Consider the following 56,087-nt stretch of genomic DNA (forward strand, 5'->3'; position numbering starts at 1 on the left):
ATGCTGAAACTACAAGATCTGACCCTGCATTACGGGCATTCTCAAATCCTCAACGGTATCTCGATGGAGGCCGCGATGGGCGAGGTGACCTGCGTTATGGGAACCAATGGTGTTGGCAAGACCAGCCTGATCAAGGCCATTTCGGGCACTCACCCGCGGTCTGGGGGGAGTGTTGAGCTGGCAGGCGAGGTGCTGGGCATCCTACCAGCGCACAAACTGGCCCATAAGGGAATCGCATATGTGCCGCAGGGACGGGAAATTTTTCCCTTGCTGACCGTGCGCGAAAACCTGGAAACTGGGTTTGTCTGTCTGCCACCTGCCGATCACCATGTACCGGATGAGATTTTCGAATTGTTCCCGGTGCTAAAAGAGATGCAAAACCGGCGTGGCGGGGATTTGTCTGGGGGGCAACAACAGCAACTGGCCATAGCGCGAGCACTGATTACCAAGCCACGGCTTTTGCTTTTGGATGAGCCGACAGAGGGCATCCAGCCCAACATCATCCAGCAAATCGGTGATGTGATACGATTGTTGCGAGCCAAGGGCGATATGGCGATTGTCCTTGTTGAGCAGTATTTTGAATTCGCCTACGACCTAGCCGACCAATTTATAGTTTTGCGTCGGGGCGAGGTCATGATGTCAGGGACCAAGGGAACGCTGGCCAAGGAGGACGTGCTAAAGGGTGTGTCCGTGTGAGTTGAGAGGCGGAACAAGAAGGTTCTCATCGCCCAGTTTTTGAATTTAACAAGCCTGGAGTGGAGAGGCTGATCAGCCCCGTTCGGGGTTGCTTAGATTGCGATACGAATTTGCTGTCTGACGTCAGCGCTTATGGGTCCAAATAGGGTTATTTGCTAAGAGAGGGTTTGTTGCTCATCGTAGCCACCGAGGAGTGGACGATGAGAAAGACAACGAAGAGCCCTGGCGAGAAGATCGTCAAAGATATCAAACGCGGCACGCGCAAGCATTATTCCAGCGAAGAGAAGATCAGGATCGTACTGGATGGGCTACGCGGCGAAGACAGCATTGCCGAGCTGTGCCGTCGTGAAGGGATATCGCAGGGCGTCTACTACAAATGGTCAAAAGACTTCATGGAAGCTGGCAAGAAGAGGCTTGCTGGCGACACAGCACGAGCAGCCAACACCGATGAGGTCAAGGCACTCCGCCGCGAGGCAAAGGATCTCAAGGAGGTCGTCGCAGAGCAGACGCTTGAACTGCGTCTTCTCAAAAAAGCATGCTCGGGGATGGGGACGACCACGAATGAGATATGCCGCATCAGAGAAGCTGGAGATCATTCGGCTGGTGGAAGAAAGCCACCTGTCAGCGCGTCGGACACTGGCCAAGCTGGGCATTCCCCGCACCACATTTTACCGCTGGTACGACCGGTATCTGCAGCGTGGTGAGGCTGGTTTGCAGGATCGATCTCCCAAGCCCAATCACGTTTGGAACCGCGTTCCCGTCGAAGTGAAGCGCAAGGTTGTCGACCTCGCCTTGAAAGAGACAGAGCTATCGCCCCGCGAGCTGGCCGTGACGTTCACCGATCAAGACCGTTATTTTGTCTCGGAATCTACGGTGTATCGCACCCTCAAAGCCCATGATCTCATCACCAGCCCGGCGTTCATCGTCTTGAAGGCGGCCCCCTCTCGGCAGATTGCTTTGCAATCGCCTGCCGGGCAATGGATGAGTTCCAGCATAAGACAACTGGTATCAACCAGCTTTGGCAGACAGACTTCACCTACATCAAGGTTCTGGGCTGGGGCTGGTTCTATCTCAGCACGGTCCTGGACGATTACAGTCGCTACATCGTCTCTTGGAAGCTCTGCACGAACATGCGGACAGAAGATGTAACGGACACACTGGAATTGGCGCTACAGGCGTCTGGCTGTGATCAAATCCACGTCGTTCATAAGCCGCGTCTTCTTAGCGACAACGGCTCCAGTTATGTCTCAGGCGACTTGGCCGAATGGCTAAAGGACAAAGGTATGAAGCACGCGCGCGGTGCGCCATATCATCCGCAAACGCAGGGCAAAATCGAACGATGGCATCAAACCCTTAAGAACCGCATCCTGCTGGAAAACTACTTCTTACCGGGTGACCTCGAAGCTCAGATCGAAGCCTTCGTCGACCACTACAATCACCAGCGCTTCCACGAGAGCATCAACAACGTCACACCCGCCGACGTCTACTTCGGGCGCGACAAAGCCATTCTAAAACAACGTGAAAGGATCAAACGGAAAACACGCGAAGCGCGACGCTTGCATCACCGCCAGCACGCCGCATAATCAAACCAAACAGATGAGCCAAACTCTCTCTTAGTTTAGGCAGCCACTGGTTCCAAAAACTCTGACGACGGACAATCCTGGAGGCCCAGCATGGTGAGGTTTGGTCGCAGCACGATAAGACCATCGACGCAAAACTCGCCGAGTTCAAAGAGCGCAACGGCGGCAAGCCTCCCAACATCCTCTATGTGCTGGTGGACGATCTGTCTTTTGGCGAGATGGGCATTCCTGAAATGAACTATGTGCGCGGTTCCCAAACCCCGCGCATCAACGCATTTGCCGACGAGGGACTTTCCCTCATGCGGATGTACACCGAACCGTCCTGCACCCCGTCCCGCGCGGCGGTTATCCATACTCATCGCGGTGACCGATAGGCTCAACCCTTGGGACGAAAGCGACGACAGATCCCATACGCCAAGGCTCTGATCAAAGGAGGTGGCCCCTTCGAAAATGTGGATCATGGAGCGAACGTTGCTGGTAAACCCATCAACTAATGTCCTGATCAAACGCTGCAGCAGCATCAAACATGCCGTGCAAGGACGTCACACGCCCTGTGTCCCACCCACTGATATCCCGATTAAATGGGTTTTACCGACCAAGCGTTGCGGCGAACGTGCCAATCATGCGGGTCACCGCGCTTGTGTCCCACAAGCCTATGTCATCGGGAAACACACTGTCGACGCCGAAGATGTCATCTGCGCCCACACGAAATAGACCGCTAAGATCTGTAATTGGAGCAGGAACCATGGAGTTTCTCTTTATATTTGCATATGAATACTACCAGAGGTTATTTTCAGAATCTCTAGTTTATGCCAAAATTACGTGGGCTGTGACTCAGACCCAGGATTTGCAAATGGCCTGCCGCCACACAGCGCTCGACTGGAAAAGCCCCTTGGCGATCGGAGCGGCACTAAAACGTGACCGCTGTCACCACCACTCACCCTGTGTTCATGGATGTTTCGTTGAGTTTGGCCGAGTAGGTGGCGCGGTTACTTTGGATTTTGTAACCGGTGAGGTCTCCCCTGCCCCGTAGCATCGTTTCTAACGGTGTTGTCACGTTAACTGTCGTTCGGTTGCTGATGCCCGCAATTGGACGTAGGTGACATCGATGAAGTCACCGTCGATCAGCTGCAAGCGTCACCGGTTTCCTCATCAGATCATCTCTCATGCAGTGTGACTCTATGTTCGCTTCAATTTGAGCCTGCGTGAAGTTGAAGAAATGCTAGTGCAGCGTGAGATCGCAATTAATTTGTTGATCCTATTTGCGCGCATAGAGTTCACCGATGAACCCCGCATCTTGCGAGACAACCTGAACAAACAGCCAACGTGACTGGCCACCCGCTCCCAGCGGGGGATTGTCGAGGGAGACCGGCGGACCGCCGGTACACGAAATGAGCGCGCCGAGGAGCGCACCGGTTGTCAAAGCCCTTTCTCGAACTGTTTTCGTGGGCAACGTTTGATTTCCTTGCTTGGGATGTAGTCTTTGAAAAGTACAATTCGATTTTCCTTAGACCCACGACTCGTTCTTGTTTTCTAGCCTGAACACGACGGTTGCGCCCCCCCCTATTGCGGACTGCAAGACCCTTGGGCCCGGTATTCCCCATGTATCCCGCCGTCCAACCTCAAGATCGCCTGACGAGGCCAGCAGATCAGGTGCGTGTTGCCCCGAGAGACGTCTGCGGTCGTGCAAACGCCTGAAAATAGTCCGATCGGGCTGCCTGCAGCCATCCGCACCTGGCGCGACCAAGGGCAGTAGGGCGCCCTTATTGGTATGTGCTGCACCGTAGAAGAATGTTTGTTAACGAACTCGAACGACAGGTGCCAATCCAATTTAAACCCACTGTTGGTTTGGAGGTGGAAGACCAACAAGGCTTTGGCTGTATGGGATGGTCTAATTTTTGCTTTGCACCCGAACTCCCCTAGGCGACCTGCACGCGGGGCTCAAATAGAAACGCTGCGAGAGCCTGTTCGACCACATCAGTCGATGATCTGTCTTTTGGTGCAAGCACCACGTTGACGCAAAGTCCGCGCGAACCACCGGCGACCACGTCGACCTCGGCATCGGGCAGTTTCAATTCGTCATGAAGCAATCTGCACACCACCAATTTGGCGGCATCACAGCGCAGACTCGGTTTGAAAATCTTGCCAACAGAAGTCAGAGGGATCACATCAATAACTTGAAGCATCTTCGGCCAAGCCGGACGTTCATCAATTGTTTTTTGCGCATGGGCCATGAGGTCATCCATGCTGGCCTCAACGCCCTGGTGGAGCTGCACAAAACACATTGGCAGTTCACCAGCATAAGCATCGGGCATGCCAACTGCTGCTGCGAGCGCCACAGCCGGATGCGTGCTCATCGCGTTTTCGATCATGGTGGGATCGATGTTGTGACCGCTCCGGATAATCAGGTCTTTTGAGCGCCCCGCAACGTAGAGACAACCTTGTGCATCCTTGTATCCCAAGTCACCTGAATTCAGCATGCCATCAGTGAAGACACCCTTGTTTTGGGTCGCATCACTATAGCCGGGTGACAGATGATCACCACGAATTGCGATGAGGCCAATCTCCCCGGTTTCGCAAGCTTCTCCGAGGCGGCCTTGCGACGTCAGCTTCAAAACCTCGACTTGCGTGTATGGCAAGGCCCAGCCCACGGACCCTGTCGTGCCCTCGCCACAGCAGGGATCAATGCTGATCAGCCCTGAGGCCTCTGTCATGCCGAGTATCTCAAAAAGCGTACAGCCAGTGACGTCCTTGAACTTCTGCCCGACGGCAGGTGGCAACAGCGATGCTCCGGTTAGACCGGCGCGCACTGCGCTGATATCGTGATCGTCCAAAGGGGTTTGTAAAACCGCACCAATTGCCGTCGGGACGCCGGCCACCAATGTCACCTTGTGATCCGCGACCAGCCGCCAGAAGCTCTCGACGACCGTCGGATTACGCAGCCCTGCGGGCGTCATGACCAGCAGTTCAATTCCCGCCATGAACCCGCTGAGACCCGCGACGATTGTCCCAGCAACATGAAAGAGCGGAAAGGTGGCCGTCAAAACATCGTCAGACGTATAGCCACACATTGCAGCGCCACCAAAGGCCGCCACCAACTGACTGCGATGGGTGTGTGCAACGAGCTTGGGAACACCGGTTGTGCCTCCGGTATGAAAATACGCGGCGATATCATCACCGCTGCGCGCTTGCCCAAATGTCAGATGATCATCAGGTTGGGCCATCAAAGCAGCACCAAGATCAATTACACCTTCTTCTGGAGGCGTATCCGGAGGTGAAACGCGCACTAACACGAGCTCGGGAATTTGCTCGCGCAATGCAAGTGCCTTCTCCCAGATATCCAGTTGCGGATGCGCCCCCAGGGCAACGAGGATCTTTGCACCTGAGGCTTTGAGCAGTTCCGCGATGCTTTCCGGCTGCAACAGAAAATTGATCGGCACCGCATAGCCTGCGGTTTCCGCACCCCATAAAGTGACGTGGGTTTCGATCAAGGCGGGCAGCATGAAAGCGACGCCCGGTGATGCGCCGCCAATATCGGTGAACAGATTGGCCGCGCGCCGAATGTTTCTGAGCAATTCTTGATAGCTGATCCGCCGTGGGTGCTCGTCCGCCGCTCCTGTCATCAACATGGTCATGGCCGTGGCGTCGGGGGCTCGCTCAGCGCTGTTGATAAAGGCATCCAGAATGCTTTGTTCCGGCAAACGCTCTTCAATGGTCATTTCAGTTTCAAAGCGTTTAAGATCACGTTCGGTTCGAATCGGCTGAGCGCCTAGATTGGCCATAAAATGCTCCTCACATGTCAATTAAGTATCGGGAGAGCCTTTCCCAAAAGACCAATCTTGGCAAGCTTCAAGCACTCCGCAAGGGTCAAACAGCATCCCGGACCGGTCGATCGAACCGCTTCTAGGCATGCCCATTTCGTCCACGTTGTCGCCGGAGCGCGGGACTGACGCCAAGGTCGCCATTGGGCCGAAGTTTCGGATGGGTAGCTACCAGAAGATTGGATCGTCAAACGCTGTAACGCACCGAGACGGTCCTTGGAGCGGCGTCTTTGTCGCATTATTGAGAAATTGACCGAGCCAGCCTTCGGGATGCTGCAAGGGAAAAGGTGCTGGCACGTCTTTCTCGGTGATGGTCGAGAAGCCGACGCGCTCGTAGAAACGAGGATCTCCATAAGTCGCCGCGAAATCGACGCCCTCCTGCTGAAGCACCCTGAGGCCATGGGCAATCAATCTCTGCCCGATATTTTGGCGCTGCCGCTTTGTGGCCACCGCGACAGGTCCAAGGACGAACACCACGCGTTTGTCGCCTTTGAAAGTGAGGCGCGAAAAGATGATTGCGCCATCCAGCTCGCCATTATTCCAAGCCGTGAAAACACGGAGATGCTCCGAGGGAGTTTCCTCCATCAGACGGCGGGCCAAAGCCCCTATCAGCTCACCTTCGTCCGATCCCTCCGAGGCGGTGAAGCTCGCTGTAAAAAGGTTGGCAATCGCCGCAGCGTGTACCTCGTATTCTGCCGAAAATTCCAAGTTCCTGTCCTCGCGATGGGGGGCGTTCTGCGGCGTTTTACCAAAACCTTATGCCCAACATCTCATTTGCCGCGAACGTCGGCAATGCGGGCTGCGACTGCCCAAGCATTTACGAACAATTCTGTAAAAGGCCGTGATCGGGATCAATAAAAGCCAATTTCTTGCACGTCGACCTCCGCTTGGTGGTCACGACCATAGGCCACTATGCCGATTGACTTGATAGATCCCGCGCGTGGTTCAGACCTGAGCATACTGCCCGATGCTTTGAAGGCCGAAAATGGAATTCGCACTTCTGCCCATTGTTGCGTCACCTCGAAGCTAGCTTGGTAATACTGCCACGGCAAAACCGTTCCGCTGGTGCGAAGGTGGACATAGTACGTTTGATCGTTGCCTCGGGAGATGAACCGTACACCCTTTGTGTTTATTGATGGTTTTTCTGTAAGTTCGGTCCGAAATTGAATAAAGCCGCCACGATTTTCGGTGCTCACATTTCCAGTCAGCCGTGCATACCCGGACCCGTTTTCCTGTGCAAAACTGACCTGCCCAGTTGATACGCCGCCCATGACGGTGTCCGCGAAAAATTCCCAACGGCTTTCGGGACTATTGTCAAAAGTTTCCAGCATGACCTGCTCCCCTGCAGCAAGTGTTGAGAGCCAACCAAACGCGACGCAAATGCCCAGAGTTGCTGCCAGTTTTCTCATAGAAATCTCATCCATTTTTGACCGCGTTATTTGTCGTAAATGGGTCCGAACTGTTATTGACCCAAGTGTTTTTGTCGAGCGAGCTGGTCGATTATGCCCCGACCACCGTGCAACATAGATATTGAGCACTCCTGGCACACACTAGACGAAAAATGGTCCAAAGGCGCTCTTGGCTCGTAAACGTTGAACAAGGAGGTTCTTTTATGATCCGAATAGTATTTCTGCTGGCGCTTCTGTTGACTGCCTTTCAAGTGAAGGCCCTAGAGCTTGATGCGCCTTTCGACTCCATCGACGGGGGTAGCCTGACCCTGTCTCAATGGAGCGGTCAACCCATTCTTGTTGTCAACACTGCCTCTCGATGTGCCTTCACCAAACAATACAGCGGGTTACAGGCCCTATATGATACCTATCGTGACACAGGTTTAGTGGTTCTGGCTGTTCCGTCAGACGATTTCCGACAGGAGCTTTCCAGCAATGAAGAGGTAAAAGATTTCTGCGAAGTTCAGTACGGCATCGATATGCCGATGACTGGGATTACGAATGTAACAGGTCCAAAGGCGCATCCGTTCTTTTTATCGCTGAAGCAGGAGGAGGGTTTTGAACCGGCTTGGAACTTCAACAAAGTTTTGATCGGGCCGAATGGTGATCTGGTTGGCACCTACGGCTCTAAAACAAAGCCCGAGTCTTCGCGACTTCGTGGTGAAATAGAAGGTCTTCTGAATTGAAAGCCATAAAACAAAAGGACCCGCAGAATATCACCGTATTCTATGACGGGTCCTGCCCCTTGTGTGCGTCGGAGATAAGTTACTACAAACGGGCTGACACCGATCACGTGCTAAATCTTGTCGACGTTTCATCCAAGCGCTTTTCGGGGGATGACAGCGTCACTCGGTCGGACGCGATGGCCAGGTTCCATGTTCGTCTGGCCGACGGTCGGCAAATGTCCGGGGCACGGGCGTTCGTAGAATTATGGCGTGCCGTACCGGGCTGGCGCTGGTTGGCGAGATTGGCAAGCCTTCCGGGCGTCGTGCCCCTTCTGGAAGAGCTCTATCGCCTTTTCCTCCGCATGCGCCCTCTGATCGTGCGAGGTTTCGGCAAATATCAGCGGTTTTTCGGCACTTCACTGACGAGATAGCCCTACCTTCTCGTCTGCTCACATTAGAGGTCTGATCACTATGAAAAACTTCGGTTCCTTTCTGCTTTTCCTGATTGTGGTCATGGGCGGCGGAATCGCGATTGGCACGCTCACTGCTCCGGGCGAATGGTACGGAGATCTGCAAAAGCCGTTTTTCAATCCACCCAACTGGATTTTTGGACCAGTGTGGACGGTATTGTATCTGATGATTGCCTACGTTGGCTGGCGCGTTTGGCATCATGACGACCGGGTTTCGCTAATTCGCCTATGGACTGTCCAGATGGGCTTGAACTTTTTGTGGTCACCGGTGTTTTTCGCTGCTCAGAATCCAGCGTTGGCGCTTGTCATTATTCTTTGCCTTCTACTGACCATCGGGGGCTTCATTCGGACCGCGTGGCGACCCGACCGACTGTCTGCCCTGCTCTTCGTTCCGTATCTCGCGTGGGTTGGCTTTGCATCGGCCTTGAACGTCGCGATCGTCCAGCTCAATTAGACGGGATATTGGCCATGGAGAGACGTGCACTTGTTGTTGGGGCCTCAGGCGGCATCGGACAAGCATTAGCAAAAGAGTTGGTGTTCAGGGGGTACCGGGTCGCTTGTCTTTCTCGTTCACAGGATGGCCTGGACATAGCCTGCGAAACGAATGTGTCGGAAAAGCTTGGAAGACTGCAGGCCAAGTTCGATTTGATAGTGGTTGCAACGGGTGTTTTGTCGAGCAAACGCGGACCAGAAAAATCGCTGCTGGCGTTGTCTGCGGATGAGATGGCAAATCTGTTTGCGGTGAACACGATTGGGCCCGCTTTGGTTCTAAAGCATGCCAAACGCCTGCTGCCAAAAGACAGGAGAGCCGTTTTTGCGGTACTGTCTGCGCGCGTCGGGTCGATCGGGGACAACAGGCTTGGCGGCTGGTATTCCTATCGCGCCTCTAAAACGGCCCTCAACCAGATCATCAGAACAGCATCGATTGAACTAAAACGGACACACAAGCATCTGGTTTGCGCAGCATTGCACCCCGGCACCGTGGCGACCGAGTTCACGCAAAACTACTCGCGACACAAGACGGTTCCGCCGCAACAGGCTGCAAGCAACCTGCTGAATGTCATCGATACTCTTACGCCAGACAACAGCGGACAGTTTTTCGACTGGGCAGGAAAAGAGATTCAGTGGTGACTGCGCCTTTTGAACCGAACACCGACACGGATCGCCCAGGTATCGTTTTGATTCTGGGGGATCGACTTTCGCCCGACATGCATGCGCTGAAAAACGCGAACCCGGACACATAAATTATTCTGATGGCTGAGGTCCGCGAAGAGGCCACCTATGTGCCGCATCACAAAAAAAAGCGCGTTTTTATTCTCTGCCATGCGCCATTTTTCCGAGGAGCTTGCGGCAGTCGGTTGGCGAGTCCGCTACCTCCGCCTAACAGATCCCGAAAACATCAGGTCGCTGCGTGGCGAGGTTGAAGCTGGCGTATTTTGCTGTTTATGCTGCGTGAGCGATGAACGGCGACTCCGTCCCCAAATTGTGAGTTCGACCGTCGCCTGATTTTGCGACTGCAGCGAATGTCGGGAAGACGAGCCGCGCTGCAGCAACTCAGACCTCCCACGAATGGTCGCAATTGGCCGTGATGCGGTCTTCTGAAGCCGACGACCGCATTTGGGCGCAGGCCCTGATGCGCCATTGGGCATTGCCAAGTTGTTCGGGGTGTCGTTTTCGATTAGGCAGCGAGGATGAAAATACCATCCGATATGCCACGCCTGAAAGGCTTCCGTTTTCCGCGCGAGATTATCGCATACGCGGTTTGGGCGTATCATCGATTTGCGCTGAGTACGTCGGATGTCGAAGACCTGTTGGCAGAGCGTGGCGTCATTGTCAGCCGCGAAACGATCCGGCTCTGGGTGAACCGGTTTGGAGGCCACTTTGCGGATTGTGTCAGACGAGACCGCCCGGCAGCGGCCGACAAATGGCACCTTGATGAAGTTGTCGTGCCGATCGGAGGCGTGAAATACTGGCTCTGGCGGGCGGTTGACGCGAACGGCGACGTTTTGGACATTCTCGTCCAACCGCGGCGAAACGCCAAAGCGGCAAGGCGTTTCATGAAGCGGCTGATGGCCCGTTTCGGCGATCCGCGCGTTGTGATCACGGACAAGTTGCGCAGTTATATCAAGCCGATCTGTGACCTAACCCCAAACGCGGACCACAGGGCACACAAGGGCTTGAACAATCGCATCGAAGGGTTGCACCGGCCGACCCGTAAACGCAAGAAGCTTATGGGGCGGTTCAAGTCCCCGCGCCAGGCTCAAAGGTTCCTCGCCGCCCACGACCAAATCAATATCGTTTTCCGCCCCCGCCGCTACCGAATGCCAACCAACATCTACCGCCAGACCAGATCGGACGCTTTTGACCTGTGGCACGGATACGCCCTTGAGATGACCGCCTAACGACCCGGCTGCCGGCTAACCGCGCCCAGCATCAGACAACTTGGCAATGCCCCCGCACCAGCTGCGCGACCGAGGGCCGGGTGGGCTTCAGATAATACGTCTTGATCGCAGAACTGATGATCTTCTCGCGCTCGGTATCCAGCGCACGATGGCCGGTTCGCCGACCGGGCTTGCGGTCCACCAGTGACATGACCGTCCCGCTTTCCCGAAACAGTTTGAGAAGGCGATATGCGGACGCCTGACTCAGGTCCAGTTCAGCGCTCAGATCGGCAACATTTGCAGCGGTGGACTGGCCGGGATTGCGCTTCAGGAACTCTCGGATCACTTCCGCTCGACGGTGCGCTTCATCCCAAAGGTCGTCATCAATTTCGTCGGGGAGTGGCTCGGACATGGCAAACCTCACGGATAATTCTCCGCGCCATGATTCTCAAGTTAAGTGCCAATTCTCATAGTTTATTGGTAAGCGTTTCCTGGCCCGCACCTTCCCAATTCTCACCTGACCTGAGATTTCGCACCTGACGGAGATTAGGGCAGGAGTTTCGCGATGGCGACTACGGTGGAGTTTCTCAGGGACTACGGGGTGGACATACGGACCAATGGTCAGCGACGCTGGCCGGATGAGGTCAAGGCGCGGATCGTGGCTGAGAGCTTGAAGCCTGGGGCGACAGTGAACGGGGTTGCTGCCCGGTATGGGCTTCGGGCGAACCATTTATCGGAATGGCGCAGTCGGGCGCGCGATGGCAGGTTGGTTTTGCCCGCAGTTGAAGACGATGACTTTTGTTTTGCGTCGATTGTAGTGGCGGATGATGGCGGCGATGCTCCTGTGCCAGTAGCGTCTGCACATCTGGCCAAGTCTGACGTTGCACCATCTGGTCCTATCGAGATTTGCATCGGCCAGGTGACAATCCGGCTTGATGGCGCCACAGGGGCTGCGCGGGTTGGTGAGATTGTACGGGCGATCGGTGCGCGGCCATGATGTTCCCGTCCAATCGGGTGCGGGTTCTGGTCTCGACGCAGCCTGTGGACTTCAGGAAGGGTCATGATGGCCTGGCCGCGCTCGTGTCATCAGTGCTGCGCAAGGATCCGTTCACCGGCACAGTGTTTGTGTTCCGCTCACGCCGGGCGGATCGGCTAAAGCTTTTGTATTGGGACGGCACCGGTCTGGTAATGGCGTATAAGCGGCTGGAGGATTCGACCTTCACCTGGCCCGCGATCAAGGCTGGGATAATGGCGCTGAACCATGCCCAATTCGAGGCGCTGTTTGCAGGTCTGGACTGGCGGAAGGTAAAGGCGCTGGAGAGGCGCCCACCATCTGCGGCAGAGTGAATCAACCGCCTGGTTTTGCGTGTTTTTACTGGGGCTTTGTGGTAGCTCTGGCCTATGCAAACAGCCCCCATTCTTGATCTTTCTGCCATCCCGGTTTTGCAGCGCGCAGCGGTTCTGGCATTGATGGATGAGGTGACAGCGCTGAAGGATATCACCAAGCGGCAGGAACATCTGATCGCTGAACTGAACCACGCCCTGCATGGCAAACGGTCAGAGAAGCTGTCCGAGGATGAGCGACAACTGGCGTTCGAGGATCTGTCCATCGCGCTGGCCGAGGTCGAGGCGGAAAAAGAAAAACAGGCCGCCAAAGCGGGCGACGGGACGGCCAAACCGTCGCCCAAGCGCACCATCGGCAACCTTCCCGCTGCGCTGCCGCGCATCGAAGAGGTCATCGAACCTGACAGCCTGATCTGCCCATGCGGCTGCGGTGTCATGCACAGAATTGGCGAAGACCGCAGCGAGCGGCTGGACATCGTGCCTGCCCAGCTGCGCGTCATCGTCACCGTGCGCCCGAAGTATGCCTGCCGGACCTGCACCGACGGGGTCACCCAGGCATCAGCGCCATCGCATCTGATCATGGGCGGCCTGCCGACCGAGGCCACCATCGCTCATGTGCTGGTCAGCAAATATGCGGACCATCTTCCCTTATACCGCCAGAGCCAAATACTGGCGCGCGCAGGGCTTGATCTGCACCGCGCGGTGCTGGCCGATTGGGTCGGAAAAGCGGCGTTCCATTTGAAGCCGGTTGTCGACCGGCTGGCCGACCATCTGAAACGATCCGGCAAGCTGTTCATGGACGAGACAACGGCTCCGGTGCTGGACCCGGGGCGCGGAAAGACAAAGACCGGGTATCTTTGGGCGTTGGCTCGCGACGACCGAGCTTGGGGCGGTGAGGACCCGCCCGGCGTGGTTTACTTCTATGCCCCGGGTCGTGCGGGTGAGAATGCCGAAACCTTCCTCACCGGCTTCGATGGCATCCTGCAGATCGACGGGTATCAGGGCTATAATCGGTTGACCAAACCTTCGCGCAAGGGTGGTACGCCCATTCGGGTGGCCCATTGCTGGGCGCATGCGCGCCGCAAGCTCAAAGAAGTCTTCGACCGCGACGGATCAGAGATCGCCGCAGAAGGGCTGCACCGGATCGCCGAATTTTACGCCGTCGAGGCCGATATCCGCGGTATCTCGCCCGGCCAGAGATTATCAGCCCGTCAGGCCCGCACCGCGCCGCTGGTCGCAGCCTTCGGCGACTGGCTTCAGGCGCAACGCCGCAAAGTCTCCAGTAAATCCCGGCTCGGCGAAAAGCTGACCTACATCCATAACCATTGGAATGGGCTGCAAACCTTCCTGACCGATGGCCGCGTCGAGATCGACAACAACCGCGTCGAAAACCTCATCCGCCCCATCGCCCTCAATCGCAAAAACGCGCTCTTCGCCGGCCACGACGAAGGCGGCATCGCATGGGGCCGCATCGCCTCGCTGATAGAGACCTGCAAGATCAACGGCGTCGAACCCTTCGCCTATCTCAAGGCCACCCTCTCAGCAATCGCCAACGGCCACCCGCAAAGCCGCCTTGACGACCTTCTGCCGTGGAAATTTGCGCCGTCAAGCTAATCCGCTGGTGCCATCCAGCTAACGCTTACGTTTATTGAAACGCTAAACCATTGAAATAATTGAAGCTGAGCTATTGCCATTTCGTGCTACGTCACAATTCACGAGATGAATCCCTCGCGGGGCTTGTGCAGCAGAGCCATTCACACAGTTTGGTACGCTGGCTGGATAGTTGTGTCTGGAGGGCCGAGCATGCTTCGCCTTGTTGAAAATTTGCACCAAAGTCTTCGAATTTTCCTACCCTAACTAGGCAGATTGAAAACCTATTCTAAGTGTCGCCAAATGACACTTATTGGAACCATGTTTTTGATAGTGTGCCGAAAAGTGATGGGGAGCGTTTTATGAGGGACAAAGTACTAAAGGGTCTCATATCCAAAATCCTTCTCTTGAGCTTGTTCGCGCTGGCGAGCCAGGAAGTACAAGCCAACGACCATGAAGTGTCCCTAGGGGCGGAAACTACGCTGGCCTGGTATGGGCAGCTCCACTTTGCAAACCAAAGGTTTGATGATGGTGCTGTGACAACGTCCACACTAGTAGATGTTAGCAGCGCAAACAGCCGGTTTGGATTTTACCTACGAGGACAATCGCCCGTTTCGTTTCAATTCGAAACCGGCTTGGGTTTCCGTCCATCAACCAAGACCAGCCAAACCAACACTCCTGAATTCTGGAACTGGAGCAAAAAGGATCTTCGCCAAGTTCAGTTTATCTACAAGAGTGGTGTTGGCACAATTCGTTTTGGCCAAGGGAGCATGTCCAATGATGGTGAGGCCGAACTTGACTTGGCTGGAACTGCAATTGTTGCCAAGTCAAACCTAAAAGAACTGTACGGCTCATACATGCTTCGCGATAGCACCGGCAAGCTGACGGCGGTGGATATCGGAAGCGCCTTTGACAATTTCGACAACGGTCGGCGGTTTAGAGTTAGGTATGATTCCAACACGATTTCCGGGTTTTCGGTTGCTGCCGCGTACGGAATCGAAGTTTTGACATCTGGAGTGGATGACCGATTTTATGATTTCTCACTGAACTACGCAAATCGCTTTAACCGTTTGGAAATCGAAGCAACACTTGGAACGGCCTATACTGATTTGGCCGCGGGAGGCACTTTGCGAGAAACAGTAGGATCAGTTTCGATGTTCGATCACCAAACAGGTCTAAACGCGACATTTGCAATGGGCCAAGATCATTCTGGTGCAGGGCAATACCTATGGTCAAAGCTGGGTTGGAATGCGGATTTGATGGCTGCGGGCACCACAAAACTGGCTTTGGAGGGTTTTTGGGGGAGCGATTATGTATCAGCCAACTCGCAATCGCGGATGTGGGGGGTCTCACTAATCCAAAACTTTGACCAGCATCGAATTGAAGCCTACGCCGGATACAAGCGGTTTTCTTACGATGACACCGGGCCAACAGCCTACATGGATGCGGATGCATGGCAGATTGGAGCCCGATGGCGGTTTTGACTTGTTGTGGTTTCGCGAGGCTTTGTTGCACAAATAGTACGAGGGATTCACTGCCTGAGTCCAGCATGATAGCTGGGAGGTATGAGCAGTTGGGCCCCTACGAAGTACAAGACCAAGAACTGGTCTTCGTACAATACAGCGCTGAAGCAACGCGGATCGTTGTCAATCTGGTTTGATCCCGAGATGACTTGGACACCTCCGCCGAGCGGCAAACGCGGGCGGCAGCCTCAGTTGGTGACGCGCCGATGCTGCCGGAATTACTCGCCCAAATCCCGCGCGATCAGGTCATAGGATCGGTCACTGCTGACGGGGCCTATGACACCTGCAAATGTCACGACGCGATTGCCGCTCGTGGCGCACATGCCGTCATTCCGCCTCGAAAGAACGCCAAGCCTTGGAAGCCAACAAGTGCCGGGGCGATTGCCCGGAACGAAGCCGTCAATGCCGCACGGTACTTGGGCCGGGCCATCTGGCGACGATGGAGCGGATACCACCGACGAAGCCGTGTCGAGGCCAAACCTCTCGGGATCATGCTTCGCATCACCCTGCCGGTCAGTGGATGCACTGAGTGAAGCTGTTGGGGCAAAGCCTCATGGCGAAAAACTTCGACCGCCAGGGCGCTGAGATCCAGGTCCGGGTTGCCATCCTCAACCGCTACACCGCTCTTGGCATACCTGTCACAGATTCAATTGTTTGACTGTTTCGCATATCGGCCTGGCGGAATTCCAGTTTCGTTTTTGAACGCCCGGGTGAAATTCTGTGGATTGTCATATCCAAGATCTATGGCAACTTGTTGCACGGTCAATTGCTTTTCCCGCAAGAGTTCCTTTGCTCTGACAATTTTGACCCGACGAGAAACAGATCGAAAATTTACCCCCTCGGTCATTAGATAACGCTGAAGAGATCGCTCCCCTATATCGAGCGCCCTGGCCGTTCGCTCCAGAGAAATCCCCTGAGTATCGAAATGTTGCTGCAAGACAGCCGTGACTGTTTCTACATAGGTTTGAGGGATACATGGCAGATACTGTCGCTTTAAATCTGCGAGTGTGACCGGAGACTGCGCTCGCGGTTTTGCAGTTGTTTTCAAGTCCGCAATTCGAAAACAGATTTCTAAAGTCTGGGTATTCCAATGTACTGGGCAACCGAATGTGATTTCCGCATCATCGGGAACACTTACCTCGGGAAAGTCGCAGTTAATGCTCATCGGACGCCAGTTGTTCCCAAGGAAATTCCGGAAAATACTAAGCACTGAACCAAGCGCGGAAAAGGCAATATCGGGATAGGTAGAATGCTGTCGTAACCCGAATTTGTACCCATAGTACGCGTTTTGTCCTTCAAACCGAAAAGTTGTTCGGTCGGTAGAAGAGTGAAGCGGCATAGCCTTGTTTGCCCGCGTCAATGCCTCTCCTAGAGTGGCAGCAGAAAGAACGTATTTTCCCCAATTTCCGTAGTCGAGCACAGTCAAACTTGGTGACCACATCAGTCCAATGTTCTTCGCCCCGACCTCCCGTCCAATCTCGGCGATGAAGTTTGCAAGTGATACTTCGGGCAGATAGTCCGCATTTTCTTCGACAAATTCGTGAGACAATGAGGCGGCGGTATAGGCCTTGTCCAATGCCCGAGCACCGAGGTTTTCACGGACAAAATCAGGCATCGCTCCCAGCGCTAGAGTAGAGATCATCGGGGGTAGGGACAAATTCAGTCTCCAAATCGAAAGCTGTCGCCAAATGACACGAAAATTCAGCACGACTGTGAAATAAATTGCAAGATGGTTTCATGTTTTTGATCCAAGTTCCGTTGCAGGCTACTAGAGGAGAATTGCAATGCGTTTCTGGTTACCCTTTGTGTTTGGAGCGCTTGCAGCCCCTGCTGTGGCGCAAGAAACGCCCAAACTTGTGCTGCAACTGACCGTTGATCAGCTTCGTGGCGATTTGATTCATCGCTATAGCAAGGGCATGGGCAAAGATGGCTTCTTTCGCCTGATTTCCAGTGGCGTTCACTATGCTGACGCCCATCACCGCCACGCGAATACGGAAACCATCGTCGGCCACACGACACTGGCAACCGGGGCCGACCCTTCGGTGCACGGTATGGTGGCCAATCTTTGGTTTGATCGTGTGACCGGACAGCAGTTCTATAACGTACAAGATGCCGATTACCCGCTTGTTGGTGCCAGCGGCGTTGACAAGGACAGCGAGATCGACCCGACGCAACGTGCAGCCACGACCGATGGCCGGTCACCGCGCTCGATCATCACCTCGACCATCAGCGACGAAATCGCGCTGCATTACGGACCAGAAACCAAGATTTTTGGCGTGTCGGTCAAGGACCGCGGCGCGATCTCGATGGCCGGGCATGCAGGGCAGGCCTATTGGTTTTCGAAATCCGACTATGGGTTTGTTACCTCGACTTACTATCGAGAGGATTACCCAGAATGGGTTGAGGAGTGGAATGCTTCGGGCAAGGTGCGGGCTTATGAACTTCTGGATTGGAATTTACTGCTCCCTGAAGAAAACTATCTGTTCGCTGATCGTGATAATCAAGAATGGGAAACAATCATGGCTGGATTCGGTCGTGCTTTCCCGCATTCCTTCGGCCCCTCCGACGGAGATTACTACACGACGTTGCTAACTATTAGCCCGGCAGGTGATGCGCTGACGCTGGATTTTGCCAAGGCCCTGATCGAAGCGGAAGATATCGGGCAGGATGATGTGCCCGACTATCTGGCGGTCAGCCTGTCTTCGACGGACTACGTGGGCCATATCTTTGGACCGTCCAGCCTTGAATCCGAAGATAATCTAAAACAACTCGACAAGGAGCTGGGCGCTTTCCTGAACTATGTCGATGAAAAGATCGGCCTGGATAATGTGCTGATCGTCTTGTCTGCGGATCATGGCGGATCGGAAACGCCGGGCACATTGGCCGAGATCGGGATTGAGGCGGAGTATTTCGACTTCAACACGATTGACAAGGAACCCGGCTTTGACCGGCTGAAGGAGCAGTTTGGCGTTTCCAAGGAACTGATCGCCAACTTCTCACAACCCTATCTGTACCTGAACAAGGAGCTGATCAGAGAGCGCGGGTTGAATGAGCTGGAAGTGGAGCGTGCCGTCGCTGAAGAGCTGGTCAAGATCCGCGGGATTGCCTTTGCAGTCGGCGCAACCGAACTGCGCAATGGTCTGGTCGGCGATACTCTGGTGAACAGGGCGGTCGAGGCGAATTTCCACCCGGATCGGTCCGGCGATATTTATATCGTTTTTGAACCGCACTGGTTCGTGGCCGATCTGGACGGGCTGATTGTTGCAGGTTCACACGGCGCGCCATGGCCGTATGACTCCTATGTCCCAATCATCGTCTCTGGCCCGGATATCGAGGCGAAGCGGGTGAACCGCCGGGTGGAAACCGTCGATCTTGCCCCTACCATTGCTGCATATCTGGGCATCAAAGCCCCAACAGGGGCTGACGGTAACGTGCTGCACGAGGTGTTCGAAGACTGAAGAGTACGAAGCGAATGCTCGCCATTTTGCTGAGATCGGAGCGGTCTGTCAAAAATCGGTCTGTTATTTTGAATAATCCAAAACATGGAGAAAAATATGCCTAATTCAATGAAGTATCTGCTTGGTTCAACTGCATTCACGATTTCGCTCATTGTTGGGTCCGCAATGGCGACCACGCCGACCGGTCCTGGCTTTAACGATACAGGCGATATTCTCGCGCGTTCTGCCGAACACACTGACATCGAGTATGACATCATGGTGCAACGGGCGACACAGGCAGCGATCCATTACATGCCAGCAGTTGCTCAAGTAGATTTCATTAAGGCAACCGTGCGGGCGGGCGGGAACTACGACACGGTTAATTTTGTCACCAGACCCTTTGGGTCCGAGAAAGGTTTTCTAACCGCGAACGATACGACCGCGTATGCGTGGGGGTCGATCTCGGCCAAGGATGGCCCGATGGTTGTCGAGGTCCCTCCGATGAGCGACAAAATTGATTATTTTGGCTCGTTCATCTCGGCCTGGCATGTCCCGATGGTCGATGTTGGCTCGAAAGGTGCCGACGAAGGCAATGGTGGCAAGTATCTGTTCATTCCACCGGAATACGACAATGAGTTTGGAACAGCCGCTGAGCTGGAGGAGCAGGGTTATATTATTGTGCCCAATTTCGACACGCATGACGCGTCGTTTTCCTTCCGCCCCACGCTGCTGAATGGCGCAACCCATGCGGAAGCAGGGGAACATGCCAAAGGCATTAAAATCTATTCGCTGGAAGAAGCAGTAAGTGGTGAGATTGAGCCGACGCATTATCTGGATGCGACCGAGCTCGATTACGATTGTCTGCCCTATTACAACATGACTTTCATCGAAGACATCAATGATGTGGTTCAGAACAACCCGGTGCGAGAGAAAGACCGCGCGATCTACTCGATGCTTCAAAGTATTGGCATCAAAAAAGACGAACCATTCGAACCCACTGAAATGCAAAAGAAAGCGGCACTTGAAGGTCTTGAGCTCGCCTATTCCTATATGCAGAAGAAATTCGTGACCGAAGGTGAAACGGTTGCTCCGCTATGGGTGAAAGATGGCGAGAAACTATCTGAATGGTCCTTCTGGAACTTTGGCCCACAAGCGAAACTGGGTTTCCCGTTTGAAGATGGTGAAGAGATCCTGATCGACAAACGCGCGGCGTCCTATTTCTATGTCACCTTCCTGCCCAACAAACTGGGTGGCGCGACCTTCTACCTGACCGGTCTGCGTGATTCAGATGGCAACATGCTGAACGGGGAAGACACTTATAAGCTCAACGTTCCGGCCGATGTACCTGCCAAGGATTTCTGGTCCGCCATCGTCTACAATATGGAAACCAAGAACTTTAACCGCGGCGTTGACCGGGTTGGTGCCTCGACCAAAGATCTGGACAACATGGTCAAGAATGACGACGGCTCTGTCGACCTGTACTACGCGCCCAATCTGGACGAGGTCCCGGACGGTTATGAAGCCAACTGGGTAACCACGGAAAGCGCGACAGACGCAAACGACTGGTTCTTCCTGTTCCGTCTGTATCGTCTGGAATCTGCAGATTGGTTCAAAACCTGGATGCTTGGAGATGTGGAGAATATTTCCAAGTAAGAAATCAGGAAAGCCCGCCGAACGGCATTGCCAAGTTGTCTGATGCTGGGCGCGGTTAGCCGGCAGCCGGGTCGTTAGGCAGTCATCTCAAGGGCGTATCCGTGCCCCAGGTCAAAAGCGTCCGATCTGGTCTGGCGGTAGATGTTGGTTGGCATTCGGTAGCGGCGGGGGCGGAAAACGATATTGATTTGGTCGTGGGCGGCGAGGAACCTTTGAGCCTGGCGCGGGGACTTGAACCGACCCATAAGCTTCTCGCGTTTACGGGTCGGCCGGTGCAACCCTTCGATGCGATTGTTCAAGCCCTTGTGTGCCCTGTGGTCCGCGTTTGGGGTTAGGTCACAGATCGGCTTGATATAACTGCGCAACTTGTCCGTGATCACAACGCGCGGATCGCCGAAACGGGCCATCAGCCGCTTCATGAAACGCCTTGCCGCTTTGGCGTTTCGCCGCGGTTGGACGAGAATGTCCAAAACGTCGCCGTTCGCGTCAACCGCCCGCCAGAGCCAGTATTTCACGCCTCCGATCGGCACGACAACTTCATCAAGGTGCCATTTGTCGGCCGCTGCCGGGCGGTCTCGTCTGACACAATCCGCAAAGTGGCCTCCAAACCGGTTCACCCAGAGCCGGATCGTTTCGCGGCTGACAATGACGCCACGCTCTGCCAACAGGTCTTCGACATCCGACGTACTCAGCGCAAATCGATGATACGCCCAAACCGCGTATGCGATAATCTCGCGCGGAAAACGGAAGCCTTTCAGGCGTGGCATATCGGATGGTATTTTCATCCTCGCTGCCTAATCGAAAACGACACCCCGAACAACTTGGCAATGCCTTTTCGCTCATTTTACATTCCAGATAACGCTGATCTGACCAGCCCCGATCTGTCGCCGATTTACGGATCTTTCGATGATCAGTTCCCTCCGGTCTTCGTCACCAGCGGAACGCGGGATTATCTGTTGAGTGGCTGTGTGCGTTTGGACCGGCTAATGAGAGAATCCGGAGCCACTTGCAACTTGAGAGTTTGGGAAGGCATGTGGCATGTGTTCGAGTTCTATCCAAGCATTCCTGAGGCCGAGGCATCAATAACGGAAGTTGCGGAATTTCTGGTCGGAAAGTTCTGAGGAACCAAGGCAACGAGACATGGTGGTTTCTATGCAGGTTTTTGTCTTACCATGGCCCAGCGTTGGGTGCAGCAACCCGGTGTCCTGTGCTGCGGGCAGGGCGGTTCTCGACGTGATCGAAAACGAAAACCTGATCGAGAACGCTGCAGAAGTCGGCACATATGCCAAGAAACGCCTCAAGAAATTGGCAAAAAAGCACAACTTCATAGGCGATGTCCGGGGCGCGGGCCTTTTCTTTGGAGCCGAGATCATCAAACCAACAGGCAAACTGGCTGCGGACAAGAAACTGGCCAAGCGGGCCACAAACCTGATGCGGGAGAACGGTGTTGGCATGGGATTGCTGGGGCGTAAGGAAAACCTTTAAAATCCGACCACCAATGCCATTTTCAAAGACGAATACCGATCACCTCCTTGAAGTCATGGAGCACGTCCTAAGTCGCCTTTGACAGAGTTGCTGTACCGGAAATTCAGTATCCGTGGTCGGCCTGGAAACTCCGCCTAATCTGACCCGTGATGCGCCCCCGATGTCAGTCTGTGCTGATTTCCATCGCCGCAGTGTCAGCCCGAACCAGGCATCGGGGCGGGCTTTGCAAGTGCGGTCAGCTGATCGTCGACCATCGCCATTTACTCAGCGAGGAGCGCGCGTGCACGAAGCATGACGGAAAACCGGATGCCGTGGTTTATGGCCGGCGAAATCAAACACCCAACTTCGATCAGCAGGTGCAAAGAGGATCTCCAATTGCCTAAACCCCCTCCAACTATTGGATCTGGCGCTACGGCTGCGTTTTGAACTCCTGTGCGTATATTACGTATTGCGATGCGTCCTGCCTGTCGGCCATCTCAAATACGGTCCCTTCTTCGAGCAATGTTTTCAGCACTGGCGCAAGCGACCAGTTTCCTCTCGCGCCGAATTGGCGTGCCGCTGCTCCGGCCAGTCTTGGGTCAAGCCAAAGAGAGCTGTTAATCGCCTGCATGACGGACGTTTCCATCTCAGAACTTGTCGAGCCGCCATGAAGAGCGACCGCTTCGATCAGCAATTCGCGCGATAGCAGCGAATGGTTTGAATTCGTCAGGTGTTTGGCCGCAATGGACGCTACGGCTTCAGGGCCAACAAGTTCGATCAACGCAGTGGCATAGGCCCCCAGATAGATCCCTTCGGATCGGACGTTGTTTTCGACACCCGCTTCTAACAGGTCACGAAATTGCAGATCGTCGCTCATACCAAGAAGCAGGATACGTATTGCCTTGAAGTCGGCCTCGTTGGGTTCGTCCAGCCGGGCCTGCAGCCGCCGGGTTTCAATTGCAAGGTTGAGGCTGCGCAAAGTGGCATAGTCTGCCTGATCCAGTTCGCGCAGAGCCATTTTGTGGATGCGATCATCCGGGTGGTTGAGAAGGGTCGCGAAATAGCGGAACCGATCCATTTGGCTACCGATTTCCCAAGCGGGCAGCTGTTCCATAATGGTGCTCAGGACAGGAGCCATCGTGGCATCAACCAGAGCAAGACGCTGCCAGGGTCCATAGTCTCCGTCCCGCGCAAAAAGAACTGCTGTTTGGGCATCCATCGCAAAGCGGTGGCGGGTAACGCTGTCAACAAGAAAGGGAATTTCGGATGACCCAAGATTACCTTCCAAGGCTTCAATTGCTTCGAACCGAAAAGGATTGTTCGGTGCCGAACGGGCAAGAACAATTTCGTCGCTTCCAAGCAACCGATCAACCAATGTCGGTTGCGGCGCATAATTGTGAAATCCGCAAGGCGTGGCAGAATTGGGAACTATCAGGCCAACAGCCAATAAGAAGGAAACAGTGATTTTGTTCATGAAACATTTATGCGTGAAGGCCGGGAGCATTTGAACTCCAATTTTCTCTGTTCAGGTTGCAGCAGCAGTTCCTCCCGTCGCCCGTTTGAAAAAAGGCAGAATTCCGCTCTTCAAACGTCCTGCGCAGCGGTCTTCCGCCGCTGGTCGGCTGGGTAACCGTCGATCGCTACTTATAGATATCCACCGACATGGCTTCTACGAAATAGGTCGTTTCGATGTCAGCTTGCCCGTCCACCAGATGCAGCGCATTCGAGTGGCTTTGGGCGCGCATTTCGCCGCTGATCCAAACTGGTTTGTACAGCTCGTCCACATCAAAGCCCTCGTCATAGCGCACAAAAACCATCTGGTTTGCAGGAGGCGGAGGTGTGTGGATACAGGCACCGACAGTCGGAACGAGCAGAAATTCGATTGTTTTCTGATCGACCATTTCCAAGGGCAACAAATACCCCGGCAACCGCACGACTTTTCCAATCAGATCAACATTTGGCTCGGTTGCGGCCAATTTGCGCTGATTCATCACAATGTCGCGCTGTTTGAACAACTGGTCAGGATCCAGTCCCTGAGACGCGAGTTTTTCCCGGATCACTGCGGCCCTGGCTGGCGTGGTGTCACTTTCTTCAGCGGGCTTCAAAATCTCGATGCGATACAACTCAGCAAGATCGCTGATCTGGCTGTACTCCAGCTCTGCAAAAGGATCATGGTAGGGCCGTTCTTCGGGCAGCAGGTCCACCCAGGTGATTTCGAGCGGCTCAGACGCTCCGGCAGGATGCGCAATGGTAAATGCAAGAGTAGCTGCAAGAGCAAGCGCCAGTGTTTTCATCACTTCCATCTCTCCTTAAAGCCGCAATGACAGCCCGTCTGCCAAAGTCATCCGGTAAACTCGAAATGCCGGAATAGCGCCAGCAACCAGACCAGAGCAGAAAACAAACGCTATGAGAAGGGCCTCACGAAAACTTGGCAGCCCAAAGCCGACCTTAAGCCCGAAATTCGCCATCAGAACTGGGTTGGCCGCCATCATGACTGTGGTCAGCAGGATGTAGCCAAGGATAACCCCCGTCAATAACAGAAGCACCGCCTCGAGCATTATCAGTGTAAAGATCGCGCGAGGTGTCGCCCCAACCGAGCGCAGAATGGCGAATTCACGCCGTCGTGCATCAAGCGTTGCTGACAGCATCACCACCATACCAATAACCCCCGCCAGCGCCACCGCGCCTGCCATCAGACGCAAGGCCGTTTCAGCGGTGCCCGTTATTGACCAAAGTTGGAGCAGCGCGACATTGGGCAGGACCGCCGTCAGCGCATCGCCGCGATATTCGGAAAGCTGGCGTTGGACTGATAGAATTGCGGTCTTGCTCTTGAGCCCCGCAAAAATCGCATTGATTGTGGCGGGCTCGTGCCCGTGATCATCGTGCCCCTGTTCATCGTGGGCGGCATGTGCGTTGGCGTCGTGTGACTCCTCGTTCCCACTATCGTCATGTTCACTGTGATCTGCCTCAGCCACGTGATCTGTGTGTGCAGCGTGATCGCCTTCTGCGGCGTGCCCTGTCTCGTGTTCGTGTTCTTCGTGTTCATCCTGTAACAGCAGCTGCTCATCACCGTCATCAGATCCTCCCAATTTCGCGAAGGGGTCGGCGTTTTCGGGCACTGCGTCTTCGTGCAAAGCGTCAAAGCCTTTGAGCGACACAAAGACCATTCGATCAACGGCAGTTCCGGTCACTGCCAGGACGCCGCTGATCGTGAATGGTGCTTCGTCGTGAATATCGAATGACACCTCTCCGGATCCGTGGGCATTTACGATTTCAGTTCCAGGACCATAACCAAAAGCCCGCGCAACATCGGCCCCAACGACGGCACCCATCGAAGTGTCAAAGGCACGCCCCTGTGCAAAGGTCAAAGATTGTCCACCACTGTAGCGAAAGCGTTCAAAATAAGCCTCGGAAGTGCCCACGACCGGATAGCCACGGTGGGAATCGCCCATCATGAGCGGCACCGTCCAGTCGATGCCGGGCATGTTCTCAACCATTTCGTAGCTTTCCCAGCTGAGGCCCGTTCCGGTCGAGCCAACGCCAAAAACAGTCGCCATCAGGATTTGCACGTCATTGCCGCGTGCGGCCACGATCAGGTCCACGCCTGAAACCGAGTTTGCAAAGCCGGCGCGTGCCTCGGTACGCAGCCTTTCAACACCAAGGATCAGCGCAACGCTAAGCGCGATGCTCAGGATGGTCAAAGCGGCAACAAACCGTCGGTTGAGCAAGCTTTTCAAGCAGAGATCAAGCATCACTTTGCTCCACCATTCAGCGCGTCCAATTCCACCGTTCGGTCGAAATGCGTTTCAAGGGTTCTATCGTGACTGACAAACAGCAGGCTTGATCCAGATTGATTACACTCCTTTAACAGAAGTTCGACAAATACATCCTTTGCCTCTTCGTCCAGCGCTGATGTTGGCTCATCAGCCAAAACGATTTCTGGTGATCCGATCAAAGCTCTGGCTGCCGCAACCCTTTGCTGTTGACCAATGCTCAGCGCGCTGGCCGGGCCATTCAGTGTCTTGGAGTCAGTCAACCCCAATTCACCCAACAACCGAGACGCGGCTTTTTGGGGTTCGGCCAATATGTTTTCCCGCCGCCGGGCAGAAAAGCGACAGGGCAGCAAAACGTTGTCAATCGCACTGAGCCAGGGCAGCAGATTGAACACCTGAAAGATTATTCCCATGTGATCGACACGAAAACGATCACGATCACTGCCCGACAATTCCCCTACATCCGTTCCTGAAACGAGAACCGATGCGCTGGGAACGTCAATGACCCCGGCAATCGCCGAAAGCAAAGTCGACTTTCCGCTCCCGCTAGGGCCACGTAACATGACTTTCTCGCCGGTGCTCAGTTCGAACTTGTCAATATCGAGTATTGGTTTCGCTTCGCCCGGCCAGCGATACTGTAATGAATTAATTGCAATGGGTGTCATAGGGATAAGTAGATAAAGCGGTTTCTCACTGTGTCTAGTGCTCCAGTCGCAAAACGGCTTTTCTGGCAACCTCTCTCAGTGTGCGAGTATTTTGAGGGACACTGCCCTCCCCTGCCCTTACAGGCCATAGGTGCCAAGGTTCCGTATCGCCCACACCCAAAATCAGGCCTGCGCCGAAATGTCCGGATGAAAGCAGGTCGCTTCCAGCCGGACATCTTGTCAAAGCAGGATCAATGGCCTCCCCCTGTGAGCCCGATACCGGATGCCAGAGCGACCCAGACCTTGATGCGCAACAAAATCGCCTTGAGCGCCCCCAATGCTTCGATCACATGGGCCAGAACACTTCCCTCCAGCGGGCCGGTTACATGCGTTGTATAGGCTTGCACCATACAGCCACTGCCATCGATCAAGAGCTCGGTATGCTCTGGATGTACAAGTTTGAAGTGCGCAACAATCTCGCCCCGCTGAGCCCGCTCTGAAGTTTCCATGAGATACCCGGTCGGCTTGATCTGACCTGCAGCAATGACCTCTTGCAAGCGAACCAACCTGGCAGGCAGCACTGTATTGCGCATACTGGCGTTGAAATTGCTGTCACACGCGATTTCAGCGGCCATTCCTTCGTACAGAACTGCGCTGGCCACTTGGGAAAATCCTGCTGCAACCTCCGACGTCGGATCAGCCCTGTCGTCCGGCACAATCACCATCGCGGCGCTCAGTGCGGTTTGCCCGGCACGCGCGCCAACGTTCAACGTCAATTGTTCAACCGTCCCGTCGACCACGGCATAAACCCGGGTTTTCGCCAGCTCAGCCTGCGCCTGTTCCAGCATGGATTCAGCTGTTTCAAGTTGCGCAGGCAATACTGACGTCACCCTGAGGCTCGCCGACTCAAGCTGTGTCCGGGCGGCTTCGACTTCGGACAGACGCGCCAACCGCGTGTTCTGAGCCCGTTCGAATTCATTCTCTCTGAAGGCCGCAGAATTGCGGTCCTTCAGGGCAGTTTGATCCGCCAACGACAATTCAATCTGGGCAAGCCCGGCTTCAGCGCCCTTTAGAACAGCCTGCGCCGTTCGCACTTCGACCTCGCCGGCTTCGATGGCGTTCTGCAGCTCAACCACTTGGTGTTCGGCAACATCCACTGCAGCCTGCTCACTGGTGTTTTCGACAGTGAAAAGCAGATCCCCCGTGGCAACATGATCGCCAGGTTTGACCAGCACCTGCGTGACCGTACCACCATTTTCGGCAACCACCGGCACAATCCTGAACGGAACCAAACCGGTGTAGGATTTGGGGTAATAATAGAAAACCGTAAAGAATAGGGCGACGGCAATGACGAACCACAAGAATACAGCCCGATGCACATTATAGAGCGTGACAGGAATCCCGCGCCAGCGCAGATACATGATCCGGATCACCAACGGGAATGAGGTGAGTATGAGTTCGATCATTCTGAGACCTCTTCGTGCTGGTGGTCGTGGGCGTGTTCATGCTCTGGTTTCAACCAGACCATCAAATCCCTTGCCAACGCTGCCGAAATCAGCGCAAGCGGCAGCAGGACGCTAAAGTGGGACAAAGGTGGCAGCACCTCGTATGCCAGCGCCACAGTCAGCAATGTCGGAATCGTCGTCTTGAGCGGCGTCATTTCCGACTTGTGCTCCGCGTGTTGATCAAACCTTGCATATAGGTGGATCACCAGAAAAACGATCAGGAACACAAATGCCAATGCAACAAAGGCAAAAGTGTCCGTTTCTCCCGGTGCCGTCCACCAACCAGGCCCCGCTCCATGGGTTTCAGTTGCCATTTCTTGGTCCCTTTCCTGAAAACTTGGTCAGATCGAAAGTACTATTAGCCATAAGATGTGCCAGGCGCTGAATACATACCAACAATTTTTCTACCTTCCCAAATGTTGATTTCGGTCGGTGCCCATCCGATCTTGCGAACACCAATCGTTCTTGTACGTCGGTTTTTCCATGAGGGTAAAATACCCTTTGCCGACATCAGCGAATAAACATCCATCAATTGTGGCCTCGGGTGAACACCCAACGCTTGGTCCTGTCAGTGCGAGCATAACAGCAGAAGCACAAGGATTGTGACCCCGATTTTGGAGTTTTTTTGACATCTTTCAGTCGATTGCCCCACGCGACTGGGACATTTTCATGACGCCCGGCAGACGTCCACCCTGGGTCAGGCAGGGCACACACACGGTTTCGCTATCCCAAAGGATCCAATTTCACCCCGGGCCCCCAAATCAAGATGCAACAAGGCTGTTTTCGAGACGCATTCTTTGATGACCTCGCGTAAGGGAAATATGCTGGAAAATCGTTCAAATCCGCCTCTGACAGCACCGCAATGCCCACACCGGAATTCCTTTCCCTGATTGGTGCCAAACACGCGATCTGCAATATTTTGTGGGACATCTTGCGGCTGTCTGACTCGCAACGCTTGTAGAATTTGGCGCGCCCCGGTGTATTTCGATGCACAAAAAGGCGGCTTGAAATTCAATAAAATTCCATCATTTCCGATCAGTACCCGAATTTTGAGGGATTGCGTCACCGCCACCATCTGCTAGCGTTACGCGCAATATCCGGGCCAATACCAATTCGATCAAATTTGCCCTTTCAGGGGTCCGCCCTATTATCCCTACCGGGGAAACTGCAACTAACGAAGAAATAAGTAGGAGGTCATTCATTTATGAAACTCAGCCCATTAAAATCTCTGGCCAGTGCGCTATCCGTATTTTCGGTTGTCGCAACGATGCCAGCGCTTGCTGCCGCGCAAGACAAACCAAATATTCTGGTCATCTGGGGCGATGATATCGGCCAATCCAACATCTCGGCCTACACGATGGGTCTGATGGGATACCGGACACCCAATATCGACCGGATCGCTTCGGAAGGCATGATCTTTACCGACTACTACGGGGAACAATCCTGTACGGCGGGTCGCTCGTCATACATCATGGGGCAATCCGTGTTCCGGACCGGCCTGTCAAAGGTGGGTCTGCCGGGTGCAGAGCTGGGTATGCGGGTCGAAGATCCAACCATCGCAGGATTGCTCAAGGCCGAAGGTTACGTGACCGGCCAGTTTGGCAAAAACCATCTGGGCGACCGGGACGAAATGCTGCCCTCCAATCATGGCTTTGATGAATTCTTTGGTAATCTTTATCACCTGAACGCCGAAGAAGAGCCCGAGAATGTCGATTATCCTGGCGATACGATTCTGGCCGATGGTCGGACCTTCCGCGAGGCATACGGCCCCCGTGGTGTTGTACGGTCCTCGGCAGATGGCAAGATCGAAGACACCGGTCCGCTGACCAAAAAGCGCATGGAAACCGTAGATGATGAAACCGTGGCTGCGGCCATCGATTTCATGGCACGGTCCGTCGAACAGGAAAAACCGTTTTACATCTGGTGGAATGGCACACGCATGCATTTCCGCACCCACGTCAAAGACGAGCTGCGCGGCATTTCCGGTCAGGATGAGTATTCTGACGGCATGGTCGAACATGATCGTCATGTCGGCATGCTGCTGGACAAGGTCGATGAACTGGGCATTGCCGACAATACCATCGTGCATTATTCGACTGACAACGGCCCCCATTACAACACGTGGCCCGATGCGGCATCGACCCCCTTCTTTGGTGAAAAGAACACCAATTGGGAAGGTGGATGGCGTGTGCCGTCGATGGTGCGCTGGCCTGGCAAGATCGACGCCGGAAGCGTGTCCAACGAGATCATGCACCACATGGACTGGCTGCCCACCTACCTGGCAGCAGCTGGCAACCCGGACATCAAAGACCAGCTGAAAGCTGGTGGTGTTCAGGCAATCGGGCGTGAATACAAGGTGCATCTGGACGGCTACAATTTCTTGCCCTTCCTGACTGGCGAAGCCGAAGAAGGACCTCGTCACGAAATCTTCTATTTTTCGGACGATGGCGACCTGACCGCGCTGCGCTATGACGACTGGAAAATGATCTTCCTGGAGCAGAAGGCCTATTCGACCCTGCGGGCTTGGATCGAACCTTGGACCGAACTGCGTATTCCGCTGATCTTTAACCTTCGTCGCGACCCTTATGAACGGTCGTACCGCACCTCGAACACCTATTATGATTGGCTGTTGGATCGTGCCTATCTGCTGGTGCCCGCGCAGAATTATGTCGGGCAATTCCTGGCCACTTTCCAGGAGTTCCCACCCCGGCAAAAAGCAGCTTCATTCTCTCTTGATCAGGTGATGGAGAAAATGACGACGAACCACGGCAGCAACTAATTGCCATTGGTGACGTCCTGAAATCGGCGGCGGCACACGGGTTATCGTGTGCCGCCGCATATCTCCTCGAACGACTTCCAGAACAGGAAAACCCTGTCACAACGCTGGAAAAATGAGGGCGACCAAACCCGGCGGCTATAGACGCGAACACAGTCTGTCAGTGCTCCGAACCTGATGACACGCATCCAGGACGCGGCTCATGTTTCCCGGACCCTTTTCGATCCTGGGGATTGGGCACCTCGTGATGAACAACCTCGCAAACCGTGCTATGCTGTTGGAAATCCTCACAATCGCCCCGTTGCCGAGTAATAGGTTTGGGTGTTTTCGCTTCGTGCTCGGGCTCAGAAACATGCCCTGATCTGAACCACAAACGCCCGACTAAATCTGGTGCGGTTAAGGCCCCGCTCCTCTCGCTACCAAAGAGTTGTCATGTCCAGTTTTTCAAAACTTTCTTTTGCATTTGGTGCCATTGCGCTTTCGACGTCAGTCCTGACGCCGGTTCACTCCCTAGCGGGCGACTTGCCCCGCCTGGTTTTGCAGATCACCGTGGATCAGCTTCGCGGCGATCTGATCAACAGATACGGGTCTCATTTCGGTGAAGACGGGTTCAACTATCTTCTGAACAATGGTGTCGTTTTCAAGAACGCGCATCACCGCCATGCCAATACTGAAACCATTGTCGGGCACACCACGCTGTCCACCGGGGCTGATCCTGCCATTCATGGGATGGTTGCAAATCTTTGGTTCGACCGAAAAACTGGTGAACAGTTCTATAATGTTCAGGACCCTGATTTCCCTCTGGTTGGGGCCGCTGGGATAGATGCACAGAACGAAATCGACCCGACGCAACGGGCCGCTACAACCGACGGGCGGTCGCCCCGTAATATCATCAGTTCGACCCTATCGGATGAGATTGCCCTGCATTTTGGCCCTGAATCCAAGATTTTTGGTGTCTCGGTCAAGGATCGCGGTGCCATCGCCATGGCCGGCCACGCAGGTCAGGCCTATTGGTTTTCCAAAGCCGAAGGCCGGTTTGTCACCAGCACCTTCTATCGCCAAGACTACCCAAGCTGGATTGCCGATTGGGAAGCCCGAGGATTGGTCGCATCTTATGCTGAACAACAATGGACCCTGTTGCGTGAACCCGCCACCTATGCCTTTAGTGGTCGTGATGACCAACCCTGGGAAACCGAAATGCCCGGCTTTGGTCGAACATTCCCGCACAATTGGGGTCCCGCCGACAACAAGTACTTCACAACGCTCCTGACGCTCAGCCCGGCCGGGGATGCAATCACAGTCGATTTTGCCAAAACACTGATGGATGCCGAAGAACTGGGTCGGGACACTATACCCGATTACCTGTCAGTGAGCCTGTCATCGACCGACTACGTGGGTCATTTCTTTGGCCCCTCGAGCCTGGAGGCCGAAGACAATTTGGCTCAACTGGATCGCCGTTTGGCGGATCTGTTTGCCCATGTTGATGCAACGGTCGGATTGGACAAAACCCTGATCGTGCTGTCCGCTGATCATGGCGCACCAGAGCACCCGGGTTATTTGGCAACTCTTGGGATACAAGCGGATGTTTTCAATTTTGATGATGTCGACACAAAACCCGGCTTTGTCAGATTACAGGAAGAATTTGGGGTATCGCGCGATCTGATCCAGAACTTTTCAAACCCCTATGTCTACCTCGATCAAAAGATGATCGCAGACCGGGGTCTGGATCCTATCGCGGTGGAAAAGGCCGTCGCAGAAGAATTGCAGAAACTGCCCGGAATTGCGTATTCAGTTGCCAGCTCTGATTTGCGAGACGGCACCTTTGCACAGGCAAAAATTACCGACGCCGTTTTGAACAATTTCCATTCCGAACGGTCGGGGGACATCTATGTGGTCTTTGAACCGCATTGGTTTGTCGCCGATCTTGACGGGTTGGTCGTTGCGTCGGCGCACGGGTCGCCATGGACATATGACACGCATGTACCGCTGATCTTTTCTGGCCCTGGGATCAAGGCAGGGAATGTGTCCCGCCGGGTCGAAACCGTAGACGTCGCCCCAACGGTGACAACATTTCTGGGAACCAAGATGCCGTCGGGGGCAACAGGCACCGCCCTGCCCGAAGCCATGCCAGAATAACGGATCTGGGCCGGTGCGTTTTCCCGGTATCGGCCCAGATCATCCACCCAGATCTGCGCGCATCAAATTCAACGGAACATCGTCCGGGTTTGCCTCCAGCGCGCTGTTCACCGTCTCCAATGCAGCCTGTCGGTTTCCCATAGCGCTGTGAATACGCACCATCATGGACCACGCCTGTGTCAGCTGTGGATCCATGTCAACCGCTTCGCCAAAGGCGCTCAGCGCGATTTCCATTCTGCGAGTCGTCAGACCAATACCCGCCAAAACCATCTGGGCTTCGGGGAAGTCGGCCTTGGACTTTAGCGAACTCTGCCAGTCTCCCATTGCCTTGCCCAGGTTTTCATTGATGCGGGGCGGCAGATAGGCGATGCGCATTCCCAGAAACCCACGGGCTGCTGCAATACGAACCGCCTTGACCGGGTCCTCCAGCAACCCGGCCAACCGCGCGGAACGCTCGACTTCTGGCGCACCCCGTTGCAGTGCGATCGCAGATACACGCACCAAGGGATCCGGGTCGGACAACATGGGGTCGGCGCGGGTCGCCAGGCCCGGGTCCGCAATGGGGAGCAACATATCCAATGCTGTTGCTCGAACAATCCCCGGCAATTGATCGTACTCTGCCAACATGATCAGCGACTCCCGCTGGCTGCGCAAATCGGTTCGTGCCGCTGCAAAGGTCTGGGAAAAATGCCGTTCTTCGCGACGCGAGCTATCGGGAAACCAATCGGCAATCTTACCTGCGGCCCAGCGGGCGGATTGGTCGTCGTGGCAATCGTTACAGGCATTGGGCGCGCGGGTTTCGAGGCTCAAATCCGGCCGTGGAACCCGAAACGAATGATCCCGCCGACCGTCAACCCCCATATAATTACGTTCGATCATGTGGCAGCTTTTGCATTCAGATCCCGCCGTATCCGCGAGATGAAACGTATGTGACGGGTGGTCGTATTCCTTGGCGGTCAGAGATGGGAAGTCCGGATTGCCTGCCGGAGAATGGCACTGGGTGCAAACCGCATTTCCTTCGGCTTTCAGCTGGGCCGTGTGCGGATCGTGGCAATTGCTGCATGTCACGCCATTTGCATACATCTTGGACTGCAAGAAAGATCCATAAACATAAACTTCGTCCAGGATCTGCCCATCTGCGTGGTACAATCCAGGTCGCAAAATACTGAGCCGATAAGCATCATGAAACGGGGTGCCGGGCAGTGGGTTGCCGCCCTCAAATGGCTCACGCCGCGAATGGCACGAGGCGCATTGCTGGATCTGGACCTCGGTATCGGTGAGCCTACTCAGCGGTTGCGTCGTCCCGGCCAGATAGCGGCGCACAGCGGACTGCCCGTCGTCCGTCAGGTTCAGATTGACCAAAAGCCCGATGCCATTCACACCGCTCCATTTGCCTTTGGCCAGGCTTGTTCCGGCCTCGGCCCATTCGACATGGGCCTGGGCTGGGCCATGACAGGCTTCGCAACCAACACCGGTTTCGACCTGTGTGCTTTGATACAGGTCCCGTTTGGGATCATAGTTCTTTTCGAACCCAGTTGCATGGCATTCGGCGCAGCGCGCGTTCCAATTCTTATAAGGGCCGCTCCAATGCAACCCGTCCTCGGGGACCAATTCCTGATCCGGATATAGATGGTACCAGCGTTCCTGTTCCACATCCCATACGACATCAAACGACTGCATCCGTCCGGGTTCGGTTTCGACGATATATTGTTGCAGGGGCGCGATCCCGCCAACACCCACCACCGGAAACTGACGTTTGCCCCCCGGGATATCGTCGGTCTCAATTATATATTGCCCGTCTTTGCGCCGAAATCGGGTCGTCATGCCCTGATGCGAAAAACTGCGTCCGTCAAATGCGCCGACAACTGTTTTTTCTGACGGTTCCGTCCAGGCCTGCGCATGATGGGATTTCTGCCAATCCTGCATCGCCTGATCATGGCAGTTGCCGCAGGATTGCGATCCCACATAATTGGGGCGGTCAAATTGTTCCGCATGCGCCATTTCGATCCAAGCGAAGAAAAGACCGGCAGACAGAACCGCCCACCTTGAAATTGAGACCAAACATTCAAGGACCGAACTGGTCTTTCCATTTTGTTGCATTGTAAATCCATTTCAGGCTGATCATAGCCCAACTCATTGACAGGAAATATTTTTATCGCGATGTTACCCAGTGTGACACCTGCAGTACAGCACAAAAAACGCGCCATTCACCTGGCTTCTGTACATCCGCAAGCCTTTGACTGACAGTGAATTCAAAACCGGCAGATCGTTGATACAAATCAGAGCCAGTTCCCGGCGCTCTCCAGTATTCTGGATCAACATGCAGTCGTGGCGATAGCGGACCATTCGGCTTTGGCGGTTTACTATCGCTTTTGCTAGGCTCATCCCTGCGCTGGACGCCAGCGATCAACATAGAAACAGAGGCCATATAGGATGCTCAAAAAGCTATTATTTCCGGTCATTCTGTCGCTTTTGATTCTTGGGCTTTATGTCAGCCCGGATTTTCAGGAAATATCAGCCGGAGTGGCGATCTTTCTGTTTGGCATGTTGATGCTCGAAGACGGCTTTAAACTATTCAGCGGTGGATTTCTGGAAATTGCGTTGGAAAAGGCGACCGGATCGATCCCCAGATCATTGGGGTTCGGGATCATCACCACCACCATCATGCAATCCAGTTCGCTGGTGTCGGTCATCACCATTTCCTTTTTGTCGGCCGGGTTGATTTCCCTCCTGGCCGGTGTCGGGATCATCTTTGGTGCAAATATCGGCACGACAACGGGCGCGTGGTTGGTGGCGGGGTTTGGGCTCAAGGTCAAGATTTCGGCCTATGCACTGCCAATGCTGGCGATAGCGATCGTCATGGTGTTCCAAAAGAACAAATACTGGCGTGGTGCTGGCTTTGTGTTGGCCGGGCTGGGGTTTCTGTTCCTGGGAATCCACCACATGAAGGAAGGGTTCGAGGCCTTCAAGGATCAGTTTGATCTGACCCGCTTTGCCATGACGGGTTTCACAGGGCTGGTGGTCTATACGATGATCGGGGCGACTGCGACCGTGGTCATGCAGTCCAGTCATGCCACCATGGTGCTGATTATTACTGCATTGGCCGCCGGTCAGATTTCCTATGAAAACGCGCTGGCCTTGGCGATCGGAGCCAATATCGGCACCACGATTACCGCCATTATCGGATCCTTCACCGCAAATTTTCAGGGCAAACGCCTGGCTCTGGCGCATCTGATTTTTAATCTGGTCACGGCGGGCGTCGCCCTGGTCTTTATTGGACCAATCCGAGACGCAGTGGACATCATCAGCTTGAATGTCGGCATTGCAGACACCGATTTCGCGCTGAAGCTCGCCGTCTTTCACACGATCTTCAATGTTCTTGGGGTTGCGTTGATGTTGCCGCTGATGCGCCGAATGATTGCCATGCTGGAACGGGTGGTCGTTGAGCCGACCGAAGACCTGAGCGAAGCCAGATACCTGTCCGCAGTCGTCGACGAATTCCCCCAGACCGTCAAGGTGGCCATGCGCAAGGAGGTCATGCACTTGTATGACAACGCGGTCGAACTGATCACGCATGGGCTCAATCTGCACCGCCATGACATTTTTGACAGCTCGGACATCGCAGCCACGGTCAGAGCCTGTAGGACTCCGGTCGAATTCGACATTGATCAGCGATACGAAGCAAGGATCAAAACGCTTTATGCCGCCATTGTCGAATTCGCAACGCGCGTCGGGCCCAAGGATCTGCCCGAGGAGGTCATGGAAGACATTTATACCATGCGCGACGCGGCCGGACGCATTGTGCGTGCCGTGAAATCGGTCAAACATCTGCGCCGCAACGCGACCCACTATACCGAACAGACACAGGGGGTGATCACCGATCTATACGATCAGCTCAGGACCGAACTGGCGCGCATATTGGTTGAAATCAGAAAACTGGATCAGGCAGACCCCGAAGACAGATCAACACTATGGCTGGACCAGGAACGTATCCAGGTGGAAAAGGATGCCAAGGGCACCAACGCCACCGTCGAAACACTGATCCGGGACAATGCCATAGACGCCTTTATGGCAACTTCATTTTTGAATGATTCCGGGTATGCCTATGGTGCCATGCGCGATCTGCTGGGTGCCGCCCAGGCCATGTACAATGAACCTTCTGATGCGTTGGCCGAAGTCGAACGCATTCTGTCACTGGAGGACGACGAGGTTTCCGCCTACGCCGACACGGGATTTCCGGCGCATTCGGAACCGAACCACAAGGAACCAGCTTCTGCATCACAAAACTGACACACCAAGCTGCTATAATTGAGCGTCAGAGGAGCGCATCCGTCATGGGACTTGAAGACACAATTCAGAAGCTCGACAAATATCTGAAGCGCCTGAAGAAGGGGAAAACGAAAAAGATCAAACCTGCGCATCTGGAAAAGATCAAACGCAAGCTGACAACCAAACAGGACATGCTGAAAACCGAATTGGCGGAAACCACCAAACCGTCCAAGCGAGAAAGGTTGGAGGGCAAGTTGCAGATCGTTCAGGAACAATTGGGCCGGGCGCACTGGCTGAGCCAGCAACTGTCAGAACCCTGATATTTCTGTGGCATTGCAGGGATTTTGACAAAACATTCGCCCGCAGTTTCCCCTGTGCACAAATTCCTTGCCAAAATTTCAAAAAATATGATTATGACGTCATATTTATGATGAGTCGCCCATGCCTCACGAATCCACATCGTCCCCGACCAGTACCACAGCTGCCTTGGGGTTCTGCTTTGCAGACGACCTTTCCCGATCGGCCATGACCCTCAGAAAGGGAGAACGCACCCGATCCGCCATTCAGGTCGCGGTCTGCAAACAACTCGAGACAGTGTCGCTGGCCGATCTGACGATTGCCAATATCTGTGACGCAGCCCAAATCTCACATGGGACGTTCTATATCTATTTTCCGAACCGCAATGCGTTGGTCGCGGATGTACTGTTCCGTTTTTCTGCCTTTGTGCAGGCCCGGATGCGCAACGCCTCGCGCGAGGATCCTGATGATCGACCCGCACGGGCGGCAACATATGCCTATTTTCAGCTGTTTGAAGCCAACCTGGGATTGATGCGCTGTCTGATGCGGCATTTGGACAACTTTCCCGAGGCACAGGCCGAATTTTGGAACCTGAACCGCGAGTGGTTGGAAACCGTCGCAACTTCGACCGCGAACAAACTGCGCAAGACAGGCCTGGACATCAAACACGACGAACTGATGCGACGCGCCTATGCATTGGGAGGAATGACAGATCAATATCTGGCCGGGCTGCTATTGGACAAGGACCCGAACATGCAGCCGTTTTCCCGGGATCGGCAGGCATTGATCGACACTCTGACCTTGCTATGGGAACGGGGATTACAATCATGACACTGCTACGGAACGCACATACCCTGCCAGCAAGCACCCTGTCCGACAACGCCCGGATCAGTTGGAGGCAACAATGTTCCCATGTCGCAAAAAGCTCGGAATTTTATCGTCGCCTCTGGGACGGGAAACAGCCACCCTGCGACCTGAATGATCTGCCCGATCTGCCCCTGTCAGACAAATCGCATCTGCGGGTATCGCAGGCGGATCACCCGCCCTTTGGTAACTACCTGGCTGCGCCCCAAGCCCGAGCCGTGCGGCTGCATCGCACATCTGGCACCACGGGTCAGGCCATGAACCTGGCCCTGTCCGAACGTGATTGCGAAATCACCGAAACAGTCGGCGGACGGGCCCAACGCCTGGCCGGACTGACCCCGGACGACACTGTCGCTCATTGTTTGAATTACCAGATGTGGATGGGAGGGCTGACCGATCACATGACCCTGCAAAAGACCGGCGCATTGGTCATCCCGTTTGGCGTCGGCAGCACCGAATTGCTGATCCGCACCATTCAAGAAGTTGGAGTGACGGCATTGTCCTGCACCCCGTCTTATCCCGCCGTATTGGAACGGGTGATCGCCGACAGGTTTCCGGACCTGTCACCCAAGGATCTGGGACTAAGGTTGGGTCTGTTCGGGGGTGAGGCGGGTTTGGATGATCCGGCCTGGCGGACGCGAATGACACAGACCTGGGGGCTAGAGCCTCGCAACGCCAACTATGGTGTCTCTGACGTGTTTTCCAATTTTGCCGCCCAATGCGAATACGACACACGCCTGCATTTCGTGGCTGCTGATGTTCTGTATCCGGAACTGATTGACCCAGAAACAACACAGCCCCGGCCCATAGCGCCCGGGGTTACGGGCGAATTGGTTCTGACCCATCTTGAACGTGAATGTCAGCCCCTGGTCCGGTTTCGAACCGGTGACATCATCGCTGTTGATGCCACCGATCCCTGCCAATGTGGGTGTACCGGATTCCGGTTCCGGGTTGTCGGGCGGTCCGACGACATGATTGTTGTGCGGGGGTTGAACATGTTTCCCACCATGGTGGCCGCGGTCATCAACGGATTTTCCGACCTCAATGGCGATTACCGGATTATTCTGGACCAACCGCCACCCTTTGACGTGCTGCCGGTTCATGTGGAATTGGCGGACAACGTCACCCCGTCTGTGGCGCTGGCCCAGGCCATCGAAAACAGATTCAAACAGGTGCTGGGCGTCACTGCCCGATTGACCCTGTTGTCCCCAGGCACCTTTGGCGTCACCGAAGGCAAGACCAGCAGAGTCATCAGGAGTTTTTCATGAGCGATCCCATCTTTGAAACCGTCCTTAGCACATTGGCGGAAACCGGTGTCAGAACGATCACCCTGAACCGCCCCGCCAGCCTCAATGCGATGAACCGGTGCCTGATCGATGACGTGGCCCGTGCTTTTGATCACGCCAATGGCGACCCCGCGACACGTGCCATCATCTTTACCGGCGCGGGCAAAGCATTCTGCGCCGGTGATGATCGACGCGAACATGTGCATCCGGCGTCCGAACAGGAAGCCCGCGACCTGGTACAGGCGATCCAACGCGCGACCCACGCCATTACCTTTGGTGCCAAACCCGTTGTCGGTGCCATCAACGGTTGGGCCGTGGGGGGCGGGTTTGAATGGGCAATCAACTGTGACTTTCCGATCTGGGGTAAAAGCGCCAAAGGTTTCTTTCCCGAAGTCTCACTGAATCTCTTTGTCACCGGAGCAGTCACGTCATTGCTGCCTGCGCTGGTCGGAGTGCACAAGGCCCGAGAGATGCTGTTCTTTGGTGATAAGTATTCGTCCGAGGACCTATTGGCCGCAGGTGTCGCATGGAAGGTGGTCGAAGATGACGTGCTGATGCAAACCGCCCATCAAACTGCTGAACGGCTGGCAAACTTGCCCATTCTCTCGGTGCGCGCAATGAAGCGTGTTTTGAATGCCTCGGCCAGTACCGATTTGAACCGCGCATTGGCACTGGAAACAGAAGCCACCATTGCCGGTTTCATGGACCCGACCACAACCGAATTGCTTTCAGCCTTTTGAACCGCGGCACAGGCGGACCTACCGAAGGCCCGCTGTGGCCTTTTGCATCGCTGTTATCAATGCATCCCGTTTGGCCGAAAGCTCGGATGGCGTATGCCCTTGTGCCGCCTCCCCAACCCCCTGAATCAGAGCCTGGGCCACAGTGTCGTCCAGGTGCACCTGCCCCAGATCGTCCCACCACCCGTTGAAGGTATCGGTAAAATGGTCGCAAAACGCCTGTAATCCACCTTCGCCTGCGCCCAGATTGAACAGCATCGTTGGCCCCATCGCGGCCCATCGCAATCCCGGCCCGGCCCAGACCGCCTTGTCCACATCTTCGACGCTGGCCACACCCTCCATCACCAGGCTAATCGCTTCGCGCCAGATTGCTGCCTGCAAACGATTTGCAACATGTCCGGGAACTTCCTTGTTTACCCGGATCGTCACCTTGCCGATGCTTTCATAAAACCGCTCTGCAGCCTCGACCGTTCCGGGGGCAGTTCTGTCATTTCCCATCACCTCGACCAGAGGAATCAGATGGGGCGGGTTGAACGGATGCCCCAAAACCAATCGTGCAGGGTCGCGCCACCCCCCCTGCATCTGGCTCAGCGTCAATCCGGAAGCCGAACTGGCCACAACCGTCTCTGGGGTCAGGACCGGTTCGATCTCGGCAAACAGGGCATGTTTGATCTCGACCCGTTCCGGGACACTCTCCTGAATAAAGCTCGCTCCCTCCACCGCTGCGGGGGCCGAAGTGTGAAAGCTGACGGCGTCAGGCGTGCCCTGTTCCGTCAATCCCAGTTCAGCCATTGTCGGCCAGGCCATTTCCACATAGTCACGCACCCGTTTTTCGGCACCGGGTGCCGGGTCAAAAACGGCCACCGATCGACCCGAAGCCAGAAACAGCGCGGTCCAGCTGGCCCCGATTACGCCTCCGCCGAGGCTGGCGGTATGTGCAAATTCTGACATTAGAACAATCCTGGATTAAGAGGCGATGCGGCGGTCATGCCACCATCAACGGTCAGACATTCACCCGACACATAGGCCGACTGATCCGAGGCCAGCCACGCCACCATATTGGCGATATCTTCAGGTCGACCAAATCGGCCCACTGGATGACGCGCCAATGCATCAATCTTGGCCCTTTTGGGATCTTTCGCCAATGCAAAAGCATCATCGGCCATTTCGGTCATGATCCATCCCGGGCGAATGGCATTGCAGCGAACCTTTGGACCATGGTCCACCGCAATCGAGCGGGTCAAGCCATGCACAAATGCCTTGGACGCATTGTACAATGCCATCGACGGATCCGCGACAACGCCAGAAATAGACCCGATATTGATAATATTTCCACCATGTTCAGCCATATCCGACAGGGCAACCCGACACATGTTGAACACCCCCTTGCAGTTGACGTTCATCACCAGATCCCAATCGTCATCATCGCTGTCAGCCAGGGTCTTTTCGACTTGTACGCCCGCATTGTTGACCAGCAACGCCACCCGGCCAAAGGTGGCATTGGCGGTTTCGATCAAAAGCGCAGCATCACCTGTCAAAGACACATCCGCCTGCACCCAAATCACTGCCTCTTGCAGTTCGGCGGGCCGTGGTCCGCGCCCACAGGTGACAACGTTGTATCCATCCGCTACCAAACGGTCGACAATGGCCCTCCCGATCCCCCGGCTGCCGCCAGTTACGATGGCTGTCTGTTTTCCCATGTCCCGTTCCCCTCAGAGTTTCATCTGCTGGACCTGGGCCGATAGCCCCCCGTCCAGAACCCAAAGCTGCCCACTGGCATAACGCGCTTCGTCCGACGCCAGCCAATTCACCAGATTGGCGATATCTTCGGGTGTGCCATAGGTGCGCATCGGATGGACGTCGCGGACCGCCTTTTGCAAGGTTTCAATATTGCCCCCCTCCCCACCGGATCCGTCACCGGCAAAGAAACTCTGAAGCATCGGCGTGTCGATATACCCAGGGCAAATCGCATTGACCCGGATACCTTCGGGGCCGTGGTCGCAGGCCATTGCACGAGTCAGCGCATGAACCGCGCCCTTGGTCGCGCAATACGCCGCAAGACCCGGATCCGCGATGAACCCATCATAGCTGCCGAAATTGATCAGGCTGGCACTGTTGCCAGATTTGGCTGCCTCACGCATCAGCGGCAATGCATATTTCGAGGTCAGGAACGTACCTGTGCAATTCACTGCAAAGGATTGGTTCCACTCTTCCAACGACGTGTCTTCGATGGTCTTTTCGATTTCGATCCCTGCGGCATTGACCAGGATGTCCAGCTTTCCGCATTCTTTCCGAACTCGCTCCATTGTGGCCTGGACAACAGCTTCGTCTGCGACATTCATTTGTACAAAGCGGCTGCCCTCCTCATCATGTTCCGCCAAAGACCCTTGCGGGCTGAGATCTGCCGCATAAACCGTGGCCCCTTCGCGCAGGAAACGGGCCACAATGGCCCGACCAATACCGCCGCGTCCGCCTGTAACCAGTGCGATTTTTCCTTCAAGTTTCATGTTTTTGGCCTTCATTTTGATGCACTGTTGTTGTGTCGTTTGAGCGCGTATTCAAAGGGGGGAACCGATAGCGGTTTGCCGCCACAGTCCAATCCATGTGATTTCGGACATATTGCTGGCTGGCATCGCTGGGCGGGTTATAGTCCCAGGCCTCGCCAGCCCCGGCTTCCATCGCCGCGTGCAACGCGCGGCGGGACTTCTGAGTGGCCATGATATCACGCCGTAATGCATCACCGTTCCAGCGGTCCTTGACCTCGGCTGAAAACACTTCCGCCTGGGTGGCATACGCAGCGTCGGCCACCACATTGACCTTTTCCAGAGGGTCATTTGCAAGATCATACAGCTGTGGCGGGTCAGTATCGCAATGGATATACTTTAGCGTCCCACGCCGGATCATGAACACCGGGGCGGGAGTCATTTCGGCACAATACTCACCTATGGCTTCGTCACACGGATCCACCTCACCCCGTGCCAGCGGCATCAGGCTGCGCCCATCCACCGGCTCACCCAAGATCGCATCATTGCCCCCGGCGATTTCGATGACTGTTGGTAGAATATCGACAAGCGAACACGCATTGAGCGCCGTCCCCTGCACCACATTCGGTCCGGCCATGATCAGGGGAATTCGCGCCGAATGTTCAAAGAAGTTCATCTTGTACCACATTCCGCGCTCGCCCAACATGTCACCGTGATCAGCAGTGACCATGACAATGGTATTGTCCAGCTCCCCGATATCTTCGAGCGTTTTGACAATTTCGCCAACTTTGCTGTCGAAGTAACTGACATTGGCCAGGTAGGCCCGGCGTGCACGGCGCACTTCTTCGTCTGTTAACGCAACCGTGCTGGCCTCGATCCCGTCCATCACACGACGCGAAAACGGATCCTGCGCTTTGGCAGACAGTACGAATTCAGGCAATTCGATGTCGTCGTCCGAATAGAGATCCCAGAACTCGGGTTTGGCCACATAGGGGTCATGCGGGTGAATAAAACTGGCCACCAAAGCAAACGGGGCGCTCTGTCCCTGTGCTCGATCCCGCCCCCTATCAATCAGCCACCGCCGCGCGGCAAAGCCGACTTCGTCGTCATAATCGGTTTGAAACGTAGCGACCGCCACACCACTTTCCTTGACGGTTTGCATGTTGTGGTACCATTTGTCGATGCGTTCGTCGGGGGCCTCCCAATCTGGCGTCCAGGCAAAATCAGCCGGGTAAATATCGGTGGTCACCCGATCCTGAAAGCCGTGCTTCTGGTCCGGGCCGACAAAATGCATTTTGCCCGACAGGCACGTGTGATAGCCCAACGCCCCAAGATAGTGAGCAAAAGTGGGCACCGATGCGGGTAACTCGCTTGCGTTGTCATAGGCGGCAATGCGGCTGATCAACTGTCCTGACATGAGAGCAAAACGGGACGGCGCACACAGCGGACTGTTGCAATAGGCCGCGTCAAAGCGCATTCCACGCGCAGCCAATGCATCAATATGCGGGGTTTTGGCGACCTTGTGCCCATAGGCACCGCAATAGTGCGGTGCCAGTTGGTCTGCCATTATGATAACGATATTGGCCGGCTGTGCCATTTTTTTCTCCCTGTTGAACCAATGTGATGAGGTCACCACCCTGCGGCGGTGGCTCGTACAACATCGGCTTTGTCCGCGGCGAACCAGGCGGACAGGGGGACATCATCCAGCGGCCCGTTTATAGGCATCTAGAACCAGACCGTGGAAATGATGCACCGCATGTTCCGACATACCGGACCCGCCAGGATCGTTGACAATTCGGCCTCTGTCGAACGCAGGCGTGTTCATGCCCTTTTGCACGCTTTCAACGATGTTGATGTCTTCGACCTGCAAAACCTCATCCAGATACCGGATCGAATCCAGCTCGGCCTCGTTCGGAGTTGTGTCCTCGAGAAAGAAATCATATGTCTCCAGCGTCCGGTCGGGGCCTGCCGGAATGATATTCAGGATAATCATCGAAGACCGCCCAGGATATCGCATGATGCACGTATTCGGCCAAAGCCACCAAACGGCGTGTGTTTTCACTGTGGCATTGGAAACGTCATAGGCGCTGTTGGGCGTATTGCCCGCATCTGCCATGTGACTGGAATAAATCCCATGGGTTGTCACCTTGTAGGTGTCCATATCGACCAGGTCGCAGAAATCCTTGTGCGCTGTGGGGCAGTGATAACATTCCAGAAAGTTATCAACGACATTCTTCCAGTTGGATTTGATGTCATAGGTCAATCGATGCGCAAATGTCAGGCCATCAATGTCTGGTGCCCAATGGCGAATTTCAGTTTCAAGATCACCTGACATGTCCGAAAGGGACCCAGCATTCTGATCGAGGTTCACATAAACAAACCCACAGAATTCCTCGACCTTGACCTCATCCAGGCAGATCTCACCGGCGTCGAACCCCTCCAGGTTTTCGGTATGGGGCGCACGCACCAATTGGCCGTCCAGTTTGTAAACCCAGGCATGATACGGGCACATGATCCGGGTTGTTTCCCCTTCGCCAGACAAGAGTTCGTGGGCCCGGTGTTTGCAGACGTTGTAAAACGCTCTCAATGTCCCATCACGTCCACGAACCACGGCAATCGGCTGGCCGGCAATTTCGATGGTGGTGTAGCTACCAGGGACGCGAACCTTTTCGACGTGGCACACCCATTGCCATGTTTTGGCGATGATTTCACGCAGGTCCACCTGATACCAAGCCGGATCGGTATAGGCCTGTGCACGCAAAGAAAATGATCGAGACGCATTTTCATCATAGCCGCGGGAAATCTCTGCGAATTGCTGGGTGCTGGGCAGCTCCGTCATAACAAGCCTCCTCCGAAATTGGTTGATGAGCAGGCCGGGCGATCCGGCTTATGTATCAGAATTGGGCTTTTCCTGTTCAATTTCTGTGCGCAGTTCGCCACGTTTTGTACAAAATTGGCCAGCTTTCGGCTAATCTGTCTTTCGATGCATCGGCCAGGCCCGAAATTCAAATGGAACCCGCCCTTCGACTCGATCAGAGCGCGGGGCCAGCCCAAACCGCTGACGATAGGCGCGGCTGAAATGTACCTGGCTGGAAAACCCCGACGCGACCGCCACTTCGGCAAGCGGAATTTCGGTTTGGGTCACCAGCCCACGTGCGCGATCAAGCCGGATGTCCCTGTAATACAGCATTGGCGTTTTTTTGACGTAGGTGGTGAATTGCCGATTCAGCTGGCGCTGTGAAATCCCGACGGCGGCACAGATTTCCGGAATGCTAAGTGGGGCTTCCAGGTTCTGTTCCATGACTGCAATGGCACGTTTCACAACGCCAGGTGCCAGCTGTCCTATCGGTTCGGCCAACCCCGGATTCTGTAACGCTCCGACCGGGCGGACAGTCTGGTGAAACAGGTAACGTGCTGCCGCATTGGCCAGCTCGTCGCCATGGGTGCCCCGTATGATGTGCAGGGCAAAATCCACCACAGCCCCCCCGCCGCAGCAGGTGATCCTGTTGCCGTCGAACACAAACAGTTCTTCGCTGGTTCCCACATCGGGAAACAGTTCAATCATCGCATCGATATGTTCGTAATGCACCGTCGCACGACGGTGTTTCAGCAATCCCGCCTCGGCCAGGATAAAGGCTCCGGTGTCAATCGCCCCGATGGTGCTGCCCTGGCGAGCCCATCGCCAAAGCGCCGCATTCAACGGAGCTGATTTATGCGTCTCTGGTGCCCAGCTGCTTGACACGATGACAATATCGTAGCGCGTCTCCTGTACGATGGACAGCGCCACGGTATCCATGCTCATACCGTTGCTGGCCAGACATACGCCCCCGGTTGGCGAGACGAGCTGCCATTGAAAATGGGACCGACCGTCCAAATAATTGGCGGCTCGGAACGGGTCCAGGAATCCAACGGTTGCAGCCATGTTAAAGCTGGGCGTCACGAGAACCAGAATCTTGACGGTTTTGTCAGTTCGATTGTCAGTCGCGTTTTGCATCTGGCTATTTTGGCAAACTGGACGGCGAATGAAAGCTATATCGCATTACTGTGTCAGCCCCAGCCGCTGCAAGACCGAATTGACCGCCAGCCCGAACACCCGCGCCTGTGGGGCCGGTGTTTCATCCGGGCGTTGCATCAACCCGACGGGACCTCGTGTGATCCCTGTATCAAAGGGCAGCGCCACCAGATGCCCGTCCGAAATCTCGTTGGCAACGACCCCCGCAGAAATAATCCAGATCGCATCCGACCGGCGGGTAAAGACGCGCCCGAACGCACCCGATACGGTTTCCAACCGATTGTCGATGCCCCCGACCCCATGCGCGATCAAAAATCGGTCCACCAGCGGACGAATGGCTGATCCTTCGGACGGATAGATCACCTGCCAGTCGCCAATGCGTTGAATGTCGGGGGCCTGCAACAATGGGTGTCCTGCCCGCACCACGAATTCGACACGCTCTTCGTATAACTGGGTAAAGGAAACGCCCTGCATGGTGTCAGGTCGCCCCAATCGCCCGATGACCAGATCCAGATCCCCGACCCGCAATCGCTCCATCAGATACCCATGCGGCCCATCCATGATCCGCAGGCTGGATCCCGGTGCCAGATCAGCAAATTCGGCGGCGACATCCGGCATCAACCGGGCCGCAACAGAGGGCAAGGCCCCCACAGACAACCGTGTCTTGCCTTGCGCACCCACCTGCTCGACACCGCTCAACCCCTGCTGCAAGGCCGCCAATGACATTTCGGCAAAATGCAGGAACACTTCACCCTGTCGGGTCAGCGTCACCCCTGATCGGTTGCGGGTCAGCAGGGTGGACCCCATGATCTCCTCCAGTTCTTTTAGGGTCTTGGAAATTGCGGGCTGTGTCAGGAACAGTTTTTCCGCAGCCAGCTTAAAGCTATGCTCACGGCAAATTTCGATAAAACACTGTATATGTCGAAATTTGATCCGGCGATCTATCATTTACTTTCCATTTTTAGAAACTAAAATCTACACAACCTCATTTTACTTTGTGTTTTCCAACATTCAATATGATCTCATATGTTTCCAAAGGGGGTCACCATGCGTACTCAAGTTGTCATTATTGGTGGAGGGCCATCGGGCCTGTTGCTGAGCCAACTGCTGCATCGCAAGGGCATCGATACCGTTGTTCTGGAACGCAAGACCCGTGACTATGTTCTGGGTCGAATTCGTGCCGGTGTGTTGGAAACCGGGTTCGTCAATCTGATGCGAGAGGCAGGGGTCGCTGAACGGATGGATGCCGAAAGCATTGTCCATGACGGCACCGTAATCGCCTATGGCGAAGACCAATTTCGCATTGATTTCCAGCAGAGTACCGGAGAAAGCGTGGTGGTCTACGGGCAGACCGAATTGACCCGCGACCTGTATGATGCACGCGAAGCCGCCGATGGGAAAATCGTCTTTAACGTGGAAAACGTCACCATCCATGACGCCGAGTCAGAGACACCCCATGTGACCTACCAGTGCGATGGTCAGGAACATCGTTTGGATTGTGATTTTGTCGCCGGCTGTGACGGCTTTCACGGGGTCAGCCGCCAAACCATCCCGCTGAGCGTGCGCCGCGAATACGAAAAACTGTACCCTTTTGGGTGGCTGGGTCTTCTGTCGGACACCCCGCCCGTGCACCCCGAGCTGATCTATTCGAATTCGGAACGTGGTTTTGCGCTATGTTCGCAACGCAGCTGGACCCGCAGCCGCTATTACATCCAGTGTTCGCTGTCAGACAGCCCCGATGATTGGACTGATCAGATGTTTTGGGACGAATTGCGCCGCCGTCTGCCCCAAAAGGCGGCCGATGAGCTGGTCACCGGCCCGTCAATCGAAAAATCCATCGCTCCCTTGCGCAGCTTTGTCACCGAACCGATGCGTTGGGGCCGCCTGTTTCTGTGTGGCGACGCCGCCCATATCGTTCCACCCACCGGTGCCAAGGGGCTGAACACCGCCGCATCTGACATTCATTATCTTTATCACGGGCTGCTGCAATTCTATCAGGAAAAGGACAGCGAAGGGATCGGCCGCTATTCGGAAAGGGCTTTGGCCCGGATCTGGAAAGCCGAACGCTTCTCTTGGACCACCACCATGCTGCTGCACCGGTTTCCTGAAATGAACCAATTCGATTTGCGGATGCAACAGGCCGATATCGACTTTCTCCGTGAAAACAAGGACGCACAAAAGGTGTTTGCCACCAATTATGTTGGCCTGCCGTTTTGAACCCGCGTTATGTGAAGGAGCAATTGATGACTGATCGTTTTGAAACAGGAATGAAAGTCCGCAGGCACATCCTGGGCGAGGCCCATGTGAACCGGGCCGAAGCTGGCAAGTCGGATTTCGACGAACCGTTCCAAACCATGATTACCGAAACCGCCTGGGGTAATGTCTGGGCCAGCGACGGGATCAGCGATCGGGATCGTTCGATGTTGACCCTGGCGCTGTTGGCCGCCTTGGGGAATTTTGACGAAATCCCAATGCATATCCGCGCCACCGCACGCACCGGAGCCAGCAAGCAGGATGTTTTGGAGGCCTTTCAGCATGTTGCCATTTACGCGGGTGTACCGCGCGCCAACCACGCATTGAAACTGGCCAAGCAAGCTTATGCAGAGATGGAACAGGACTGACTGAGCGTGCAAGCCGCCAGTCCAAGGAGGAGATCCCAAAGATGCAAAAACCCGGAGAGTTCTACCAGCGGGACCGTGAATGGCACGCCCCTGCCCTGACCCGTGATTACAAAACCAGCGTCGCCCGGTCACCGCAATATGCCCTGATATCGCTTCAGAATTCAGCCAGCGAAATCACCGGGCCGGTCTTTGGTCACACTGACATCGACCCAATCGACAATGACCTGATCAGCAATTACGCCCAACCGGACCAAAGCCCGATTGGCGAACGCATCCTCGTTCACGGTCGGGTTCTGGACGAAAATGCCCGCCCCGTCCCCAATACGTTGGTCGAAATTTGGCAGGCCAACGCTGGTGGACGCTATCGGCACAAGAAGGACACTTATCTGGCACCGATTGATCCCAACTTTGGCGGCTGCGGGCGAACCATGACGGATGAGGACGGGTATTATTATTTCCGAACCGTCAAACCCGGTGCCTATCCTTGGCGAAACTGGGTCAACAATTGGCGTCCGGCGCATATTCACCTGTCAATTTTTGGAACCGGGTTTGCCCAGAGGCTGATCACCCAACTCTATTTTGAAGGTGATCCCCTGATCCACAAATGCCCGATCGTCAACACGATCCCGGATCCGGATGCCATTGAACAATTGATTGCACGTCTGGACCTGAACGCCACCATCCCGTTGGACACGATTGCTTATAAATTCGACATCATATTGCGCGGCCGCCGCTCGACCCTGTTTGAAAACCGCCTCGAAGGAAACTGAGGCACAATCAGGAAAAGTGGGGACCGGTTTTCCGGTTCGCAAAGGCGTCAATAGGAGAACACAATGCCACAATCGCTCAATTATCTCAAAGAAACCCCGTCGCAGACCGCGGGCCCCTACGTCCACATCGGGCTCGCGCCCGGGGCGGCCGGGTTCGACATATACAAACAGGAATTGGGCTGGGACATTGCCGGCCCCAACGCCACAGGTGAACGTATTCGCGTCGAAGGTCTGGTGATTGATGGCACCGGTTCTCCGATCAAGGACGTGTTGCTGGAAGCATGGCAAGCCAATGCAGACGGTATCTATGCCCACCCCGAACATCCGGGAGACGTCGAAGATGGGTTTCGCGGTTGGGGTCGGGTCATCACCGACTTTGACACGGGTGAATGGGGCTTTGACACAGTCAAACCAGGCTGTGTTCCTGGCCGGTCAGGCACCATGATGGCACCTCATATCAACCTGTGGATTGTTGCACGCGGTATTAATGTCGGGCTTAACACACGGCTTTATTTTGAGGACGAAGCCGAAGCCAACGCCGCGGATCCTGTGATCAATCTAATCGAGTGGGAACGGCGGCGTGCGACGTTGATCGCAAAACGGAGTGAACGCAACGATCAGGTGGTGTATCGTTTCGACATTCAGTTGCAAGGTCAGGACGAGACCGTCTTCTTTGATATTTGAACTCCATTGATCGCTCGGTGTTCCCGAACGATCACACCGCACAAGGGCTGAACCATGACCAAACCCTGTATCATCTGCGTCGCGATCACCGGGTCCGTGCCAACCAAGGCTGACAACCCCGCGGTTCCGACCACTGTTGCCGAACAGATCGAAAGCACCCATGCAGCCTTTGAGGCGGGGGCAAGTATAGCCCATTGCCATGTGCGCAATGATGATGAAACACCGTCTTCGGACCCGGAGCGCTTTGCCCGGCTCAAGGAAGGCATCGAAAAACACTGCCCCGGCATGATAATTCAATTGTCCACCGGTGGGCGATCTGGTGCTGGCAAAACCCGCGGCGGAATGTTGCCGCTAGCCCCGGACATGGCTTCGCTTTCAGTGGGGTCCAACAACTTTCCCACGCGTGTCTATGAGAACCCACCGGATCTGGTTGACTGGCTGGCCGGGGAAATGCGCAGCTATCAGGTAACGCCAGAGATCGAAGCCTTTGATCTCTCTCACATTCTCCAGGCGATCCGCCTGCATGGTGAACACCGGTTGTTCGGAAATCTCTATGTGCAATTTGTCATGGGTGTGAAAAATGCCATGCCTGCAGACAAACAGGTGTTCGATTTTTATGTCAAAACAATGCAGGACCGCGCACCAGATGCCGAATGGTGTGCCGCAGGGATTGGACCAAATCAGCTTCTTGTGAACGAATGGGCCATTGCCGCAGGGGGTCATACCCGCACGGGGCTGGAGGACAATATCCGGCTTGACCGGAACACTCTGGCCCCCTCCAATGCGGCGCTTGTGGCACGGGCAGCCGCCTTGTGCGAAAAACATGACCGTCCCGTGGCAACCTGGCAACAGGCGCGCGCTATTCTGGGGCTGCGGCAGCCCGGATGATACATGTTCCGCAGGCGGGACCTGGCCTGATGATCCCTGGGACTGTGCAAAGGGTGGTGTCGACCGCGCATCCACCCCGCTAACTCGACACAATCCGATGTTCTCAAGGCGAGGTCGGCACGGCGACTTTCGCATTGCACCATTTGTGTGGCTTCATCACGCCGCCCTATGGTCTCAACCTCTATGTCGCATCGGGTGTGACGGGCGTTCCCTACTTCCGTCTGCTGCGCTATACAGTGCCCTACCTTGCAGCCTTGATCGGCGTTTGGGTGCTGGTATCGCTGGTGCCGGAGCTCGCGTTGATCCTGTTGCCCAACAGATGAACGTGATGCGATGCCCGACCCGACCCTGGACAATGCGAGCCCGGAAAAAGAGGCGCAGATTCCCACCAATCTGCGTCTTCTTCTGCTCCTCGAAGAGGTCGCCCGCCTGGGCACCGCCGTCAAACCCGGTCAGCTGATCGGCACCATGGGATTGCCCAAGCCGACCATCCACCGGCTGCTGCAAACCGCCGAGGCCGAAGGGTTCCTGCAACGCGACCTGGACGGGCGGTCCTATGGGCCGGGGCCACGGCTGCGGGCGCTCGCGGTACATACGATGTCCTCCGAACATCTGCGCACCGCACGGCTCGCCATTCTCAAGGCCGTCGCCGAAGAAATCGGCGAAACCTGCAATCTGGCCACGCCCGACCGCGAAGGCATGACCTATCTGGACCGGGTCGAAACCAAATGGCCCCTGCGCATCCAATTGCCCATCGGCACCCAGGTGCCGTTTCATTGTACCGCCAGCGGCAAGATGTACCTGTCCACCCTGCGCCCGGCCACGCTGCGCGGCGTGCTGTCGGCCCGGCCACTGGAACGTCAGACCGGTCGCACCATCACCGACCCCGACGCGCTGATCGACGAACTCGCACGGACCCGCGCCCAAGGTTATTCTACCGACGATGAAGAATTCATGAACGGCATGGCGGCAATCGCGGTGCCGATCCTGGACGGTCAGAACCGATTGCTGGCCACCCTGTCGGCCCACGCCCCCGTCCAGCGCCGCACCCTGGATGACATCAAGGCCTTCCTCAGCCCGCTCAAAACCGCAGCCCACAAAATGGCCAAATTGCACACCGACCCGACGTGAAACATGCATTCGGAGCGCGTAAGCGCGACCCGGTTCAGAGTACATTGGGTTTCGTTGAATATTACTATTCGAATTCCAGCGGTGGTATCCAACATCAGACCAACCCTTGCACGACCTTCCCGCTGCCTGGTCCTGGTTCCGATTTCCCGCACAAGGCCCCAGCTACATCCGCTGCTGTTCTTGAGCATGGCGAAACCGGCTGGCGTCTGGTCTTGCAGACCATTTCCCGCCGCAACACCTGAACACATCGCCCCGCTGATTGACCCCTGGGATTGGTAAGGGTCAGATCAAAACCCTAACCAGAGCCGACCGCCCAGAGATCAAATCATGGATCAATATTGCGACGCCCACGCCCCGCAGTCTGATCGTTGGCTGATTGCCGGCTGTCCGTTTGTACAAAATGGTGACGTTGATACAGATGTAGCCATATCCGACCTCTGTGGTCCCCAGCCAATACGGCTGCAACCCGACGGAGATTGCCAGTTCTGGGATGTTTGCCATGCGCTGTGCATGGCCCATGCAATAACTGCATTGGACTTCCGGCCCGGTTTGCCGTTTCCGTCGCGACATGGCCTCGCGATAGGAGGCAGGGGAAACATCGGACAAGACCATGAGCCAACAAGACTTTCTGACCAGCGTTCAGCACTTCATCGAAACCGCTTCCGAACATCTCGAATTGCCAGAAGGTCTGGCAGAACGGATCGCGCAATGTAATTCGACGTATTCGGTACGTTTCGGCGTCAAGCTGCGCGGGCGTATTCACAGTTTTCAGGGCTGGCGGTCGGTCCACAGTGAGCATATCGAACCGGTCAAGGGCGGGATCCGTTATGCACCTGACTCCGACCAGGACGAGGTCGAAGCATTGGCCTCGCTTATGAGCCTGAAATGTGCGCTGGTGAACGTCCCCTTTGGCGGATCCAAAGGCGCGCTGGCAATTGATCCCAACGCATGGACCGAAGATGAGCTGGAAAAAATCACCCGCCGCTTTACCCAGGAGCTGGCCCGGCGCGATCTGATCCATCCGGGTCGCAATGTCCCTGCCCCGGATATGGGAACAGGCGAACGGGAAATGGCGTGGATGGCAGATGAATACCGTCGCATCGGATCGTCTGACGCCATGAACCAGAACGCCTGTGTTACGGGCAAACCTGTGGCCCGAGGTGGGATCGCCGGCCGGGTCGAAGCTACGGGACGGGGGCTGCAATTTGCCCTGCGCGCCTATCTGGCCCACCCCGACACCGCCCCAATATCGGGCCAGAAAACCGCCGAGGGGCTGACGGTTGTTGTGCAGGGTTTTGGGAACGTGGGATATCACGCGGCCAAATTCCTGGAACAGGATGGCTGTCGGATCGTCGGGATTGTCGAACATGACAAGGCGATCTTTGATCCCGAAGGTCTGGATGTCGAAGCGGTTGCCGCCTATCGCGCTGAAACCGGTTCGGTGTCGGATTTCCCCGGTGCGCAAACCGTGCCCAGCGAGGCCGGGTTGACCCATATGGCCGCCGATATCCTGATCCCAGCCGCCAAGGAGAACGCCATCACCCTGGAGAATTGCGAGGATGTGAATTATGCGCTGATCGTCGAAGCTGCGAATGGCCCGATCACGGCAGACGCCGAAGAGTGCCTGAACCGGCGCGGCATCGTTGTTTTGCCGGATCTTTACGTCAACGCCGGCGGGGTTGTGGTCAGCTACTTTGAATGGGTCAAGAACATTACCCATTTGCCCTTTGGATTGATGGATCGTCGCCAGAACATTCGCGCAGGCACGGCCGTTGTATCGGCGCTGGAAGAGATCGCGGGCCGCCCGCTACAAGAGCCGCAACGCACCCAGATATCGCGCGATGCCCGGGAAATTGATGTGGTGCGTTCGGGTCTGGAAGAGATCATGGTTCAAGCGTTCGACGATATCATGGAACGCAAGACAACCTTGCCGGATGTCACTTTACGAACAGCGGCTTACGTGGTTACCATCGCCCGCATCGCAGATTACTATCGGGCGATCGGTTTGTAAGGACACGATATCAATGGACGTTCGGTGGCTTGAGGATTTTCTGGCTCTTGTGGAACTCAGAAATTTCACCCGGGCCGCCGAATTCCGGCACGTGTCTCAGGCAGCTTTTTCGCGCCGAATCCAATCGTTGGAACAATGGTTGGGGACGCCTCTGGTCGTCAAAGGTGCGGTTCCGGTGCGCCTGACCGATGCGGGCGAACAATTTGTCGACAGTGCCCGCATTGCGGTTGATAGATTGTTCGAAGCGCGGGCGTCGATCCGAACCAGCCAGTTCGAAGTCATGTCCCAAGTGCGTATCGCGATGCCCAACGTCCTTGCGCGATCTGAATTCAAGGCACTGCTCAATGTGATCGAACGCAAGCACAACAGTTCGTTTTCGGTAATCGTCGGCACCACATTGGATGTGGTTGCGCGCTATCTGGCAGGGGATGCGGATATCCTGTTCGCGCACGATTGCCCTGCCATTCCGATGCACGACACGTTGGATCAACACGAACGTCTCGTTCTGCGCAAGGACCGGTTCCAACCCTATGCGACCGTTGATCCGGTCAAGCGTAACAAGCTGGACTTTCCCGGCACACCCCGAAACCCATTTCCAATGATTTCTTATTCACACAGGGCCTATTTCGCCCGGTTGTTCGAACATGTCGTTGCGCGCAACAAGACCCCGCTTCCGCACAAGGTCGTCGTGCAATGCGAAATGTCAGATGTTCTGAAGGAAGTGATTTCGGCCGGATACGGAATTGGGTGGCTTCCCCAGAGCGCAGTGGGGGATGCTGATCCACATTTGATGTCGCCGATCGGCCCCCCTGAATGGGGGTTGGATCTGGACATTTGTGCATTTCGACCACCTCGCCCTTTGGGAACGAGCATCGAAGGCATCTGGCGGGCGTTGGAGGCCGGCGAGGAAAAACAGGCATCCCTTTGATCCAGCCTGCGACCCATCACGCAGTTTCTCACGGGCGGTTCTGGCTCATGTTGGCACACAGCTCAAAGCTCTAATTAGTGTGGTCGCCTGACCAGCCATCGGACGGACCGGCGACTGACTTTGTCGTAGCGCGCTGACATTGCGTCTTGCGGGCAACCCACGCTGATGCAACCTTTGATACATCGAATCAAAGTATAAGT

At 55.3% G+C, this 56,087-nt stretch carries 52 protein-coding genes and 4 pseudogenes; 35 read left to right on the top strand and 21 right to left on the bottom strand.

Going from position 1 to position 56,087, the window contains the following annotated elements:
* The 3 genes and pseudogenes from urtE (at position 1) to QEZ52_RS20665 (ending at position 2,650) form a co-directional block, all read left to right on the top strand.
* Positions 1-696, top strand: a complete 696-nt coding sequence (gene urtE, locus QEZ52_RS20655; RefSeq protein WP_343211908.1) for an urea ABC transporter ATP-binding subunit UrtE — start codon at positions 1-3, stop codon at positions 694-696.
* Positions 697-896: 200 nt separating this feature from the next.
* Positions 897-2,279: pseudogene (locus tag QEZ52_RS20660) on the top strand (IS3 family transposase).
* Between the two features lie 230 nt (positions 2,280-2,509).
* Complete coding sequence (locus QEZ52_RS20665) at positions 2,510-2,650, top strand: hypothetical protein (protein ID WP_343212022.1); 141 nt, start codon at positions 2,510-2,512, stop codon at positions 2,648-2,650.
* Between the two features lie 112 nt (positions 2,651-2,762).
* Here QEZ52_RS20665 and QEZ52_RS20670 read toward each other — a convergent pair whose 3' ends face one another.
* Entirely contained in the window at positions 2,763-2,822 is a 60-nt protein-coding gene (locus QEZ52_RS20670; protein ID WP_406651309.1) for a hypothetical protein, read from the bottom strand.
* Positions 2,823-3,384: 562 nt separating this feature from the next.
* Between QEZ52_RS20670 and QEZ52_RS20675 the strand changes: the two are divergent.
* Positions 3,385-3,522: pseudogene (locus QEZ52_RS20675) on the top strand (IS6 family transposase); the annotation flags it as partial.
* Positions 3,523-4,195: 673 nt separating this feature from the next.
* Here QEZ52_RS20675 and QEZ52_RS20680 read toward each other — a convergent pair.
* From QEZ52_RS20680 to QEZ52_RS20690, 3 genes are all read right to left on the bottom strand, one after another.
* Positions 4,196-6,058 carry an AMP-binding protein gene (locus tag QEZ52_RS20680; RefSeq protein ID WP_343211909.1) on the bottom strand — a complete coding sequence of 621 codons (1,863 nt, stop codon included), beginning with the start codon at positions 6,056-6,058 and terminating at the stop codon, positions 4,196-4,198.
* A gap of 207 nt (positions 6,059-6,265) precedes the next feature.
* Positions 6,266-6,805, bottom strand: coding sequence for an N-acetyltransferase (locus QEZ52_RS20685; RefSeq protein WP_343211910.1), 540 nt, complete (start codon positions 6,803-6,805; stop codon positions 6,266-6,268).
* Positions 6,806-6,948: 143 nt separating this feature from the next.
* Complete coding sequence (locus QEZ52_RS20690) at positions 6,949-7,506, bottom strand: CIA30 family protein (protein WP_343211911.1); 558 nt, start codon at positions 7,504-7,506, stop codon at positions 6,949-6,951.
* Positions 7,507-7,709: 203 nt separating this feature from the next.
* On the opposite strand from QEZ52_RS20690, the gene QEZ52_RS20695 reads away from it, so the two are divergent.
* The 6 genes from QEZ52_RS20695 (at position 7,710) to QEZ52_RS20720 (ending at position 11,082) form a co-directional block, all read left to right on the top strand.
* Positions 7,710-8,231, top strand: coding sequence for a glutathione peroxidase (locus QEZ52_RS20695; RefSeq protein ID WP_343211912.1), 522 nt, complete (start codon positions 7,710-7,712; stop codon positions 8,229-8,231).
* Positions 8,228-8,641: a DUF393 domain-containing protein gene (locus tag QEZ52_RS20700; RefSeq protein ID WP_343211913.1), complete on the top strand. Its 414-nt coding sequence runs from the start codon at positions 8,228-8,230 to the stop codon at positions 8,639-8,641. The genes QEZ52_RS20695 and QEZ52_RS20700 overlap by 4 nt, the downstream gene beginning before the upstream one ends.
* Before the next feature lie 40 nt (positions 8,642-8,681).
* Positions 8,682-9,134, top strand: a complete 453-nt coding sequence (locus tag QEZ52_RS20705; RefSeq protein WP_343211914.1) for a TspO/MBR family protein — start codon at positions 8,682-8,684, stop codon at positions 9,132-9,134.
* 14 nt (positions 9,135-9,148) lie between these two features.
* Positions 9,149-9,811, top strand: a complete 663-nt coding sequence (locus QEZ52_RS20710; protein WP_343211915.1) for an SDR family NAD(P)-dependent oxidoreductase — start codon at positions 9,149-9,151, stop codon at positions 9,809-9,811.
* 150 nt (positions 9,812-9,961) lie between these two features.
* The gene (locus QEZ52_RS20715; RefSeq protein ID WP_406651248.1) at positions 9,962-10,186 is read left to right on the top strand and encodes a cryptochrome/photolyase family protein; all 225 of its coding nucleotides are present in this window, start codon (positions 9,962-9,964) and stop codon (positions 10,184-10,186) included.
* 185 nt (positions 10,187-10,371) lie between these two features.
* Positions 10,372-11,082 carry an IS6 family transposase gene (locus QEZ52_RS20720; RefSeq protein ID WP_343211916.1) on the top strand — a complete coding sequence of 237 codons (711 nt, stop codon included), beginning with the start codon at positions 10,372-10,374 and terminating at the stop codon, positions 11,080-11,082.
* 31 nt (positions 11,083-11,113) lie between these two features.
* Here the strand turns inward: QEZ52_RS20720 and QEZ52_RS20725 are convergent, their stop codons facing one another.
* On the bottom strand, positions 11,114-11,473 hold the full coding sequence (locus QEZ52_RS20725; protein WP_343211917.1) for a hypothetical protein: 360 nt from the start codon (positions 11,471-11,473) through the stop codon (positions 11,114-11,116).
* A gap of 153 nt (positions 11,474-11,626) precedes the next feature.
* Between QEZ52_RS20725 and tnpA the strand changes: the two genes are divergently transcribed.
* From tnpA to QEZ52_RS20750, 5 genes and pseudogenes are all read left to right on the top strand, one after another.
* Positions 11,627-12,058, top strand: a complete 432-nt coding sequence (gene tnpA / locus QEZ52_RS20730; protein WP_316300517.1) for an IS66-like element accessory protein TnpA — start codon at positions 11,627-11,629, stop codon at positions 12,056-12,058.
* Positions 12,055-12,408, top strand: a complete 354-nt coding sequence (tnpB, locus tag QEZ52_RS20735; RefSeq protein WP_316300519.1) for an IS66 family insertion sequence element accessory protein TnpB — start codon at positions 12,055-12,057, stop codon at positions 12,406-12,408. Before tnpA ends, tnpB begins: the two co-directional genes overlap by 4 nt.
* 123 nt (positions 12,409-12,531) lie before the next feature.
* Entirely contained in the window at positions 12,532-14,019 is a 1,488-nt protein-coding gene (tnpC, locus tag QEZ52_RS20740; RefSeq protein ID WP_406650379.1) for an IS66 family transposase, read from the top strand.
* A 338-nt stretch (positions 14,020-14,357) separates the two neighbouring features.
* A complete protein-coding gene (locus QEZ52_RS20745) occupies positions 14,358-15,479 on the top strand; it encodes a hypothetical protein (RefSeq protein ID WP_343211918.1) in 1,122 nt (373 codons plus the stop codon).
* A gap of 81 nt (positions 15,480-15,560) precedes the next feature.
* A pseudogene (locus QEZ52_RS20750) lies at positions 15,561-16,176 on the top strand (transposase).
* Here QEZ52_RS20750 and QEZ52_RS20755 read toward each other — a convergent pair.
* Complete coding sequence (locus tag QEZ52_RS20755; RefSeq protein ID WP_406651251.1) at positions 16,165-17,133, bottom strand: helix-turn-helix domain-containing protein; 969 nt, start codon at positions 17,131-17,133, stop codon at positions 16,165-16,167. The pseudogene QEZ52_RS20750 and the gene QEZ52_RS20755 sit on opposite strands and share 12 nt — an antisense overlap.
* Before the next feature lie 169 nt (positions 17,134-17,302).
* Between QEZ52_RS20755 and QEZ52_RS20760 the strand changes: the two genes are divergently transcribed.
* A complete protein-coding gene (locus QEZ52_RS20760) occupies positions 17,303-18,976 on the top strand; it encodes an alkaline phosphatase family protein (protein WP_343211920.1) in 1,674 nt (557 codons plus the stop codon).
* A gap of 84 nt (positions 18,977-19,060) precedes the next feature.
* Positions 19,061-20,608 carry a DUF1214 domain-containing protein gene (locus tag QEZ52_RS20765; protein WP_343211921.1) on the top strand — a complete coding sequence of 516 codons (1,548 nt, stop codon included), beginning with the start codon at positions 19,061-19,063 and terminating at the stop codon, positions 20,606-20,608.
* Positions 20,609-20,682: 74 nt separating this feature from the next.
* Here the strand turns inward: QEZ52_RS20765 and QEZ52_RS20770 are convergent, their stop codons facing one another.
* On the bottom strand, positions 20,683-21,393 hold the full coding sequence (locus QEZ52_RS20770; RefSeq protein ID WP_343211922.1) for an IS6 family transposase: 711 nt from the start codon (positions 21,391-21,393) through the stop codon (positions 20,683-20,685).
* A 42-nt stretch (positions 21,394-21,435) separates the two neighbouring features.
* Here QEZ52_RS20770 and QEZ52_RS20775 point away from each other — a divergent pair, with 42 nt between their 5' ends.
* Both QEZ52_RS20775 and QEZ52_RS20780 read left to right on the top strand, forming a co-directional pair.
* Positions 21,436-21,729 (top strand): alpha/beta hydrolase, encoded by a 294-nt coding sequence (locus QEZ52_RS20775; RefSeq protein ID WP_343211923.1) that lies wholly within the window; start codon positions 21,436-21,438, stop codon positions 21,727-21,729.
* A 19-nt stretch (positions 21,730-21,748) separates the two neighbouring features.
* Positions 21,749-22,093 carry an aminotransferase class III-fold pyridoxal phosphate-dependent enzyme gene (locus QEZ52_RS20780; RefSeq protein ID WP_343211924.1) on the top strand — a complete coding sequence of 115 codons (345 nt, stop codon included), beginning with the start codon at positions 21,749-21,751 and terminating at the stop codon, positions 22,091-22,093.
* 409 nt (positions 22,094-22,502) lie between these two features.
* Here the strand turns inward: QEZ52_RS20780 and QEZ52_RS20785 are convergent, their stop codons facing one another.
* The 6 genes from QEZ52_RS20785 to QEZ52_RS20810 all read right to left on the bottom strand — a co-directional run bounded on the left by QEZ52_RS20785 (position 22,503) and on the right by QEZ52_RS20810 (position 28,308).
* A complete protein-coding gene (locus QEZ52_RS20785) occupies positions 22,503-23,546 on the bottom strand; it encodes a hypothetical protein (RefSeq protein WP_343211925.1) in 1,044 nt (347 codons plus the stop codon).
* 166 nt (positions 23,547-23,712) lie between these two features.
* The gene (locus tag QEZ52_RS20790; RefSeq protein WP_343212023.1) at positions 23,713-24,366 is read right to left on the bottom strand and encodes a DUF3299 domain-containing protein; all 654 of its coding nucleotides are present in this window, start codon (positions 24,364-24,366) and stop codon (positions 23,713-23,715) included.
* 15 nt (positions 24,367-24,381) lie between these two features.
* Positions 24,382-25,824 carry an ABC transporter permease gene (locus QEZ52_RS20795; RefSeq protein WP_343211926.1) on the bottom strand — a complete coding sequence of 481 codons (1,443 nt, stop codon included), beginning with the start codon at positions 25,822-25,824 and terminating at the stop codon, positions 24,382-24,384.
* Positions 25,824-26,510, bottom strand: a complete 687-nt coding sequence (locus QEZ52_RS20800) for an ABC transporter ATP-binding protein (protein WP_343211927.1) — start codon at positions 26,508-26,510, stop codon at positions 25,824-25,826. Before QEZ52_RS20800 ends, QEZ52_RS20795 begins: the two co-directional genes overlap by 1 nt.
* Before the next feature lie 230 nt (positions 26,511-26,740).
* Complete coding sequence (locus QEZ52_RS20805) at positions 26,741-27,955, bottom strand: biotin/lipoyl-binding protein (protein ID WP_343211928.1); 1,215 nt, start codon at positions 27,953-27,955, stop codon at positions 26,741-26,743.
* Positions 27,952-28,308 (bottom strand): hypothetical protein, encoded by a 357-nt coding sequence (locus QEZ52_RS20810; protein WP_343211929.1) that lies wholly within the window; start codon positions 28,306-28,308, stop codon positions 27,952-27,954. Before QEZ52_RS20810 ends, QEZ52_RS20805 begins: the two co-directional genes overlap by 4 nt.
* Before the next feature lie 890 nt (positions 28,309-29,198).
* Here QEZ52_RS20810 and QEZ52_RS20815 point away from each other — a divergent pair.
* Together QEZ52_RS20815 and QEZ52_RS20820 are read left to right on the top strand one after the other, a co-directional pair.
* A complete protein-coding gene (locus QEZ52_RS20815; protein ID WP_343211931.1) occupies positions 29,199-30,773 on the top strand; it encodes an arylsulfatase in 1,575 nt (524 codons plus the stop codon).
* A 429-nt stretch (positions 30,774-31,202) separates the two neighbouring features.
* Positions 31,203-32,906 carry an alkaline phosphatase family protein gene (locus QEZ52_RS20820; protein ID WP_343211932.1) on the top strand — a complete coding sequence of 568 codons (1,704 nt, stop codon included), beginning with the start codon at positions 31,203-31,205 and terminating at the stop codon, positions 32,904-32,906.
* Positions 32,907-32,945: 39 nt separating this feature from the next.
* Here QEZ52_RS20820 and QEZ52_RS20825 read toward each other — a convergent pair whose 3' ends face one another.
* Positions 32,946-34,907, bottom strand: coding sequence for a multiheme c-type cytochrome (locus QEZ52_RS20825; protein WP_406651258.1), 1,962 nt, complete (start codon positions 34,905-34,907; stop codon positions 32,946-32,948).
* Positions 34,908-35,339: 432 nt separating this feature from the next.
* Here QEZ52_RS20825 and QEZ52_RS20830 point away from each other — a divergent pair, with 432 nt between their 5' ends.
* The 5 genes from QEZ52_RS20830 to QEZ52_RS20850 all read left to right on the top strand — a co-directional run bounded on the left by QEZ52_RS20830 (position 35,340) and on the right by QEZ52_RS20850 (position 40,362).
* Complete coding sequence (locus QEZ52_RS20830; protein WP_343211934.1) at positions 35,340-37,196, top strand: Na/Pi symporter; 1,857 nt, start codon at positions 35,340-35,342, stop codon at positions 37,194-37,196.
* Between the two features lie 44 nt (positions 37,197-37,240).
* Positions 37,241-37,495, top strand: a complete 255-nt coding sequence (locus tag QEZ52_RS20835; protein ID WP_343211935.1) for a hypothetical protein — start codon at positions 37,241-37,243, stop codon at positions 37,493-37,495.
* 121 nt (positions 37,496-37,616) lie between these two features.
* Positions 37,617-38,303: a TetR/AcrR family transcriptional regulator gene (locus QEZ52_RS20840; protein WP_406651262.1), complete on the top strand. Its 687-nt coding sequence runs from the start codon at positions 37,617-37,619 to the stop codon at positions 38,301-38,303.
* Positions 38,300-39,604, top strand: coding sequence for an AMP-binding protein (locus QEZ52_RS20845; protein ID WP_343211937.1), 1,305 nt, complete (start codon positions 38,300-38,302; stop codon positions 39,602-39,604). Before QEZ52_RS20840 ends, QEZ52_RS20845 begins: the two co-directional genes overlap by 4 nt.
* Positions 39,601-40,362, top strand: a complete 762-nt coding sequence (locus QEZ52_RS20850; RefSeq protein ID WP_343211938.1) for an enoyl-CoA hydratase/isomerase family protein — start codon at positions 39,601-39,603, stop codon at positions 40,360-40,362. Before QEZ52_RS20845 ends, QEZ52_RS20850 begins: the two co-directional genes overlap by 4 nt.
* 18 nt (positions 40,363-40,380) lie before the next feature.
* Here QEZ52_RS20850 and QEZ52_RS20855 read toward each other — a convergent pair whose 3' ends face one another.
* From QEZ52_RS20855 to pcaQ, 7 genes are all read right to left on the bottom strand, one after another.
* Complete coding sequence (locus tag QEZ52_RS20855; RefSeq protein WP_343211939.1) at positions 40,381-41,310, bottom strand: 3-hydroxyacyl-CoA dehydrogenase NAD-binding domain-containing protein; 930 nt, start codon at positions 41,308-41,310, stop codon at positions 40,381-40,383.
* Positions 41,310-42,059 (bottom strand): SDR family oxidoreductase, encoded by a 750-nt coding sequence (locus QEZ52_RS20860; protein ID WP_343211940.1) that lies wholly within the window; start codon positions 42,057-42,059, stop codon positions 41,310-41,312. Before QEZ52_RS20860 ends, QEZ52_RS20855 begins: the two co-directional genes overlap by 1 nt.
* Before the next feature lie 12 nt (positions 42,060-42,071).
* Positions 42,072-42,866 carry an SDR family oxidoreductase gene (locus QEZ52_RS20865; RefSeq protein WP_343211941.1) on the bottom strand — a complete coding sequence of 265 codons (795 nt, stop codon included), beginning with the start codon at positions 42,864-42,866 and terminating at the stop codon, positions 42,072-42,074.
* Positions 42,856-44,439: a choline-sulfatase gene (gene betC / locus QEZ52_RS20870; protein ID WP_343211942.1), complete on the bottom strand. Its 1,584-nt coding sequence runs from the start codon at positions 44,437-44,439 to the stop codon at positions 42,856-42,858. The genes QEZ52_RS20865 and betC overlap by 11 nt, the downstream gene beginning before the upstream one ends.
* Positions 44,440-44,541: 102 nt before the next feature.
* Positions 44,542-45,681: a ring-hydroxylating oxygenase subunit alpha gene (locus tag QEZ52_RS20875; protein ID WP_343211943.1), complete on the bottom strand. Its 1,140-nt coding sequence runs from the start codon at positions 45,679-45,681 to the stop codon at positions 44,542-44,544.
* A gap of 129 nt (positions 45,682-45,810) precedes the next feature.
* A complete protein-coding gene (locus tag QEZ52_RS20880) occupies positions 45,811-46,836 on the bottom strand; it encodes a GlxA family transcriptional regulator (protein ID WP_343211944.1) in 1,026 nt (341 codons plus the stop codon).
* A gap of 45 nt (positions 46,837-46,881) precedes the next feature.
* The gene (gene pcaQ / locus QEZ52_RS20885; protein ID WP_343211945.1) at positions 46,882-47,802 is read right to left on the bottom strand and encodes a pca operon transcription factor PcaQ; all 921 of its coding nucleotides are present in this window, start codon (positions 47,800-47,802) and stop codon (positions 46,882-46,884) included.
* A 99-nt stretch (positions 47,803-47,901) separates the two neighbouring features.
* Between pcaQ and pobA the strand changes: the two genes are divergently transcribed.
* The 9 genes and pseudogenes from pobA to QEZ52_RS20930 all read left to right on the top strand — a co-directional run bounded on the left by pobA (position 47,902) and on the right by QEZ52_RS20930 (position 55,887).
* Complete coding sequence (pobA, locus tag QEZ52_RS20890) at positions 47,902-49,071, top strand: 4-hydroxybenzoate 3-monooxygenase (RefSeq protein ID WP_343211946.1); 1,170 nt, start codon at positions 47,902-47,904, stop codon at positions 49,069-49,071.
* Positions 49,072-49,097: 26 nt separating this feature from the next.
* The gene (gene pcaC / locus QEZ52_RS20895) at positions 49,098-49,475 is read left to right on the top strand and encodes a 4-carboxymuconolactone decarboxylase (RefSeq protein ID WP_343211947.1); all 378 of its coding nucleotides are present in this window, start codon (positions 49,098-49,100) and stop codon (positions 49,473-49,475) included.
* A gap of 41 nt (positions 49,476-49,516) precedes the next feature.
* Entirely contained in the window at positions 49,517-50,245 is a 729-nt protein-coding gene (pcaH, locus tag QEZ52_RS20900) for a protocatechuate 3,4-dioxygenase subunit beta (RefSeq protein ID WP_343211948.1), read from the top strand.
* A gap of 63 nt (positions 50,246-50,308) precedes the next feature.
* Positions 50,309-50,929 carry a protocatechuate 3,4-dioxygenase subunit alpha gene (gene pcaG, locus QEZ52_RS20905; protein WP_343211949.1) on the top strand — a complete coding sequence of 207 codons (621 nt, stop codon included), beginning with the start codon at positions 50,309-50,311 and terminating at the stop codon, positions 50,927-50,929.
* 54 nt (positions 50,930-50,983) lie between these two features.
* Positions 50,984-51,817, top strand: coding sequence for a 3-keto-5-aminohexanoate cleavage protein (locus QEZ52_RS20910; RefSeq protein WP_343211950.1), 834 nt, complete (start codon positions 50,984-50,986; stop codon positions 51,815-51,817).
* 149 nt (positions 51,818-51,966) lie between these two features.
* Positions 51,967-52,140: pseudogene (locus QEZ52_RS20915) on the top strand (TRAP transporter large permease subunit); the annotation flags it as partial.
* A 10-nt stretch (positions 52,141-52,150) separates the two neighbouring features.
* Complete coding sequence (locus tag QEZ52_RS20920) at positions 52,151-52,948, top strand: IclR family transcriptional regulator (protein WP_343211951.1); 798 nt, start codon at positions 52,151-52,153, stop codon at positions 52,946-52,948.
* A 610-nt stretch (positions 52,949-53,558) separates the two neighbouring features.
* A complete protein-coding gene (locus QEZ52_RS20925; RefSeq protein WP_343211953.1) occupies positions 53,559-54,959 on the top strand; it encodes a Glu/Leu/Phe/Val dehydrogenase in 1,401 nt (466 codons plus the stop codon).
* Positions 54,960-54,972: 13 nt separating this feature from the next.
* A complete protein-coding gene (locus QEZ52_RS20930; protein ID WP_343211954.1) occupies positions 54,973-55,887 on the top strand; it encodes a LysR family transcriptional regulator in 915 nt (304 codons plus the stop codon).
* The last annotated feature ends 200 nt before the right edge of the window (positions 55,888-56,087 follow it).

It is taken from the genome of Aliisedimentitalea scapharcae (assembly GCF_045277565.1).
In the GTDB taxonomy this organism is placed as follows: domain Bacteria; phylum Pseudomonadota; class Alphaproteobacteria; order Rhodobacterales; family Rhodobacteraceae; genus Aliisedimentitalea; species Aliisedimentitalea scapharcae.

What these genes read in the sequence shown, in the direction of transcription:
- QEZ52_RS20855 (WP_343211939.1), bottom strand. Translation starts at nt 41,310, where the DNA reads ATGTCAGAATTTGCACATACCGCCAGCCTCGGCGGAGGCGTAATCGGG.
- QEZ52_RS20910 (WP_343211950.1), top strand. Translation starts at nt 50,984, where the DNA reads ATGACCAAACCCTGTATCATCTGCGTCGCGATCACCGGGTCCGTGCCA.
- QEZ52_RS20810 (WP_343211929.1), bottom strand. Translation starts at nt 28,308, where the DNA reads ATGGCAACTGAAACCCATGGAGCGGGGCCTGGTTGGTGGACGGCACCG.
- pcaG (WP_343211949.1), top strand. Translation starts at nt 50,309, where the DNA reads ATGCCACAATCGCTCAATTATCTCAAAGAAACCCCGTCGCAGACCGCG.
- QEZ52_RS20860 (WP_343211940.1), bottom strand. Translation starts at nt 42,059, where the DNA reads ATGGGAAAACAGACAGCCATCGTAACTGGCGGCAGCCGGGGGATCGGG.
- QEZ52_RS20830 (WP_343211934.1), top strand. Translation starts at nt 35,340, where the DNA reads ATGCTCAAAAAGCTATTATTTCCGGTCATTCTGTCGCTTTTGATTCTT.
- QEZ52_RS20690 (WP_343211911.1), bottom strand. Translation starts at nt 7,506, where the DNA reads ATGAGAAAACTGGCAGCAACTCTGGGCATTTGCGTCGCGTTTGGTTGG.
- QEZ52_RS20815 (WP_343211931.1), top strand. Translation starts at nt 29,199, where the DNA reads ATGAAACTCAGCCCATTAAAATCTCTGGCCAGTGCGCTATCCGTATTT.
- QEZ52_RS20770 (WP_343211922.1), bottom strand. Translation starts at nt 21,393, where the DNA reads ATGAAAATACCATCCGATATGCCACGCCTGAAAGGCTTCCGTTTTCCG.
- QEZ52_RS20715 (WP_406651248.1), top strand. Translation starts at nt 9,962, where the DNA reads ATGTGCCGCATCACAAAAAAAAGCGCGTTTTTATTCTCTGCCATGCGC.
- QEZ52_RS20805 (WP_343211928.1), bottom strand. Translation starts at nt 27,955, where the DNA reads ATGATCGAACTCATACTCACCTCATTCCCGTTGGTGATCCGGATCATG.
- QEZ52_RS20925 (WP_343211953.1), top strand. Translation starts at nt 53,559, where the DNA reads ATGAGCCAACAAGACTTTCTGACCAGCGTTCAGCACTTCATCGAAACC.
- QEZ52_RS20875 (WP_343211943.1), bottom strand. Translation starts at nt 45,681, where the DNA reads ATGACGGAGCTGCCCAGCACCCAGCAATTCGCAGAGATTTCCCGCGGC.
- QEZ52_RS20745 (WP_343211918.1), top strand. Translation starts at nt 14,358, where the DNA reads ATGAGGGACAAAGTACTAAAGGGTCTCATATCCAAAATCCTTCTCTTG.
- QEZ52_RS20695 (WP_343211912.1), top strand. Translation starts at nt 7,710, where the DNA reads ATGATCCGAATAGTATTTCTGCTGGCGCTTCTGTTGACTGCCTTTCAA.
- QEZ52_RS20845 (WP_343211937.1), top strand. Translation starts at nt 38,300, where the DNA reads ATGACACTGCTACGGAACGCACATACCCTGCCAGCAAGCACCCTGTCC.
- pcaC (WP_343211947.1), top strand. Translation starts at nt 49,098, where the DNA reads ATGACTGATCGTTTTGAAACAGGAATGAAAGTCCGCAGGCACATCCTG.
- QEZ52_RS20775 (WP_343211923.1), top strand. Translation starts at nt 21,436, where the DNA reads ATGCCTTTTCGCTCATTTTACATTCCAGATAACGCTGATCTGACCAGC.
- QEZ52_RS20840 (WP_406651262.1), top strand. Translation starts at nt 37,617, where the DNA reads ATGCCTCACGAATCCACATCGTCCCCGACCAGTACCACAGCTGCCTTG.
- QEZ52_RS20785 (WP_343211925.1), bottom strand. Translation starts at nt 23,546, where the DNA reads ATGAACAAAATCACTGTTTCCTTCTTATTGGCTGTTGGCCTGATAGTT.
- QEZ52_RS20820 (WP_343211932.1), top strand. Translation starts at nt 31,203, where the DNA reads ATGTCCAGTTTTTCAAAACTTTCTTTTGCATTTGGTGCCATTGCGCTT.
- QEZ52_RS20920 (WP_343211951.1), top strand. Translation starts at nt 52,151, where the DNA reads ATGCCCGACCCGACCCTGGACAATGCGAGCCCGGAAAAAGAGGCGCAG.
- tnpA (WP_316300517.1), top strand. Translation starts at nt 11,627, where the DNA reads ATGGCGACTACGGTGGAGTTTCTCAGGGACTACGGGGTGGACATACGG.
- tnpC (WP_406650379.1), top strand. Translation starts at nt 12,532, where the DNA reads ATGGATGAGGTGACAGCGCTGAAGGATATCACCAAGCGGCAGGAACAT.
- QEZ52_RS20680 (WP_343211909.1), bottom strand. Translation starts at nt 6,058, where the DNA reads ATGGCCAATCTAGGCGCTCAGCCGATTCGAACCGAACGTGATCTTAAA.
- QEZ52_RS20755 (WP_406651251.1), bottom strand. Translation starts at nt 17,133, where the DNA reads ATGCCTGATTTTGTCCGTGAAAACCTCGGTGCTCGGGCATTGGACAAG.
- urtE (WP_343211908.1), top strand. Translation starts at nt 1, where the DNA reads ATGCTGAAACTACAAGATCTGACCCTGCATTACGGGCATTCTCAAATC.
- QEZ52_RS20795 (WP_343211926.1), bottom strand. Translation starts at nt 25,824, where the DNA reads ATGCTTGATCTCTGCTTGAAAAGCTTGCTCAACCGACGGTTTGTTGCC.
- QEZ52_RS20705 (WP_343211914.1), top strand. Translation starts at nt 8,682, where the DNA reads ATGAAAAACTTCGGTTCCTTTCTGCTTTTCCTGATTGTGGTCATGGGC.
- QEZ52_RS20710 (WP_343211915.1), top strand. Translation starts at nt 9,149, where the DNA reads ATGGAGAGACGTGCACTTGTTGTTGGGGCCTCAGGCGGCATCGGACAA.
- QEZ52_RS20865 (WP_343211941.1), bottom strand. Translation starts at nt 42,866, where the DNA reads ATGAAACTTGAAGGAAAAATCGCACTGGTTACAGGCGGACGCGGCGGT.
- QEZ52_RS20880 (WP_343211944.1), bottom strand. Translation starts at nt 46,836, where the DNA reads ATGCAAAACGCGACTGACAATCGAACTGACAAAACCGTCAAGATTCTG.
- QEZ52_RS20760 (WP_343211920.1), top strand. Translation starts at nt 17,303, where the DNA reads ATGCGTTTCTGGTTACCCTTTGTGTTTGGAGCGCTTGCAGCCCCTGCT.
- QEZ52_RS20850 (WP_343211938.1), top strand. Translation starts at nt 39,601, where the DNA reads ATGAGCGATCCCATCTTTGAAACCGTCCTTAGCACATTGGCGGAAACC.
- QEZ52_RS20825 (WP_406651258.1), bottom strand. Translation starts at nt 34,907, where the DNA reads ATGGCGCATGCGGAACAATTTGACCGCCCCAATTATGTGGGATCGCAA.
- pcaQ (WP_343211945.1), bottom strand. Translation starts at nt 47,802, where the DNA reads ATGATAGATCGCCGGATCAAATTTCGACATATACAGTGTTTTATCGAA.
- pobA (WP_343211946.1), top strand. Translation starts at nt 47,902, where the DNA reads ATGCGTACTCAAGTTGTCATTATTGGTGGAGGGCCATCGGGCCTGTTG.
- tnpB (WP_316300519.1), top strand. Translation starts at nt 12,055, where the DNA reads ATGATGTTCCCGTCCAATCGGGTGCGGGTTCTGGTCTCGACGCAGCCT.
- QEZ52_RS20725 (WP_343211917.1), bottom strand. Translation starts at nt 11,473, where the DNA reads ATGTCCGAGCCACTCCCCGACGAAATTGATGACGACCTTTGGGATGAA.
- QEZ52_RS20765 (WP_343211921.1), top strand. Translation starts at nt 19,061, where the DNA reads ATGGAGAAAAATATGCCTAATTCAATGAAGTATCTGCTTGGTTCAACT.
- QEZ52_RS20835 (WP_343211935.1), top strand. Translation starts at nt 37,241, where the DNA reads ATGGGACTTGAAGACACAATTCAGAAGCTCGACAAATATCTGAAGCGC.
- QEZ52_RS20665 (WP_343212022.1), top strand. Translation starts at nt 2,510, where the DNA reads ATGAACTATGTGCGCGGTTCCCAAACCCCGCGCATCAACGCATTTGCC.
- betC (WP_343211942.1), bottom strand. Translation starts at nt 44,439, where the DNA reads ATGGCACAGCCGGCCAATATCGTTATCATAATGGCAGACCAACTGGCA.
- QEZ52_RS20800 (WP_343211927.1), bottom strand. Translation starts at nt 26,510, where the DNA reads ATGACACCCATTGCAATTAATTCATTACAGTATCGCTGGCCGGGCGAA.
- QEZ52_RS20930 (WP_343211954.1), top strand. Translation starts at nt 54,973, where the DNA reads ATGGACGTTCGGTGGCTTGAGGATTTTCTGGCTCTTGTGGAACTCAGA.
- QEZ52_RS20720 (WP_343211916.1), top strand. Translation starts at nt 10,372, where the DNA reads ATGAAAATACCATCCGATATGCCACGCCTGAAAGGCTTCCGTTTTCCG.
- QEZ52_RS20780 (WP_343211924.1), top strand. Translation starts at nt 21,749, where the DNA reads ATGGTGGTTTCTATGCAGGTTTTTGTCTTACCATGGCCCAGCGTTGGG.
- QEZ52_RS20790 (WP_343212023.1), bottom strand. Translation starts at nt 24,366, where the DNA reads ATGAAAACACTGGCGCTTGCTCTTGCAGCTACTCTTGCATTTACCATT.
- pcaH (WP_343211948.1), top strand. Translation starts at nt 49,517, where the DNA reads ATGCAAAAACCCGGAGAGTTCTACCAGCGGGACCGTGAATGGCACGCC.